At 37.9% G+C, this 50,607-nt stretch carries 48 protein-coding genes and 3 pseudogenes; 12 read left to right on the top strand and 39 right to left on the bottom strand.

Annotated elements, in window-relative coordinates:
- Window positions 1-61: 61 nt before the first annotated feature.
- The 3 genes from AVJ19_RS12350 to AVJ19_RS12340 all read right to left on the bottom strand — a co-directional run bounded on the left by AVJ19_RS12350 (window position 62) and on the right by AVJ19_RS12340 (window position 3,602).
- Entirely contained in the window at window positions 62-1,588 is a 1,527-nt protein-coding gene (locus AVJ19_RS12350; protein ID WP_111859994.1) for a DHA2 family efflux MFS transporter permease subunit, read from the bottom strand.
- A gap of 6 nt (window positions 1,589-1,594) precedes the next feature.
- Window positions 1,595-2,752, bottom strand: a complete 1,158-nt coding sequence (locus tag AVJ19_RS12345; RefSeq protein ID WP_111859993.1) for an HlyD family efflux transporter periplasmic adaptor subunit — start codon at window positions 2,750-2,752, stop codon at window positions 1,595-1,597.
- 319 nt (window positions 2,753-3,071) lie between these two features.
- On the bottom strand, window positions 3,072-3,602 hold the full coding sequence (locus tag AVJ19_RS12340; RefSeq protein ID WP_111859992.1) for a thioesterase family protein: 531 nt from the start codon (window positions 3,600-3,602) through the stop codon (window positions 3,072-3,074).
- Between the two features lie 103 nt (window positions 3,603-3,705).
- On the opposite strand from AVJ19_RS12340, the gene hemB reads away from it, so the two are divergent.
- Window positions 3,706-4,719, top strand: a complete 1,014-nt coding sequence (gene hemB / locus AVJ19_RS12335; RefSeq protein WP_111859991.1) for a porphobilinogen synthase — start codon at window positions 3,706-3,708, stop codon at window positions 4,717-4,719.
- Window positions 4,720-4,958: 239 nt separating this feature from the next.
- Complete coding sequence (gene thiO, locus AVJ19_RS12330) at window positions 4,959-6,065, top strand: glycine oxidase ThiO (protein WP_111859990.1); 1,107 nt, start codon at window positions 4,959-4,961, stop codon at window positions 6,063-6,065.
- A 249-nt stretch (window positions 6,066-6,314) separates the two neighbouring features.
- On the opposite strand, the gene AVJ19_RS12325 is transcribed toward thiO, so the two are convergent.
- The 3 genes from AVJ19_RS12325 to AVJ19_RS12315 form a co-directional block, all read right to left on the bottom strand.
- Window positions 6,315-7,226 carry a TIGR01777 family oxidoreductase gene (locus AVJ19_RS12325; RefSeq protein ID WP_111859997.1) on the bottom strand — a complete coding sequence of 304 codons (912 nt, stop codon included), beginning with the start codon at window positions 7,224-7,226 and terminating at the stop codon, window positions 6,315-6,317.
- Between the two features lie 83 nt (window positions 7,227-7,309).
- On the bottom strand, window positions 7,310-7,762 hold the full coding sequence (locus AVJ19_RS12320; RefSeq protein ID WP_111859989.1) for an ABZJ_00895 family protein: 453 nt from the start codon (window positions 7,760-7,762) through the stop codon (window positions 7,310-7,312).
- A gap of 343 nt (window positions 7,763-8,105) precedes the next feature.
- Window positions 8,106-9,221, bottom strand: a complete 1,116-nt coding sequence (locus AVJ19_RS12315) for an acyltransferase family protein (RefSeq protein WP_111859988.1) — start codon at window positions 9,219-9,221, stop codon at window positions 8,106-8,108.
- Between the two features lie 134 nt (window positions 9,222-9,355).
- Between AVJ19_RS12315 and AVJ19_RS12310 the strand changes: the two genes are divergently transcribed.
- On the top strand, window positions 9,356-10,102 hold the full coding sequence (locus AVJ19_RS12310) for a sporulation protein (protein WP_111859987.1): 747 nt from the start codon (window positions 9,356-9,358) through the stop codon (window positions 10,100-10,102).
- A gap of 78 nt (window positions 10,103-10,180) precedes the next feature.
- On the opposite strand, the gene AVJ19_RS12305 is transcribed toward AVJ19_RS12310, so the two are convergent.
- The gene (locus AVJ19_RS12305) at window positions 10,181-10,837 is read right to left on the bottom strand and encodes an HAD-IA family hydrolase (protein WP_111859996.1); all 657 of its coding nucleotides are present in this window, start codon (window positions 10,835-10,837) and stop codon (window positions 10,181-10,183) included.
- 101 nt (window positions 10,838-10,938) lie between these two features.
- Between AVJ19_RS12305 and AVJ19_RS12300 the strand changes: the two genes are divergently transcribed.
- Both AVJ19_RS12300 and AVJ19_RS12295 read left to right on the top strand, forming a co-directional pair.
- On the top strand, window positions 10,939-11,706 hold the full coding sequence (locus tag AVJ19_RS12300) for a hydroxymethylpyrimidine/phosphomethylpyrimidine kinase (RefSeq protein ID WP_111859986.1): 768 nt from the start codon (window positions 10,939-10,941) through the stop codon (window positions 11,704-11,706).
- A gap of 272 nt (window positions 11,707-11,978) precedes the next feature.
- Window positions 11,979-12,443, top strand: coding sequence for a hypothetical protein (locus tag AVJ19_RS12295; RefSeq protein WP_111859985.1), 465 nt, complete (start codon window positions 11,979-11,981; stop codon window positions 12,441-12,443).
- 33 nt (window positions 12,444-12,476) lie between these two features.
- On the opposite strand, the gene AVJ19_RS12290 is transcribed toward AVJ19_RS12295, so the two are convergent.
- The 9 genes from AVJ19_RS12290 to rpe all read right to left on the bottom strand — a co-directional run bounded on the left by AVJ19_RS12290 (window position 12,477) and on the right by rpe (window position 19,415).
- Window positions 12,477-13,142: a nuclease-related domain-containing protein gene (locus tag AVJ19_RS12290; RefSeq protein ID WP_111859984.1), complete on the bottom strand. Its 666-nt coding sequence runs from the start codon at window positions 13,140-13,142 to the stop codon at window positions 12,477-12,479.
- 35 nt (window positions 13,143-13,177) lie between these two features.
- Window positions 13,178-13,660: a methylated-DNA--[protein]-cysteine S-methyltransferase gene (locus AVJ19_RS12285; RefSeq protein WP_111859983.1), complete on the bottom strand. Its 483-nt coding sequence runs from the start codon at window positions 13,658-13,660 to the stop codon at window positions 13,178-13,180.
- Between the two features lie 25 nt (window positions 13,661-13,685).
- Window positions 13,686-14,003, bottom strand: coding sequence for a quaternary ammonium compound efflux SMR transporter SugE (gene sugE, locus AVJ19_RS12280; RefSeq protein ID WP_068974872.1), 318 nt, complete (start codon window positions 14,001-14,003; stop codon window positions 13,686-13,688).
- A gap of 79 nt (window positions 14,004-14,082) precedes the next feature.
- The gene (sugE, locus tag AVJ19_RS12275) at window positions 14,083-14,400 is read right to left on the bottom strand and encodes a quaternary ammonium compound efflux SMR transporter SugE (protein ID WP_087513771.1); all 318 of its coding nucleotides are present in this window, start codon (window positions 14,398-14,400) and stop codon (window positions 14,083-14,085) included.
- Window positions 14,401-14,636: 236 nt separating this feature from the next.
- Window positions 14,637-15,572, bottom strand: a complete 936-nt coding sequence (locus tag AVJ19_RS12270; RefSeq protein ID WP_111859982.1) for a copper resistance protein B — start codon at window positions 15,570-15,572, stop codon at window positions 14,637-14,639.
- A complete protein-coding gene (locus AVJ19_RS12265) occupies window positions 15,559-15,912 on the bottom strand; it encodes a hypothetical protein (protein ID WP_111859981.1) in 354 nt (117 codons plus the stop codon). Before AVJ19_RS12265 ends, AVJ19_RS12270 begins: the two co-directional genes overlap by 14 nt.
- Window positions 15,899-17,758 carry a copper resistance system multicopper oxidase gene (locus AVJ19_RS12260; protein ID WP_111859980.1) on the bottom strand — a complete coding sequence of 620 codons (1,860 nt, stop codon included), beginning with the start codon at window positions 17,756-17,758 and terminating at the stop codon, window positions 15,899-15,901. Before AVJ19_RS12260 ends, AVJ19_RS12265 begins: the two co-directional genes overlap by 14 nt.
- 54 nt (window positions 17,759-17,812) lie before the next feature.
- Window positions 17,813-18,304, bottom strand: a complete 492-nt coding sequence (locus AVJ19_RS12255; protein WP_228203359.1) for a hypothetical protein — start codon at window positions 18,302-18,304, stop codon at window positions 17,813-17,815.
- 424 nt (window positions 18,305-18,728) lie between these two features.
- On the bottom strand, window positions 18,729-19,415 hold the full coding sequence (gene rpe, locus AVJ19_RS12250; RefSeq protein ID WP_087553695.1) for a ribulose-phosphate 3-epimerase: 687 nt from the start codon (window positions 19,413-19,415) through the stop codon (window positions 18,729-18,731).
- Between the two features lie 189 nt (window positions 19,416-19,604).
- Here rpe and AVJ19_RS12245 point away from each other — a divergent pair, with 189 nt between their 5' ends.
- Window positions 19,605-19,883 carry a DUF2218 domain-containing protein gene (locus tag AVJ19_RS12245; protein ID WP_111859978.1) on the top strand — a complete coding sequence of 93 codons (279 nt, stop codon included), beginning with the start codon at window positions 19,605-19,607 and terminating at the stop codon, window positions 19,881-19,883.
- A gap of 71 nt (window positions 19,884-19,954) precedes the next feature.
- On the opposite strand, the gene AVJ19_RS12240 is transcribed toward AVJ19_RS12245, so the two are convergent.
- From AVJ19_RS12240 to AVJ19_RS12200, 9 genes and pseudogenes are all read right to left on the bottom strand, one after another.
- Window positions 19,955-21,049 (bottom strand): M48 family metallopeptidase, encoded by a 1,095-nt coding sequence (locus tag AVJ19_RS12240; RefSeq protein WP_111859977.1) that lies wholly within the window; start codon window positions 21,047-21,049, stop codon window positions 19,955-19,957.
- 20 nt (window positions 21,050-21,069) lie between these two features.
- On the bottom strand, window positions 21,070-22,173 hold the full coding sequence (locus AVJ19_RS12235; protein ID WP_111859976.1) for a YjgN family protein: 1,104 nt from the start codon (window positions 22,171-22,173) through the stop codon (window positions 21,070-21,072).
- Window positions 22,174-22,335: 162 nt separating this feature from the next.
- Window positions 22,336-23,169, bottom strand: coding sequence for an S-formylglutathione hydrolase (gene fghA, locus AVJ19_RS12230; RefSeq protein ID WP_111859975.1), 834 nt, complete (start codon window positions 23,167-23,169; stop codon window positions 22,336-22,338).
- A 10-nt stretch (window positions 23,170-23,179) separates the two neighbouring features.
- Entirely contained in the window at window positions 23,180-24,601 is a 1,422-nt protein-coding gene (locus AVJ19_RS12225; protein ID WP_111859974.1) for a C13 family peptidase, read from the bottom strand.
- 136 nt (window positions 24,602-24,737) lie between these two features.
- Entirely contained in the window at window positions 24,738-25,541 is an 804-nt protein-coding gene (locus AVJ19_RS12220; protein ID WP_111859973.1) for a class I SAM-dependent methyltransferase, read from the bottom strand.
- Window positions 25,535-26,359: an undecaprenyl-diphosphate phosphatase gene (locus AVJ19_RS12215; protein ID WP_111859972.1), complete on the bottom strand. Its 825-nt coding sequence runs from the start codon at window positions 26,357-26,359 to the stop codon at window positions 25,535-25,537. Before AVJ19_RS12215 ends, AVJ19_RS12220 begins: the two co-directional genes overlap by 7 nt.
- A 15-nt stretch (window positions 26,360-26,374) precedes the next feature.
- Complete coding sequence (gene tsaB / locus AVJ19_RS12210; protein WP_111859971.1) at window positions 26,375-27,040, bottom strand: tRNA (adenosine(37)-N6)-threonylcarbamoyltransferase complex dimerization subunit type 1 TsaB; 666 nt, start codon at window positions 27,038-27,040, stop codon at window positions 26,375-26,377.
- 141 nt (window positions 27,041-27,181) lie between these two features.
- Entirely contained in the window at window positions 27,182-27,712 is a 531-nt protein-coding gene (locus AVJ19_RS12205; RefSeq protein ID WP_111859970.1) for a gamma carbonic anhydrase family protein, read from the bottom strand.
- Window positions 27,713-27,763: 51 nt separating this feature from the next.
- Window positions 27,764-28,377: pseudogene (locus AVJ19_RS12200) on the bottom strand (CoA pyrophosphatase).
- 125 nt (window positions 28,378-28,502) lie between these two features.
- Between AVJ19_RS12200 and AVJ19_RS12195 the strand changes: the two are divergent.
- Entirely contained in the window at window positions 28,503-29,051 is a 549-nt protein-coding gene (locus AVJ19_RS12195) for an NUDIX hydrolase (protein ID WP_111859969.1), read from the top strand.
- 72 nt (window positions 29,052-29,123) lie between these two features.
- Here the strand turns inward: AVJ19_RS12195 and AVJ19_RS12190 are convergent, their stop codons facing one another.
- The 6 genes from AVJ19_RS12190 to AVJ19_RS12165 all read right to left on the bottom strand — a co-directional run bounded on the left by AVJ19_RS12190 (window position 29,124) and on the right by AVJ19_RS12165 (window position 37,229).
- Window positions 29,124-31,070, bottom strand: coding sequence for a hypothetical protein (locus AVJ19_RS12190; RefSeq protein WP_111859968.1), 1,947 nt, complete (start codon window positions 31,068-31,070; stop codon window positions 29,124-29,126).
- 12 nt (window positions 31,071-31,082) lie between these two features.
- A complete protein-coding gene (gene filE / locus AVJ19_RS12185; RefSeq protein ID WP_228203358.1) occupies window positions 31,083-32,330 on the bottom strand; it encodes a putative pilus assembly protein FilE in 1,248 nt (415 codons plus the stop codon).
- 29 nt (window positions 32,331-32,359) lie between these two features.
- Window positions 32,360-34,024: an OmpP1/FadL family transporter gene (locus AVJ19_RS12180; RefSeq protein WP_111859966.1), complete on the bottom strand. Its 1,665-nt coding sequence runs from the start codon at window positions 34,022-34,024 to the stop codon at window positions 32,360-32,362.
- A gap of 12 nt (window positions 34,025-34,036) precedes the next feature.
- A complete protein-coding gene (locus AVJ19_RS12175) occupies window positions 34,037-35,245 on the bottom strand; it encodes a hypothetical protein (RefSeq protein ID WP_111859965.1) in 1,209 nt (402 codons plus the stop codon).
- Between the two features lie 48 nt (window positions 35,246-35,293).
- The gene (locus AVJ19_RS12170; RefSeq protein ID WP_111859964.1) at window positions 35,294-36,127 is read right to left on the bottom strand and encodes a C39 family peptidase; all 834 of its coding nucleotides are present in this window, start codon (window positions 36,125-36,127) and stop codon (window positions 35,294-35,296) included.
- A 199-nt stretch (window positions 36,128-36,326) separates the two neighbouring features.
- Window positions 36,327-37,229: a DUF6160 family protein gene (locus AVJ19_RS12165; RefSeq protein WP_111859995.1), complete on the bottom strand. Its 903-nt coding sequence runs from the start codon at window positions 37,227-37,229 to the stop codon at window positions 36,327-36,329.
- Between the two features lie 259 nt (window positions 37,230-37,488).
- On the opposite strand from AVJ19_RS12165, the gene AVJ19_RS12160 reads away from it, so the two are divergent.
- Entirely contained in the window at window positions 37,489-38,871 is a 1,383-nt protein-coding gene (locus tag AVJ19_RS12160; protein WP_111859963.1) for an anthranilate synthase component I family protein, read from the top strand.
- 31 nt (window positions 38,872-38,902) lie between these two features.
- Here AVJ19_RS12160 and hisC read toward each other — a convergent pair whose 3' ends face one another.
- The 8 genes and pseudogenes from hisC to AVJ19_RS12120 all read right to left on the bottom strand — a co-directional run bounded on the left by hisC (window position 38,903) and on the right by AVJ19_RS12120 (window position 46,783).
- Window positions 38,903-40,000, bottom strand: coding sequence for a histidinol-phosphate transaminase (hisC, locus tag AVJ19_RS12155; RefSeq protein WP_111859962.1), 1,098 nt, complete (start codon window positions 39,998-40,000; stop codon window positions 38,903-38,905).
- Window positions 40,001-40,194: 194 nt separating this feature from the next.
- Window positions 40,195-41,496 (bottom strand): histidinol dehydrogenase, encoded by a 1,302-nt coding sequence (gene hisD, locus AVJ19_RS12150; protein ID WP_162626597.1) that lies wholly within the window; start codon window positions 41,494-41,496, stop codon window positions 40,195-40,197.
- Between the two features lie 126 nt (window positions 41,497-41,622).
- Window positions 41,623-42,285, bottom strand: a complete 663-nt coding sequence (locus tag AVJ19_RS12145; protein WP_111859960.1) for a DUF4272 domain-containing protein — start codon at window positions 42,283-42,285, stop codon at window positions 41,623-41,625.
- Window positions 42,286-42,442: 157 nt separating this feature from the next.
- Window positions 42,443-43,137: pseudogene (gene hisG / locus AVJ19_RS12140) on the bottom strand (ATP phosphoribosyltransferase).
- Window positions 43,137-44,402 carry a UDP-N-acetylglucosamine 1-carboxyvinyltransferase gene (gene murA / locus AVJ19_RS12135; RefSeq protein WP_111859959.1) on the bottom strand — a complete coding sequence of 422 codons (1,266 nt, stop codon included), beginning with the start codon at window positions 44,400-44,402 and terminating at the stop codon, window positions 43,137-43,139. Before murA ends, hisG begins: the two are co-directional and overlap by 1 nt.
- 6 nt (window positions 44,403-44,408) lie before the next feature.
- Window positions 44,409-44,660 carry a BolA family iron metabolism protein IbaG gene (ibaG, locus tag AVJ19_RS12130; protein WP_111859958.1) on the bottom strand — a complete coding sequence of 84 codons (252 nt, stop codon included), beginning with the start codon at window positions 44,658-44,660 and terminating at the stop codon, window positions 44,409-44,411.
- Between the two features lie 142 nt (window positions 44,661-44,802).
- Window positions 44,803-45,141 carry a ribosome hibernation-promoting factor, HPF/YfiA family gene (gene hpf / locus AVJ19_RS12125; RefSeq protein ID WP_111859957.1) on the bottom strand — a complete coding sequence of 113 codons (339 nt, stop codon included), beginning with the start codon at window positions 45,139-45,141 and terminating at the stop codon, window positions 44,803-44,805.
- A gap of 193 nt (window positions 45,142-45,334) precedes the next feature.
- Window positions 45,335-46,783, bottom strand: a complete 1,449-nt coding sequence (locus tag AVJ19_RS12120; RefSeq protein WP_111859956.1) for an RNA polymerase factor sigma-54 — start codon at window positions 46,781-46,783, stop codon at window positions 45,335-45,337.
- A gap of 444 nt (window positions 46,784-47,227) precedes the next feature.
- Between AVJ19_RS12120 and AVJ19_RS12115 the strand changes: the two are divergent.
- The 4 genes and pseudogenes from AVJ19_RS12115 to AVJ19_RS12100 all read left to right on the top strand — a co-directional run bounded on the left by AVJ19_RS12115 (window position 47,228) and on the right by AVJ19_RS12100 (window position 50,497).
- A pseudogene (locus AVJ19_RS12115) lies at window positions 47,228-48,127 on the top strand (amino acid ABC transporter substrate-binding protein).
- 92 nt (window positions 48,128-48,219) lie between these two features.
- Window positions 48,220-49,062, top strand: coding sequence for an amino acid ABC transporter permease (locus AVJ19_RS12110; RefSeq protein WP_111859955.1), 843 nt, complete (start codon window positions 48,220-48,222; stop codon window positions 49,060-49,062).
- Between the two features lie 2 nt (window positions 49,063-49,064).
- Window positions 49,065-49,742, top strand: a complete 678-nt coding sequence (locus tag AVJ19_RS12105) for an amino acid ABC transporter permease (protein WP_111859954.1) — start codon at window positions 49,065-49,067, stop codon at window positions 49,740-49,742.
- Between the two features lie 11 nt (window positions 49,743-49,753).
- Entirely contained in the window at window positions 49,754-50,497 is a 744-nt protein-coding gene (locus AVJ19_RS12100; protein WP_111859953.1) for an amino acid ABC transporter ATP-binding protein, read from the top strand.
- The last annotated feature ends 110 nt before the right edge of the window (window positions 50,498-50,607 follow it).

Raw genomic sequence — 50,607 nt, 5'->3', positions numbered from 1 at the left:
AGAAAATAAAAAGCCCACTTTACAGTAGGCTTGAATTTCATCAAAAATAATCCGAACAGAATTAATGGGCTGCACCAGGTCCAACAGTATTTTTTGGCTTAGGGCACAGCCAAATGATCAATCCTGCAAAAATGAAAATCATGGCAAAAATCAGAAACACATGATTGACTGAAACCGTCAATGCTTCTTTATCAACTAAGTTAGAAATTGTTCCTAATGCCATTTCAGGACTAAAACCACTATTGACCAAATTGCGCTGCGTTTCTTCAACATGCATGCTTGAGACGATTTCACTGCGAGCAAGCTTGGTATGATCATCCCAAATGGTTACCGCAACAGATGCACCGATTGCCCCTGCCATAGTTCTCATAAAGTTCATCAAACCTGCTGCCGAAGCCACTTCATCAGGTCGTACCACCCCCAAAGCGATATTGGATAAAGGAATAAAAAAGAATGGAACGGCAAAACCTTGAATAATCTGTGGCAATGCCAATGCCATAAAGTCAGCATCACTCGTCCAAAATGAGCGCATTAACGTCACACAACCTAAAATCATCAGACCAAAGCTCGACAATGCTCTTGGGTCATACTTGGTTGCCATTTTCGCCACAATTGGTGACATCATCAGACTTCCAAAGCCCATTGTTGCAGTCAGATAACCCGCCCACGAAGCTGTATAACCCAAGTTAATCTGCAACCATTGCGGGATCAGGACAATACTGCCAAAGAATGCTGCAAAGGCAAATGCCAAAGAAGTTGTGGCAATGGTAAATCCTCGATAGCGGAAGATTTGGATATTTACGATTGGATGCTTTTCATAATATTCCCAAATGAAAAAGGCAATAAATCCAATCACCAAAATCACAGCGAGAATACAAATCAAGGTACTATTGAACCAATCTCGTTCATGTCCCAAATCAAGGATTAGCTGTAACGCACCAATCCAAACCACCAGTAAAGTTAAACCAATGGTATCAATTGGTAGTTTATTAATCGGGGTTTCAGCCGTTTTCAACAAACGCATTACACCTACTGCGCACAGTATTCCAACAGGAATATTAATAAAGAAAATCCAATGCCATGAAAAGTTATCACTGATCGTACCACCAAGAATAGGTCCTAAAATTGGACCCACCACTGTAGTCATTGCCCACATGCCCATTGCTTGCGAATGCTTTTCAGGTGGGAAAATATGCATCAACAAAGTTTGACTCAGTGGCATGATCGGACCACCAAACAAACCTTGCCCGATACGACAGATCACCAACATTGCCAAACTATTGGATAAACCACATAAAATGGAAAATGTGGTAAAACCAATCAAACACACGGTAAATACACGAACCGCACCAAAACGTCCAACCAGCCATCCTGTGAGTGGCACACAAATTGCCTCAGCCACTGCATAGGAGGTAATCACCCATGTTCCTTGTGTACTAGAAACAGCCAAACTTCCTGTAATGTGTGGCACAGAGACGTTGGCAATGGTCATGTCTAACACGACCATAAAATTAGCAAGAGCTAAGAAAAATGCAGCTAAAAGTAAGCGCCCACCTTTCAACTCGCCTGAAAAAGTTGCTGTATTCATAAGCGATTACTTCGCTGATGAGGTATCAACCTCAGCATTCATCGACAAGCCAACACGTAAAGGGTGTTTAGCCAATTCTTTTGGATCAAGTTGAATACGTACAGGCAAACGTTGCACGACTTTGATCCAATTCCCTGTTGCATTTTGTGCAGGAATTAAAGCAAATGCCGAACCTGTTCCACCTGAAAAACCAATCACAGTACCGTGATATTCAACTTTTTTTCCATATAAATCTGAAGTTAATGTCGCTTTCTGCCCAACTTTAACATCTTTCAATTGGCTTTCTTTAAAATTGGCATCGACATAAAGCGCTGAAATTGGGACAATTTTCATCAGGCTTGAACCTGCGGTCACACGCTGCCCAACTTGAATACTACGGCGAGCAATCACCCCATCTAAAGGTGCTTTAATTTCAGTACGTTGTAAATCTAAAAGTGCTTGATCCAATTTGGCTTGAGCCACCAAAACATCAGGTGTTGAACTTTCCGAAGTACCACGAATCAAAGCTTCATTGGCATCTAAGTTACTTTGTGCAGCTTTACGTTTTGATTCAGTTTGTGCCAATGCCGCTTTTGCCACATCGACACTGGCTTTGGCATTGTCTAGAGCACTTTGTGATTTGGTAAATTCTTCTTTGGAAATTGCACCTGAAGCACTCAACTGCTGACGGCGTGCAAATTCCTGTTTAGCTTGTTGCAAAGCAACTTCAGCTTGTGCCACTTGTGCTTTAGCGCTGTTAATATCATCAGCACTAATCAAAATCTGTGAAGATAAAGAACTACTATTCGCTGAGCTTTGTGTATATTGACGTTTGGCTTTCGCTAATTGAGCTTCCGCTTGCGCTAAGGCAATTTTGGCATCACGATTGTCAATGACAGCCAAGACCTCACCTTTTTTGACTTGCTGTGTATCACTGACCAGAACTTTTTCCACCTGACCGCTAACCATTGAAGTAATTTCAGCAGTTTCAGCGCCAACATAAGCATTATCTGTTTCAACAGTATTGCCAAAGAATAACACCCAAATGGCATATAAAATTGCAACAACAATAATGAGGAGGGCAAAAATTTTTAATGCCTTTTTACGTTTTTTTTTGGCTTCTACATCAGCTCGCGCTTCATTTACATCGTTTGAAGAAGCATGGGGGTTTTGCGCATCAGTCATCGCATTTTCCTAACTTTTCAACTCACCCAAGCCATCAAAGTCCATGAATGTATAAGTAAAAATACAGCCAAATCATTCATGCAATTTTGATACAGTTGGATAGGTCAATTTCTTTAAATTTTGATGGTTAATTTTACAGATAAAAATCATATGATGAGAATAAAAATATAACTCTAGAGTTTATCTCTATTTTTTGAATAATGTTATTGATTTTAATCTTATTTTATTAAGAAAAGAAGTCACCAAAATGTTCATTTTAATGACTTCTATTGACATAAATAATACAAAATGTACCGCTGAGTACATTTATGCAGATAGATCAATAGGCATAAGATGCAATTGCTGTCGCAATCGCCTTACCCTCATCATTGACCATCGTCATACGCATAGTGCAGCCCTTACGTCCCATACGTAAAGTTTCTGCTTTAGCAATAAAATACTGACCACGACCTGGAGCTAAATAGTCCACACGCATATCAACTGTCGCCAAACGTGATACTTTTTTCAAAGTATCTGCCAATTGATCAGGTTCAGCTTTTTTGTACAGCTCCCCCATTGCCACAATACCACCGATACTGTCCAGCAAGGTTGCAGCAACACCACCATGTAAAATTTGAAAAGCAACATTGCCAATCAAAAACGGTTTCATTTCGATATAACCTTCAATTTCATCATCCACCACACGCATTTGCATCGCATTATGAGAAAAATAAGGTGAAGTATTAAAGGCTTTGGTGAGTTGACCAAGGACAACTTCTAAATTTGCTTTACTACCTAAATGCAAATTACCTGTCCATTTTTTTTGTGATTCACTTTTATTTGAATCAGCTTTGGGAGAATCAGTTGTCATAATTTAAAAACCAATACAGAGAAAAACTTTCAGCTTTTTGCCAAAAATGAGATGAAAGGGCTACAATGAGTGACTTAGTTTAATACTGAATATCGAGATTGTTATGACTTATACGTTCAATCGTCCTGCTTTTCCAGCCACTCGCATGCGCCGTATCCGTAAAAACGATAAGCTTCGTGCAATGGTTAGAGAGACACAACTCACAGCAGACCATCTCATTTATCCAGTATTTGTATTGCCAGGGCAAAATCAAACTCAAGATGTGCCTAGTATGCCAAAGGTACAGCGTTTGTCTGCTGATTTATTGTTGAAAAAAGCAGAAACACTACTTGAACTGGGTGTATCTAAACTTGCGTTATTTCCAGTGACTCCTCAAGAAGATAAAAGTTTAACCGCTGAAGCTGCTTGGCATGAAGATGGTTTAGTACAAAATACTTTACGTCTTTTGAAAAAAGAATTACCAGAAATGGTATTGATTACTGATGGCGCACTCGACCCATATACCACACATGGTCAAGATGGCATCATTGATGAAACAGGCTATGTGCTGAACGATGAAACTGTACAATGCCTCATCAAACAAGCTTTAAGCCATGCTGAAGCAGGTGCAGATGTGGTTGCACCAAGTGATATGATGGATGGTCGTATCGGTGCGATTCGCCAAGCTCTAGAAAGCAATGGTCATATCTATACCAATATTATGGCGTATTCAGCGAAATATGCATCTAGCTTCTATGGTCCTTTCCGTGATGCTGTAGGTTCTTCTTCCAACCTTAAAGGCGGTAATAAATACAATTACCAAATGGATGTTGGCAACCGTGCTGAAGCACTACATGAAATCGCCCTTGATATTCAAGAAGGTGCGGACATGGTCATCGTCAAACCAGGTATGCCTTATTTGGATGTAGTCCGTGAAGTCAAAGATACCTTTGGCGTTCCAACATTTGTGTACCAAGTCAGTGGCGAATACGCGATGTTGGCTGCGGCGATCCAAAATGGTTGGTTATCTGACAGCGTGATCATGGAATCACTCATGTGCTTCCGCCGTGCAGGTGCAGATGGGATCTGGACTTATTTTGCAGAAGAAGCAGCACGTAAATTAAAAGAGATGAAGTAGTAATTTCTTCTTTCAAATCCATTACTTTTATCCCTTTAATAAATTTTAAAAATCTCCCCTAACCCCTCTTTGAAAAAGAGGGGGAATTCCACAAAACTAAGTAAATTTAGTATTGAAAGCTCCCTCTTTTTTAAAGGTGAGAAGCATTGCTTCGCAAGGGGTGGATTAAAAAAATAATGAACTAACTCATGTTAGAAACCTAAAGGGATGAGTAAGTTAAATTCGGTACAAAGCACACCATGCACATCGCAATCATCGGAGCTGGCGTCAGCGGCTTACTCACAGCCCTTGAACTCGTCGAACAAGGTTGTTCAGTCACTATATTTGACCAACAACAAGCAGGACATGCTGCCTCATGGGCAGGCGGTGGCATTTTGTCCCCAATGTATCCGTGGCGTTACCCACGTGAAGTCAATCACTTGGCACAATATGGCAAACAACTGTATCAACAATGGAATGAAAAACTAAAACCTGAAACAGGGATAGATTTTGAAATCCATAACACAGGTATGCTGATTTTTGATGAGACTGATTTTGAAATTGGGCTCAATTACAAAGATCAATACAATGAGCCGATGCAACATTGTGAATACTTAGAACGAGAAGCCCTCGAACAAGTCAATCCACATATTTCGGAACAATTTCAACACGCAATTTATTTTCCGCAATTGGCAAATGTGCGCAATCCACGCTTACTCAAATCGTTAATTCGCTATTTAAAACAACATCCCAAAGTCCAAGTTTTGGAAAATACATGGATTGAAAAATTTAAGCTTCAAAATAACCAAATCCAATCCATTCAAACTTCAAGTGGACAATATTTTGAAGCTGATCAATTTGTGATTACAACGGGGGCTTGGTCGAACTGCTGGTCTGAACAGCTGCAATTGTCAATTCCTGTCGAGCCTGTACAAGGTCAAATGCTCTTGTTCAAAACCCCTGAAAATTGGCTCCCCACCATGTGCATGAACAATGTCATGTACCTCATTCCGCGTATGGATGGTCATGTAGTCTGCGGTTCGAGTATGAATCATCTTGGTTTTGATCAGCGCCCAAGTGTACAAACACAGCAAAATATTTATAAAGCCTGTACCGAAATGGTACCTGAATTGGCGAATTTCCCGATCGTCAAACAATGGGCAGGATTACGTCCGAGCTCACCAACGGGGATTCCTTATATTGGGCAAATGCCTGAAATCGAAAATCTTTGGGCAAATTTTGGGCATTACCGTAATGGTCTGTGTATGGGACCTGCTTCTGCACAATTACTTCGTCAACTCATGCTTAAACAAAAGACTTTGGTGGATGCAACAGCTTATTCAACGGAACGTTTAAAACCTAGCTGAAAGCAGAACATTGCCTTAATGCTAGCCAGTTAAGGTTTTTTAATCCTCCCCCTTGCGGAACATGTTCCTCACCTTTTTCAAAGGAGGGATGAGTAGCTCAGCTAGGCAAGATTACTAAAAATCATTTTAGTTGCAAGAAGTTCCCCTCTTTTTCAAAGATGAGTAGCTAGACTACGCAAGAGGGGAGATTTTAGGAATTTTTTCCAATAATTTTGCTTAACTGATCAGCATTAGAACATTGCCTAGAATTTAATTGGGCAAATGTTGTGTAATCTGCCTTAAAGCACTTTCCAAATCTACATATTGAAAATCAAAGCCCTCAGCAAGCAAAGCTTTGGGCTGAACATACTGACCATTTAACACCAATTGCGATTGTTCACCCATCATTAAGCGCATTACAAAACTCGGTAATGGTAAAAATGGTTTACGTTTGAGTACTTTGCCTGCAACATTTACAAATTGCATTTGAACAATATGATCAGGTGCAACTACATTATAAATTTTCTGATCTGATGTGCTTTGAAATAAAAACAGAATCGCCTGAATCACATCATCAACATGTATCCAAGTCATTGGTTGCCGACCTGAGCCAATACGTCCAATCAAACCCATTTTAATGGGTAATAACATTTGTGGCAAAATGCCACCACCCTGCCCGAAAACCACACCTAAACGTATGATTTTGGTATTTTGGGTGAGATCTGCCAAAGCTTCTGCTTCCCATTTTTGGCAAAGTTCAGACATAAAAATAGCTTGTGATGGCGCATTTTCATCACATTTATTTTGCCATTGTTCTGTAGGATCTATTCCGTAATAACCAATTGCAGAACCTGACACAATACACTGAGGTTGAATCTGATAATTTTGTAAAGCCTGATACAGTTGTTGCGTCGTTTTAACACGACTTTCAATCAAGTGTTGTTTTCTTTTCTCTGTCCAGCGCCCTTCACCAATACTTTCCCCAGTTAAATTCACCACATAATCAATCTGTATATTTTCAAGTTCAGTAAAATTTTCAATCCATCTTAGCTTTACATTTTGTGAAGTTCGTTTTTGTCGAGAATAAGCAATCACATTAAAACCATGCGCAAGTAAGTATTTGATCAAGTGCGTACCAATAAAACCGCTTGCGCCTGTGAGTAAAATATTTTTATGTTCGATCTGACTTAACATCAATGAAATGCTCTGTTATTTTTCTTCATCCCATTCAAGCATAATTTTTAAACATTCTCAAAAATAGAAGCTTATTGATTGATAAACATTTTCGCTGCCATACGCTGTGCTTGCTTGCCATAAAACCAATAGGTAATAAGAAATAATGGCACAGCCAACATCAACAACATCATGGCAGAAATCATTAAAAATTGTGGGCTTTGCATATACATTAAGAAATTCTGCCAAACATCAGCATCATGACGTGCAAAAACCATCACACCAATCAATATCCCGATAAAATTATAAATCCAGAAAATTAAACTAAAACCAATCGAAAATTTTTTCTGCTCAGCTTTGCTCGGTGCACGTTTTTGTTGTTTTAAAAATAAATGTAAAACCACAATCATAGAAATTAAATAAGGTAATGCAGTTAAAACACCTGCGATTTGACTCGGTAATAAAGCGACTAAAACACCCACCAGCATTGTCAACACTAAACAAATTAAAAAAAACCATAAAAAATATTTACTTAGCGATGCCATAGCAGTATTTCCACAACTTAAAAATACATTATAGGAAAAATTTTTAATTTTTTTTAATTTTCTTGTCAACCAAATCAAAATAACTGTCGTTATATAAGTATAAGGTTGCAGCAACCGTGAATAATTTGCACCGGCATCCGCAGATTTGACTCGGTAACCTTAACTCCCATGAGACCTATAAACTCATGCTTCTACAATTGATTTGGAACAGCAGCCTAAATCAAATTGAGCGAAGTATTTTAACCGACGATTTATTCATCACTCGAATCGTCGGTTTATTTTTGTCTATAGATTTGGTTTTTCTTCTAAACGATCTATTTTCACATCAATCTAAACTTATTGTCTAGCTGTTTGAGCGTATAAAACGCTGACGAATTTTCCTATTTAAAGGCGTAGAATAATATTTTTCAATCGCCCAACTCAAAATAAAGACCAAAATAAAATACACTGGCAACAACATTAATTTTTCAATAGGCAAAGTTTCTTTTGGGAAATACAGCACTTTAAATAAACCCAAAACAATCAAATGAAACAAATACATTTCATAACTACGCTGCCCGATCCACACCATGATTTTAGAAAAAATAGATGAAGTTTGTGCTGTTGGGTTTTGTGCAAAACAAAAAATTAAAATGGCTGAAAGCAATGCAAATACACTAACTCCCCATGTGCTCACGGCTTTAATCGGTGCATAAAAATATAAAATGATCATCAGTACTGATACGATCCCGATCATGATATTTTTATTGGGCAATATACCTGAATAGTTTTGAGCAATCAGTGCAGTCAAACACCCAATTGCAATACCATCAAAGCTTGAGAAATAATGATAAAGATATGCCCCGCTTTCTTCGCCAAAATGTAATGATCGGAAATAAGGTGCATAAGCAATAATAGCAAGTAACAGTAAAATAAAACTTTTTTGGCTACGCCCCACAATTAAACACAGCAAAGGAAAAGCCAAATAAAAAACTTCTTCTACAGACAAAGACCACAACACACCCAATGCATAGTTAACCCAACCATTCTCAATGATCAGAATATTCATCCAAAAGGTGAAAGCTGAAAATACGGTCAGTCCATAAGACACTTCGATGTCATTGGGTGCTTGATTCATAAAAGGTTTTAAACCAAAACTGCCCAACACGGTGACCATCGCCACGAGTAAAACTAAACATGGCATAATCCGAGCAATACGCCGAATGTAGAAATTTTTTAAATCAATTTGCGCCAAAGAAGCATTACGCTGCAATGTATGTTGTGTGATCAAAAAGCCTGAAATGACAAAGAACATGGTCACACCATAATTACCATTTCGAGCAATCAGCGTACTCAAACTTTCGCCAAAAATTTGCACGCCTAAAAAAGTGTCATGCAGTTTATATGGAATATTAAAATGGTGAATTAACACCAATAAAATGGAAATTCCTCGTAACACATCTATTTTATAATTTCGCAAGCTTTGTACTCATTTTTTGCTTAAAACATTTTTAACCGTTTGTAAATTAGCACCAATTTAACATTGACACATCAGCACAATCCCATTTCAATGATATGAATTTTAACAACTCTAATTTGTGGTAATGCATAAAAATGTTCAATAAACTGATGTCAAATCTGGGCTTACAAGGTGTTGAAGTCAATACCTGTATCTATACCTCTACACCACAAGCAGGTCAAACTGTGAATGGCGAAGTGATTTTCAAAGGTGCATCATCCAATAAAAATATCAATGGCATTTACCTGAAGCTAATGACCACTGCCGAAGTAGAAACGGATGATCACGAATTTAACCAAGCACTGACCATCGCACAATGGCATATTAGCGGTGCATTTGAACTGAAAGCCAATCAATCACATAGTTTTCCATTTTCGATCCAATTGCCTTTTGAAACACCAATTACCGAAGTGCAATGCCGTCAAAACAAAACTAAAGTCTGGTTACATACGCATTTAGATGTAGACTGGGGTTTGGATGCAACCGATAAAGATTATTTACGCATTGCGCCTACACCTGCTATGCAAGCATTTTTACAAGCCATGCAACAGTGTGGCTTTGCTTTGGCAACTGTCGATGTTGAAAAAGGTCAACTGCGTGGGCATCATTATTTTTCAACCATTGGCTGTTATCAAGAATTAGAATTTGTGCCAATTCAACATTTTAGTGGCATCAATGAAGTGGAAGTATCTTTTGTAGCACAAGAACATCAAACTCATGTGATGTTAGAAATTGATCGTAAATTTAGAGATGATCAATTGCGCAGTATTAGCATTCCAAATCATGGGGTTTCAGTGCCAAACTTAGTACAAAATATTAAGCAAATTTTGAATATTGCTTAATATTTGAAAGCTGCTAAATCCGATTTAGCAGCTTGTTAAATTGAGAATGTCTTCAATCTAAATAGACATTTTTTATTCTCAAATATTTCTGTCTAATATCGTTAAAATCTCAGCAAATTTTGCAATTCTCGCCTTTGGCTTCGCTTCATCCAATTCATCTTTTGAACCATAACCATATTCTACGGCAATAGTTTCAATGTCATTTTTACGTGCACCAAAAATATCATGCTCACGGTCACCGACCATCAAGCATTCTTCAGGCTTGAGTTGCTCTTTCTCTAAAATATAAGCGATCAATTCGCCCTTATTGGTACGCTCACCCGTCAGTTCACTGCCGTAGGGATAGTCGAAGTATTTGAGTAAATCAAAATGATCCAGAATCTGACGTGCATAGATTTCGGGTTTAGCCGTGGCTAAAAATAGACGATAGCCTTTATTTTTCAATGCTTCCAACGTCGAAGCGACATCATCAAACACATGGTTTTCATACAAGCCTGTCACCGCAAAACGTTCTCTATATCCAAGCAAAGCTTGTTCTGCCAAATCATTATTCACATCGACATTCAACAATTTTGCCAAAGACGCTTTTAATGGAGGACCAATGATCCAATCAATATTTTCACTGTCAGGAATCGGATGACCCACTTTATTTAAACCATAACGTGCAGAGGTGGTAATCCCCTCTTTTGGATCGGTCAAAGTTCCGTCTAAATCAATCAAAATATTTTTAAGCACAGATTTACCTTTTACTAAATTCAAGCGATGCAAAATTACAGTCGAGAGTTTTGCTAAAGTTGCCTATACTAACTCAAATTTGTGAATTTAAGGACATCATCGTGCGCCCTACTGTATTGTGTTTTTCAGGTCTTGATCCATCAGGTGGCGCAGGTTTGCAAGCAGATATTGAAGCCATTGGTCAAAGTGGTGCACATGCAGCCATCGCCTGCACTGCCCTCACTGTTCAAAACTCACAACAAGTCTTTGGCTTTGAAGCGACTTCTAAAGAATTATTACTTGCGCAAGCCAATGCTGTAGTGAAAGATTTACCGATTAAAGCGGTTAAATCAGGCATGTTAGGAACTACAGATAATATTGCAGCCTTGGCTGAATTTTTACGTGAACATTCGGATTATCTGTATGTCCTTGATCCTGTTTTAGTGGCAAACAGTGGTGGCTCATTGGGCAATCAGGAAACCTTAGTCAAAGCCTTTGTAGAACTGATTCCTTTGGCAACTGTTTTAACCCCAAATACGGTTGAACTTCGTGCGTTAACAGGTGAGCAAGACCTCGATAAAGCCACAGCAAAACTGTTTGAAATGGGTGCAAAAGCAGTTCTAGTCAAAGGCGGACATGAAGATACACCTGACTATATCCGCAATGCACTTTATGTGAATGGTGAAATGGTTTCAGAAACTAAATGCCCGCGTTTAGAGGGTGAATATCACGGTTCAGGCTGTTCATTGGCAAGTTTTATTGCGGGTCGTTTGGCTTTGGGAGATGCATTACCCGTTGCTGTCAATCATGCTGAAACATGGTTATTTGGTGTGTTAAAAAATGCTGAAACACCTGTGGAAGGTGGTCAGAAAATTCCAAAGCGGTTTTGAGTTGAATTGCTTTTAATCCCTCATCCCAACCTTCTCCCAAAGGGAGAAGGAGCTTTCATTATTAATTTAGGTTCAAGTTAGTAATTTTTTAATCACTTGAATAAATACAAAGAATTAAAGTCCTTCTTATATTTCGCTATTTGTCTCATAACACTTTCAAAATTAGAGTAATTACTCTAAAATATTTTTTATCTACGATTCAAAGCTGATCACAGCGAATAAAAAGTTGCAGAGACAAAGTTAAGATCAAAATAAATGAAAAGGAATGACAGATGAATTACCCACAATATCAAGATGATCTGAATAAACTGTTAGAGTCTGAAATCTTTGGTGAAGCTGTTTTTCTTACTGCGGCAAAATACACCAAGTCTGAAGAACATAAGCAAAAATGGTTGGCTTTGTCAGCTTTGGAAACCCAGACCCTTGAGCGTTTTCAGGAATTTTTAAAGCAGAATAACTTAAAAGCCACATCTCGTTTACATATCAAAGCACAAGGTAATGCCACAGGTTTTGCATTGGCTAAAATGCCGTGGAAATTGGCAATGTTTTTACTTAAAGATGGTACACAGCCTTTTATGCAAGCCTTTGAACGCTTATGCAAACATGCAGATCAGGATACTCAAATGTTTTTTGAATATGTGCTGAATCATGAAAAAAGTATTTATGAGTTTGCAGATAAAGAGTTGAAAAAGCAAAAGACCACGTCATTGGACAAAGTCAAATATTTGCTTGATTAAGAAGTAGCTTCTTAATCACTAAGCCAGTTTTAATCAAACGGTTTTATCTGCATGACTGTCTTTCAAATTCTGTACATGCTGACGATTGGTTTTCCAAGACTTTTCCAACACTTCTTTTTCGATTCTGAGTTGAATTCGTTTCAGTTTTGTCGATGGAATCACTTCATCTCGAAAGCCTTTGACATAATCTGTCCAAGCTGCGCCACGAAAAACATTACTCGGCATTTGTGTTTTAAACTCACAATCAGGCATGAAAACTACGACTGAATGAATCAACACAGGATCAACAATATCAGCCAAAATATTTTCTAAAACCTTTTGATGTTTATAGTTTTGATGTAATGGATTTTGAAATTTATAAGATTTTTTATAAATTTTCTGTGTCCATGTTTTCTGACGCTCTCCACCAAAAATCCAACCTTTATAATTCTTGGTTTCAACGACAAAAATGCCATACGGACTCAATAAAATATGATCTATTTGTGTAGTCTGATTTTGTTCATCAGGCAAAGTACAGTCATTCAGCAAAGTGTATTTTTCTTTATCCAGATACAATTTTACATGCGCGCTGACGGCAAACTCACCCATTTTCCCTTTTAGAAAAGGCTTAAATGCTTTGATTGCCCCAACAATCAGGAATAATGGAATCATCCACCACAATTGCGAAAAAAGTGGTGCTAACATTTGTGATGTATTCATTTAAAATTTTAATATTATCAATAATTAAGTCTAGTTTATTGTAATTTCTCAATTTTTAAAAGAATATCCTTATTCTCCAACCCTCCTGCAAAGCCCACTAACTTGCCATTTGCACCAACAACCCGATGACACGGCGCAATAATCGAGATCGGGTTTTTACCATTAGCAGCGCCCACCGCACGAACAGCTTTGACATTACCAACCTGTTCTGCAATCTGTTTATAACTACGGGTTTCACCAAAAGGAATGGTCAACAACGCTTGCCAAACTTTTTGCTGAAACTCAGTGCCCTCAAAATCTAAAGGCAAATCAAAAACCTGACGTTGCCCTGCAAAGTATTCATTCAACTGCTTTTGTGTTTCGAGCAAAACTGAATGTTGTTTATTTTCAATCAACTCTGCCAAACGAACACGATTGGGATTTTCATTTTCCCAAAGTACAGCGACCAAAGCAGTTTCAGTCGCAACCAACTTGAGCTGACCAACAGGAGAAGCCATTTCCATAAAAGACAGTTTCATCGACTTCTCCTTGAACCAATACGCATTAAGATGATGAGAGTTTCATCAATATTAACCCAGAAATGATTAAAACCGCAGCCAACATACGCATAGCCGATGCAGGTTCACCTAAGAAAAATATCCCGACTGCAAATGACCCAATCGCACCAATGCCTGTCCATACGGTATATGCTGTACCGAGTGGCAATGTTTTCATGGCATAGGACAATAATGCAAAACTTGCGATCATAAAAACAATGGTCAAAATACTTGGTGTCAGTTTGCTGAAACCGTCAGACACTTTCATACAGTATGCCCAAACCACTTCCAACAAACCTGCAACAATCAATAATGCCCAAGCCATAATCTATTCCTCACATCAGAAAAACAGTAAGGTGAATGCTTCAACCTTACTGTTCGAAAATTGATTTAAATTTAGAAACTTATGAAGATGAGAGTTTCATCAATACCAAACCTGAAATGATCAAAACCGCAGCAAGCATACGCATGGCAGAGGTTGGCTCACCTAAAATAAAGATCCCGACCAGAAATGAACCAATCGCGCCGATTCCTGTCCAGATGGTATAGGCAGTCCCCAACGGCAATGTTTTCATCGCATACGCCAAAAGACCAAAACTTAAGATCATGAAAAATATAGTGATAATGCTCGGTGTGAGCTTGGTGAAACCCTCGGACATTTTCATGGTATATGCCCAAACGATTTCAAAGACACCTGCAAAAATAAGAACGATCCAAGCCATGACGACCTCCAAATTTTAATTAGAGTCAGGTCGTCCTGACGATTTTTCTTGGTGCAGTTTTTAGAAATAAAGCACTAAGGGAGGTCGTTCCTCCACTGAATGATTAAATACTAACTTATTTGCGACATATTTGGGCATGATTTACAAAACTTGACCCAAAATACACCTATAAAAATTAGGGCTTTAATTATAAAAGCCCTAAAATAGTACATTATTTAAAACATCAAAGTTCAGGTTTAAAACTTAAACCTGACCCCTGCACCATAAAGCCAACCCTTTTCAGAATCGCTTTCCACTTGCCACGGCGTTGCATCATTACCTTTTGAATATTCATAAGCAATATCAATATACGGCATGACTTTTTTACTGATCTCATAACGGGTTTCAATACCTGCTGTCACGCCACTCAGACCTGATTTTTTGGCATATTTAGACTCGTCTGAAAATACGACATCGACATTCAAATACGGTTGAAAAATCAACTTCTGCGTCAGCAATAAATCACGTTCAGTTTCCAGACTAAAGCCTGAATAATTGTCCTCACCTACATAGAGATAAGCATCGGTTTCAAAAAAATACGGTGCCATACCATGCAAGCCAATCACACCATCCAGTTTTTCTTCTGTATCAGTACCTCTCTGATCACGTTCAACTTTTTCCACACGATAGCGTGCACCAATCTGTGCATCCCAAAAATCAGAGATCATGCGACTGTAGAGCATTTTAAAGTCATATTCAGCATCGTGTGATTCATGCTTATCGATATGCGCTTTCAGGAAAATCTTATTTTCATCTGTCCCAATTCGAGTTTCTATTTCAGACTTTAAAGCACCCTTGCCATCTTCATTGAGCAACCATTTATTATCTACGGTGGTCACCGCATAAATTTGCGCACCGTGTTCTTTGCGGTGATCATGCCCTTGATGGGCAGTGTGATCTGTAGCAGAAACTGCTTTTTGCTGATGTTGTGAATGATCCATTGCGCCATGATTCATAGATGCGTGATTCATATTTTCATGATTCATCTGTGAATGGTTCATTGCAGGCATCGCTGTCGTTTGGGTTTCAGTCGATGTATCTGAATGATGCCCTTCATGTGCCACAGCCCAAGCACTGACTAAAAATAACGAACTTGCCAATACTGTTTTTGGAAATAACTTAATGATGTGCATGATTATCTCCTTTTAAGTCTTGGCTTTTCGTATCAGTTGAGCCTTTTTGATCCGCTTGATTTTTAGGTTGAGCTGTTTTGCAATGTGTTACATGTTCAGCATTGCTCATATGCGCATGCTCACCCTGACGATGTTGTGTACATTCTGCTTCTGACATGGTTGCATGACTCACCACATGACCTTGTGGCATTTGCTGATTTGGCATTTGATGGTTCGGCATATGCTGATGTTCAGCATGTTGCATACCATGTGTATGTCCTTCATGTGCCATCGTCCAAGCACTGATTAAAAATAGCGAACTTAGCAATACAGCTTTTGAAAATAACTTAGTGATGTGCATGTTGATCTCCTTGCTGTACTGCATTGCTGCTTTTATCTACATTACTTGTTTGGCTATTTGAAGTATTTTTTTGAATTGGTGTCGTGGTCGTTTCACCCTCTGAAACATTGGCAACGATCAATTTATTCATCATGCCTGCGCTCATGTGATACAACAGGTGACAGTGAATTGCCCATTCACCCAATTCATCCGCAGTGAGTAGTGCCGTCACAGTTTTGGCAGGTGGCACAACGATGGTGTGTTTGTTCGGCATATCCACCGCAGGCTGACCATTTTCCAGTTGCATAAACATGCCATGTAAATGCATTGGATGTGCCATCATGCTGTCATTGATAAATTTGATTCGGATGCGCTCGCCATATTTCACTTTTAATGGCTCTGCATCGCTGAATTTTTTACCATTAATTGTCCAGATATAACGCTCCATCGTACCGCCCAAACGAACAACCAATTCACTTGTCGCTTCACGGGTATCAGACTGTGGGGTTAACGATTTTAAATCACTGTATTGCAGAGCTTTATCACCTTGTGGCGTTGCAGCATTTGCCCAGCCCTCTACAACTGCATCAGATTTTTGCGCTGTTTTTGCTGCAGGCATTTGATGTTGTGAATGATCCATCCCCTGCATTTCGCCATGATCCATCTTCGAATGATCCATGCCTTGCATTGCACCATGATTCATCTTTGAGTGATCCATACTTTGCATTGCACCGTGGTTCATCTGTGAATGATCCATTTTTGAATGATCCATACCTGCATGTTCAGTACCATGCCCCATATCATCCATAGTTAAAATGGCACGAGGACGTGCTTGTGGCATGTGAATACCATGCGATTGTGGCGTCAATTCATTGTGCAATGTGCCAATGGCAAAACCTGAACGGTCAATCGACTCTGCTTCGATCTGATAATGCCCTGTCTTTGGCTCAACCACGACATCGTAAGTTTCTGCCGTACCAATACGGAACTCATCCACAGGTACAGGTTTCACAGGCTGACCATCTGCACCGACCACTGTCATTTTCAGGTTTGGAATGCGCACATCAAAGAATGACATCGCAGAGGCATTGATAAAACGCAGACGCACTTTTTCATTCGGCTTAAACATGCCTGTCCAGTTCTGCTCAGGCGTTTTACCATTGATCAGGAATGTATAACCCGTGACATCAGACATGTCGGTTTTTAACATGCGCATCTGATTCCACATTTTGCGATCAGACCAAGTGGCTTTTAAACCATCACGTTTCACTTGCTTCCACACATCGCCCAAAGTTTCACGCTGATCCTGATAATATTCAGCGGAAATTTTCAGGTCTTTTTGAATCTGGTCGCTGGTTTTTTCATGGAAATCCGACAGCATCACCACATAGTCACGCTCAGTTTTTTCATGCTCAGAAAGTGGTTTCTTGTCCTTTGGATAAATCACCAAAGCACCGTATAAACCGTCCTGTTCCTGACCTTTGGAATGCGCGTGATACCAGTAAGTTCCGCTTTGACGCACTTTGAATTTATAGACAAAATCGCCTTTCGGTTTAATGCCATTAAAACCGTTAAATCCTGGTACTCCATCCATCAAACCAGGTAATAACAAGCCGTGCCAATGAATCGAAGAATCCTGATTTTTTAAATTGTTATGTACATGAATGACTGCATCATCACCTTCCTCAAATTCGAGCAAAGGCGCAGGAAACTGACCATTTACAGTAATGCGTTTTAGAGATTTACCTGTGACATTGACCATTCCTTCATCAATGGTCAGATGATATTCCTTGACTGCTGCAAAGCCCCAAGTAGACGAGAATAAAGCAACAGCGACGACGATGCCTTTTGAAAATTGAATAGACATAACTCAACCTTAATTTCTGAATTTATTTAAAAAAATAATGCTTCGGGAAATTGGTTAAGCTTTTGGAGGACGTAGAATTTCTTGCCAATGCCCTGCGAGATGCTGTGCTTGGTAATGAATTTGTAGAGGATTTTGTTCGAGATGATCTTGCGGAACACTCAATTTTGGAATGTCAGTATTGAACCAAACAATTGAGGACTGACAGGAGAATAAAGCACAGTTTTGACAATCCGCATGTTGTATGTGCTGAGATTGAATCAGTTGCTTATGACAATCCGTTAGATTCTGTTCAGAGTCATCGTTCTGCTGATTCTGCGCTTCCAAATCTGCACAATGCTGCTTCATATCCTGTACTGACATATTTTGCATCAGCGTTGCATGGTGTGTATTTTGCAGATTTTGGGTTTGATTCAGTTGCATCTCTTGATGTTGCATTTGCATACTGATCTGCATGGTTTTTACAGAAGCAACAGATACACCACTCCACCCTATGGCAAAAACCATAAGACAAACAAACCAAGCCTGTTTGCAGAGTTGTGTGAACATGATCCATCAATCAAGTGAGAATTAACTTGTTTTAGCATACCCAATAATTTGAGGAGTAGCAAATAGCGCAATGACATTCAATACATATTTAAAGTCTAAAACTGTATTCATACAAAATCATTTATAAAGTAAATTATGCCAATGAAAAATCATCAACCGCTTATCCTGTCAGTATTTAGCGCCTAATAATCAAACAGCATGTTTGTAAAATACAGATTAAAAATAAAACAGCAATTTTCTTGATATTTAAATTAAAAAAAGAGCCCGTTTGGACTCTTTTTAAACTTATTTTGTATAAGTCATAAGCAATTGATCTTATTTTGCTTAAACTATAAACAGTTTATCAGCAAGCTTATCTACACAGTTATCCATATAGTTATCTTCAAACTTATCCACAATTTTATCCATATTATTGTGTAAAAGTCTAAGCCTTCTGTGAACCTGCCAATGCCAATTCAGCACGCATTTCATCAATCACCGCTTTATAATCAGGCTTACCAAAAATCGCTGAACCTGCCACAAACATATCTGCACCCGCTTCTGCAATTTCACGGATATTGGCCGGTGTTACGCCACCATCGACTTCCAAACGAATATCACGACCTGAGGCATCAATGATTTTACGTGCCTGACGTAATTTATCCAAAGTGCCAGGAATGAATTTTTGCCCACCAAAACCAGGGTTCACACTCATCAACAGTACTTGATCAACTTTGTCTAAAACATAGTCCAGGTAATGCAAAGGTGTTGCAGGGTTAAAAACTAAACCTGCTTTTGCGCCACCATCTTTGATCAATTGCAAAGAACGATCGATATGATGTGTTGCTTCAGGATGGAAAGTAATAATATCCGCACCTGCTTCGAGGAAATCACCGATCATACGATCTACAGGTGAAACCATGAGATGCACATCAATTGGTGCTTGAATACCATATTTTTTCAATGCCTTACATATACCAGCACCAAAAGTTAAGTTCGGTACATAGTGGTTATCCATCACATCAAAATGCACAACATCTGCACCTGCGGCTAATACATTGTCAACCTCTTCACCCAAACGAGCAAAATCAGCAGATAAAATAGAGGGTGCAATTAAAAATGGCTTGGACATGGATCAACCTGGCTTGAAATATGGATTTTCTCAATTATAGCAAATTTCTAACTGAACTTTGCTGAAAGCCTGCGATAAATCGTCCAAGCCATGATTGGCATTGCAATAATGCAACGAAGCGTTCTATTTAAATAACAGCCTGAGCCATATTTTTTTGCTAGTTTTAAGTGGGCTCAGGAGTAAATGAGAATGAAAAGCAATACAACTATTCAAACTGATGATGCAAAACGCATTGCCAAACGTTTATTGAATCATTGGAAACACAAATTTGAAGTGGCTGAAACAGATGAGCAATTCAGTATTTTCATGCCTGATGCGACTGTGATTTTACGTCCACACATAGATGGTCTTATTGTCGAATTAGAGACCACGCAAGAAGATGATGCTCATTTACAGCATGTGATTGTTGAACATTTAAATCGAATGGCACAGCAAGAATTTACGGTGGAGTGGCAACATCAAGCTTAAAACCTCACTCGATGTTGCGATGTTGGATTGCAGAATAAAATAGCCACTTAAAGCAACGCCTTCAAATAGCGTTATTTTTTCTGCTGTTTTTCAAAATCACGTACCATTTGAATCCGTTCGTCTATGGCAGGATGTGATTCAAATACTTCAAAAATACGATCTAGCTTTGAACCTTCTTTCGATTCATCCGTATTTTTTTGTGCTTTTTCAGAGTTTTCTTTATCCGTCTCGCTATTTTCTTTTTCATATTCCTCATTTAAACGCTGTAAGAAATTAGCGAAATGTGTAACTTCTATGCCTTTCCGATCCATGAGTTTTAAAGCATATAAGTCCGCCTGTTGTTCAAATTTACGAGAATATTTTGCACTCAACATTGCCGCAGGCAGTGAACTAAAAAGGTCAGAACTATCCCCTGTAATCGCAATATACAATGCACTCATTCCCAAGCTCGATAAGCCTTGCTGTAAGCTATGACGCTCAATCAAATGCCCTTGCTCATGCGCCAGTACACCTAAAATCTCCTGATCACTATGTGCAAGTTCAACCAATTCATCTGTGACAATAATAGTATTATTGGGCAATGCCAAAGCATTTGCACCTAAACCAGTACCCTTTCTAAACAATACTCTTGCAGGGCGACCTTCTGCAATTTTTTCAATATACTGCTTACGAATCTGTTCTTGCTGTCCTTTTGCCAATTGACTTGGTTCTGTATAATACTTATTCAGATAATTTTCAGCTTCATCACCTAAACGTTCCATGCTGTTTTCAGGCAATTGATAAGCAATATAATGTGAAGCTGTTGGAATCCCCCATTTCACTAAGGCAAAGCCAAAAAACACCACAAAAACCACACTAAATATAATTAACGTAGGAGAACGTTCAAGTTTCCAAATCGAACTATAGACTTTTTTACTTTCTAAATGAAACCATTCTGGTAAATCATCCAAAAACTCAATACGAGCATCATCATGTAACTCGATCGCTGGTTTAAGTTGCCCCAAAGCTCCAATCAACTGCATATCCGCATAACGATACTGTTTGACGACTTGCTGATGATCACCATAACGCACCTGTATCGTCTGCTCATCTACAGAAAAAATTTGAGCTTGGTGGGGTTTTGACACCACACCATCATAAAAAATGACCTGTACAGATTGTGTCATATGGTTTTCAGCTCATTCAATTAAAGTGAAACATCTATGTCAAAAATATCGCTAATTTCTTCTGCCAACGCACTATGATCACTTTGTGCTAAATTCATCATCTGATTAGGATCATCAAGTAGAGTAAGGCTAAGAGAATCTACTTTATAACGATGAATACGGATTGCAGCCCAAGCAGACATGAGACCTAAAGACAAAATTTTAACAACCCAATTACTGCCCACAATCCATGCAAAACGCCATTGGTTGCAGTCTGTGGCAAATTTACTATTCCCAATCACCGTATTATTCCATGTGGTGATAAAAGTACGTGCGCTAATTAATGGGAAAACGAATAATCCACCTACGATATAAGCAAGTCCAATAATAACAACAAACACCTCAGGGCTAGATAAACTCCCTAATATCCCACCAAAAATTCCAGCAACAAACATAATGCCCATAAACATAAACATCGGGATATATACCGCACGCATATAATCTGGCCAATCAGCTTGCAGTTCAAATTTTAACTGACCTGCATATAAATTATTGATACAATAACGTTTATACAACCAAATCAACACAGGATAAAATACACCTAAGCTGATAATATAAATGCCGATACATTTTAAAAAGACTTTATAGGCTTCTTTGGTTGTCCCTGCAAAATAAAAACGGCTATTGGCATATTTACTATTCCGTGCGGTAAAACGCAGTGTGGCACGAATCAACCAAGGAACTGCCAAATAAAGAACAAGAAAGCCAATCAGTGTAGCAGTAATCGAGTACTGTGAAACCACTGAAATTGCCCCATAAATCCCAAGAGCAATCAAACGACCAATAAGGATTTTTTTCGGTATACCTGTAAAGTCAAAACGCCGTCTAAAAAATTCAGTATTACCATAAAAATAACGTAAACGGCGGACTTTAGCCCAAGGTGCATATAAACTCAGTGTGACAATGGTGAGTAAGATATTCACGATCCAAATGCCAAAATACTCCATTGCATCGCCATGAAATTTGAAACGATGCACTTGTGAAAATTGTGGCGTGGGTTCGATATGTTCAGATGAGATATCTGTATTTTTGGTCAGGCTTAAACCACCCTGACTTGGAAATGGTGGTGGTATTTGCTCTTGCATCATTTTCTCTTATTTTTAATATGTCAGAATCATAAAGACCATTGTAAAACTGTATTTTTCACTTTTAACAAATTCAGTGTATAGCGTTTTTTAATGAAAATAAATAGCCTACATTTTGTTCGAGCAATGTCTCTAAAGCCACATTACTCGACATTATTTTTATTACTTTTGCAATTGTGTAGCATGAAACTGTAAATGCTCATCCACAAAAGTTTGAATAAAGAAATATCCGTGATCATAACCATCATGCATGCGCAAAGTCAGTTTTTGCCCGACTTGATGACATGCTTTTTGTAAAGCTTCAGGATGTAACTGACTATAAAATTGATCATTAACACCTTGGTCAATCAGTACTTCATTAAATAATGCACCTTTGACTAAAACCAACTGTGTTGCATCATGCTTTGCCCACTCAGCTTGGTCATCGCCTAAATAATTTGAGAATGCCTTTTCACCCCATGGACATACACTTGGCGCACAAATTGGTGCAAAAGCCGAAACAGATTTAAATTTCTCAGGATATTTCCATGCTAAGGTTAATGCTCCATGTCCACCCATTGAATGCCCAAAAATTCCAACTTTCTGATTTAAAATCGGTAATTTTTGCAATAACAATGGATACAATTCATTAATCAGAAAAGATTCCATTTGAAAATGCTCAGCCCAAGGTTGCTGTGTAGCATTCAAATAAAATCCTGCCCCTTGCCCAATGTCCCATGAATCGCCTTGTTCAACATCTTCACCACGTGGTGAAGTATCTGGTGTAATTAAAATCAATCCCAATTGTGCTGCTAAACGTTGTGCATGTGCCTTAATCACAAAAGTTTCTTCAGTACAAGTTAAACCCGCAAGATAAATTAATGCTGGACATTTCTGAGTAGTGGCTTGTGGTGGTACAAACACCCCAAATTTACTTGGATGTTTTAAATATTTTGAATCCATTTGATAAATGCGTTGCTCACCCTCAAAGCATTTATTTTTTTGTAATAATTCCATTATCTATTCCTTATTGCTCAGCAAGTGCTTGATTATTTGGCGGCATTACTGTTTCTGGTGTAGCTGTTACTTGGTTCACTTGTGGAAATAAATGTTGTTCCAACTGCGGCAATACCAATTCAATATTTTTTCCAATCACCCATTGTGGTTCAGAGGGTTCAAAGCCTTGTGCATTTTCCCATTTTGCAACTGTTTCAGAAGCTTGTTGAAATACAGCTTTTAGTGAAGTTTGCTCACGCATTGCTTGATCAAAAAATGCCCGACCAAAATAAGTATAATCTGCTTCATTTGAACATCCAAAAGATGCACGATCTGCTGCTGAAGCAGTGATGATTAAAGTATCAGGTGCTTGCAACGCAGGAATAAAACTCCCTGAATAACATGCCGAAATCACGATCACTTTCCAACGTGCACCCGATTTATCTAAAGTATCACGCAGCCATTTTGGGTCAACATCATCTAAGTCTAATGGATCATTTTCCATTTCAAACTGATTTTGTAAGCCATGCGAAGTCATGTATAAAAATAACACATCACTTTCACGGTTCATTTGCTGCCCAATACGGCGTAGTGCAAGCTCCATACTGGTTTTAGAGGCTAATGGAATTGTTGTGCGTGTTTCAGGATTATTAATTAACTCGATTGAACGTCCAAATGTACCAAAACGCGTATCAAATTGTTCTTTAATCCGTTCTATTTCATACTTAAAGACATCTTGAGTTCCCCCTGCGACGCCTAAAAAGTACCAATGGGTTTGGGCAAATTCACCATATTGCACTTGCTCTAATGCTTTATTCAACACAGTGCTTTGTGCATAAAATGCATCTTCTGCAAATGTTGGTGGAATGTCTTCAACTTTCCAAATTGGTTGATCTTGGATCGAAGTTTGCCACACCACCAAAGTAAACAATGTTCCCAAAATAATCAGCGCACGTTCCCACCACGGCCATTGCAGCTCACGCGCAAAAACCCAAACGACAGCCAAACTTTGCCAAACAAACAACACCATAAAAATAATAGGCAGATAGTCATAGCTAAAATTGGGTAAATAATCTAAAGAACCCAAAAACTGAATAAAACTTTGTAAAAATGCAATATGTGTATCTAAAACCAACCACAATAAGGCGGGTACAAGCATTAAGCGAGGATTTTCAGTACGCTGGGATAAGAAAATTCCGACAATCAAAGCAATAAAAGGCCAAAGTGCGTAACTGATCAATCCTTGTCGGTTAAAAATACCGCCCTCACCTGCAACCAACCAACTGAATAATGTATTGGCACAACCACCTAAAATTCCCCAGAAAATTAACTGTAAAATTGAAGGTCTAACGATTTGTAATGCTTTACGTGATCCCAGAAACAGCCAAAGTCCTGCACGTTGATTACTTTTTAAATCATGCCAAAAATTAATGGAAGGTTTGAGGTCTATCATAAAGATTCTGTAATTGCAGGTGGCTTAAATCAGCACAGCTAGTTTATGCTTGCTTAAAATATTATCAATGCGTATTTAGACTATATAACAATTTTTTGATGTTTTTTGAGGCAGTTACCAAACTCCTCATAAGCCATCAGTTAAAATATGCATCGAAGCGACAAGCATCCCCTTGCCATTGATGATCAGGCTGCTGATTATTTAAAAAAACAGCAAGTCTTGGTCTTTTTACCACAACACGCTTAGCAATCGCTTGAGCTAAGACTAAAAGATGATCACCCAAATCCATTTCTCCATCTTCAGGTAAAAGTAAATGTAAGAGCTGCATTTGCTTTTTCACTTGGGCTTGTTTCTTTATGGCTTGCTGATTTTGATCACGTTGAGGAAACATAGGATCTAAATACACCACATCAAAATGATGTTGTTCTTGATTTTGCAGTGCTAAAAATGCATGTGAATCGGAAAAAACCAAATGGATACGAGCCACAATTTGACTCAGAAATGGATCGGTCTCAGCTTGCGTTTTGGAATCTTCAAGTAAGGTAAATAAAATCGGATGACGTTCAACCAAAGTAATCTCAGCACCCAAATGCGCCATCAATAAGCTGTCATGCCCAAGTCCTGCGGTTGCATCAATCAATTTGGGTTTTTCTGCTAAATTACATGCTCTTGCAATCATTTCCGACTTGATACTGGCACGTTTTAAACGCGCAATTTCCGCATTCCAATCCGGCTGCATTTTCATGCCATTGGCACAAAGCCATAGACCATTTTCATCCACACACAATGCGATTTCAGGATTTAATCTTAAAAATCGTGCATTCAATTTTTCAATCTGCACCAACTTTACCTCGACTCCACGTAAAGAAAGCACAGACTGGTAAGACTGTGCTTTCTCTAAATATGCAATTTCGGTAAATAAGCGAATTTCGCTTACCATAATTTCCAACCTGTTAATGCAAATAATAAAATAATCAAACCTGAGGCTATCCGATACCAAGCAAACACCATGAAATCACGCTTTGCCACATAAGCGACTAACACACGAATCAAAATTAAAGCGGATACAAATGACACCAATGTACCAAAAGCCAAAACCACCCAATCCTGTGTTCCCTCAAAGACATGATAGCTTTGATACAAATCTAATATACCTGCACCTACAATCACAGGAATACCCAAGAAGAATGAAAACTCTGTTGCTGCTTTACGTGAAACACCCAACATCATTGCGCCAATAATGGTTGCACCTGAACGAGATGTTCCTGGCACTAAAGCCAATACTTGAATCAAACCAATATAAATCGCTTCTTTAATGGAAATATTTTCAACTTCTTCCGCATTGACTTTAGGCGGGTTTTTCTCTACCCACCAAATAATTAAACCACCAATGATTAAGCCTAAAGCAATGGAAATATCATTAAATAAGTATGCTTTTACTTGTTGCCCAAGAGTAAGCCCCACCAACATGATTGGAATAGACGCAAGAATTAAACTAATGCCTAAATGACGTCCTTTTGGCTCACCAGAAACTAATCCTGTTGCTGCCCCCCAAAGCTTTGTCCAGTATTCATAAATAACAGCAGCAATCGCTCCCATCTGGATTGCGATTACAAAGACATCACTTTTTTCTTTGGTCCAAAAGTTCATGAATTCAGAAGCAAGAATTAAATGCCCTGTACTTGAGATGGGAAGGAATTCGGTAATCCCTTCAACGATCCCCATAATGGCTGCTTTTAAGAGCAGTAAAAGATCCATATTCAATCCTAAAAATTAAGGTTTACCCTGGTCTGGAATTTTTTTCCACGCATCATCCCGCAAATAAACAGGTAAGGCAAGTTCTGCACTTAACCCTTGTTTTTGTTGCGCTTGTTGACGTGCAAGTGTTGCAATATCTTCAGCATTTGCAATTGCAGATTGGAACTCTACTGCATCTTCCTTAACTAAAGATGAACCAGAACCCACCAAGGTAAATTTTTGATACTCAGAAGCTTGCTGATAATCTAGTAATTTTTCTTCGTCTACAAGTTGCATAATGTTATTTTCATCTAAACGAAAACTTGCCATATAGACTTCTTTCATGCGTGCATCTAACACAGCAGACACTTCAACTAAACCATACAAACGATAAGCCGCTTGAGCTAAAGCTTGCAAAGTAGACACAGGAATCACAGGAATATCGTTTGCCCAAGCCAAAGCTTGGGTGACTGCGGCATTGATCCGCACACCACTAAAAGAACCTGGACCACGACTAAAAGCAATAGCAGCTAAATCAGAATTTTGGGTTTGAGTTTGCGCAAAACCTTGCTCAATCATCGGCAAAATGGTTTGAGTTTGTGCCTTTGCTCGCGTATCAAGTTGAAAAAAAAGTGTTTTTGTTTCATCAACAATTGAAACGGAACACTGCTCATTGGCAGTTTCCAATGCCAGCAATTTCATGCACAACCTAATTAGTCTTAAAAATGTCGACTATGATACTCCACTCATATCATTCATGCGACTATTTCCAATCAGATTCTGACATGCAAAATACAAAAAAAGCCAAGTTTCAACTTGGCTTTAATGAACTAAAAATGAAAATTAAAAATGCACTTCTTCTAAATCTATAAAATCCTGAAAGTGCTGTGCATAATGCATTGCGCTCATTTTCAAACGCACTTCTGCTTGATCATCTAAGGTTTTGACTACACGTGCAGGTGAACCTACCACCAAAGAATTATCAGGAATCACTTTCCCCTCAGGAACAAGTGCATTTGCCCCCACAATACAGTTTTTCCCAATCACCGCATTATTTAAGACTACTGCATTGATTCCAATCAGGCTATTATCCCCAATCGTACAACCATGTAGCATCGCCTGATGCCCAATAGTCACATATTCCCCAATATTTAAATCAATACCCGCATCGGTATGTAGTACAGCATTTTCTTGAACATTACTAAAATTTCCAATACGAATGCAGCTATTATCTCCACGAATCACCGCACCAAACCAAATACTGACTTTTTGTCCAAGCTCAACTTGACCAATCACTGTCGCATTGTCCGCAATCCAACCATCAAATGGTACATGTAAAGCCCTTGGTGCATGTCCTTTAAATTTATACATCATGTGCAATATTCCTGTGTGAAGTTTCTATGTAAATATTCTTGTCGCAAAATCCTATTTTTTATTTTTTATTTGAGAATGAAAATTGGGTGAATTGAGTAGGAATGGCCAATTTTTTTGATAATTCAAACCATATTGAAATAACGATATTAAAATACGTGCAGTTAAACCCCAAACAATCTCATTTTCCACTCTTAAACTCGGAAAATAAACTGATTGATGTGCCAAACGTACTTCATATGGAATCGGTTGAGACTCCATTAACTTTTTCAGTGGTGCATAAAAAATACGATCAATTTCTGTAGGTTGAGCAATCAGTTTTACATCTGGTGGAATCAAACCGACTACAGGTTTAACTGTCATACCACTACGTGCCCGCTCCATAGGTAAATCACCTAACAAAGTCACTTCAAATGGATTTAATGCCGTTTCTTCCCATGCTTCACGCAAAGCTACCACGATATTACTGGTATCATTCGGATCACGTTCCCTCCAGGAAATGAAACTTCACCAGCATGATTTTTTAAATACACTGAACGCCGAGTTAATAAAATTTTAGGATCTTTTTCTTGGGTGATTGCGATTAATACAGCAGCTTGAGCAGGATAAGTCCTTTTCGCAAAACGTAACCGTTGTTGCAATACCTGTGTTAATAATTGCTCCTGCATAAACCCTCTCTCAGTGTTTTTGTTATTTTCCCATCATATATGAAATTTTACACATAAGGCTATAAATGATGCGAAAGTACTAAAATTCGGTTATGCTGAGTTATCTTTTTACTTCAAGCAAGCCTATGCGTTTTTGTACTGCCTGTGGACATACAACAATAGATAAAATTCCCTTGGGTGATCATCAAGTCAGAAAGGTCTGTACCCATTGTGGGACGATTCATTATGTCAATCCCAAAGTAATTTGTGGCGCACTTGCACTTTGGGGAGATAAAGTTCTGCTGTGTCGCAGAGCAATAGAACCACGCTATGGTTTATGGACACTCCCTGCGGGCTATATGGAATTGTTTGAAACCATGGAGCAAGGTGCTGCACGAGAAACTCGTGAAGAGTCTGAAGCTGAGATCGAAATCGAACAACTCTATTGTATGTACAATATTCCACGAATTGGACAAATCTATGTCTTATTTAAAGGCAATATCATTGATGGGCACTTTGGCGCAGGTGAAGAAACCATTGAAAGTCGTTTATTTGAAGAAAAAGATATTCCTTGGAATGAATTGGCTTTTCCAAGTGTAGAACGGACCTTGCGTCATTATTTTGCAGATCGTAAAAATAACCAATTTCCTACCCATTTAGAAACTCTAGGTACACGTTTAGATCATACAGGCTAATTTAAAAAAAAACCTTAAAGCATAAAAAACCATCTCGCAAGATGTTTTTTTATTTTATCTATGTATTGAAGATTACTTGGTTTGAATTTTATAACAGCTTGGTAACTCAACACCTAAACTACCAAAAGTACGTTTTGCTAATGCTTTTTGTGCATCATTTACTTTATCTTCATTGGCTGCATTATAAATGCTTTGATAAACAGCCTGCATATTTGCCCATTGTGCTGTAGTTGCCTGATCACCATTCCAACCTGTGATATTAATACCACGCTCTGTGGTTTCATCACTTAATAAACGCTGTAAATTCAAACGTACACCACCTGGCGTCAATGTATTATCTGTTCCAACAGTTTCACCTGGTAAGTAGACAATTGCATCATTTAGCCCGACCAAAGCACCATCAATATTACCAAAAATTGGATTGGCTAAAATCATACGAATGGTGATCGATTTATCTGGATCAGTTGTAGTGTAGTTCGCAGCACCTGTTGTACCAATTCTATACTGTTGAACACCTGTTGTTTCATCCTTATATGTAGAAGCATTCACATTTGTACATTGATTAGATGTCAAATCATTCACTGTGGCATTTGGACCAATATTGGTACGAATATCCCCATGCTCATCAATCACAATACCTAATTTCACAGGGGCAATGCTTTTATCATTAAAGTTAAAGATAATATTTGCATACAATGGGAAAATATATTTCTGTCCCGTTTTCACCGTATTCACTGTACGGAAAATTTTATTGGTTAAATAAGTTGCAGGATTTGATTTATAAACATCAATCGTTCCCGTAAAGGTTTCAGTCCCTTGGGTTTGACGCCATTCACCATATACAGTTTTATCAGTTGGTGCCTTCTCTGTATTTAAAACCCGCTTGTACATATCTTCAGTACCCGCAATATTGGTACCATTCATTAAAACGCCTTGAGTTAATTGCAAATTATCAGTTGTACTATTTGCTGCTTTAAATATAAAAGGCTTTGTCACTTTATTATTAAATTGACTCAACAATGCACCTTGAGCATCTGCGTTTAATTTCTTCGGCTCTGCCTGAGTCAATAACAAATATTTTAAGATCGAACTGCTTATCTCTGTACCCGTATCCTTTTGTGTTGGCACACCCGTCCACTGAATAGCATAGCCTGTGCTATAACCTTGACGTGTGGTGAGCAAGTACATATTTGCAATAGTTTCTTTTTTACTATTGCTTGCACTCTTACCACTAAAGCCACGAATATCAACATTTGAGCTACTAAAAATTAAGAAGTTTGTAGTATAAATACCCACTTGATTTTGTTTAATTAAACGATCAGCTGCTTGTTGTGCAGATGTTTCTGTAATTGCAGAAACATCTAGCCATGGTTTAATAAGCTCTACATAAGTACTGTCTTTAAAATTTTGTGCTGCAATATCAGACTTAATATTTTTTAAATCTTCTTTTAAGTCTTTTGATAATGTCACAGGTTGAATATCACCCGCAACAACCTCTATATCTTGTTTAATCCCTGCTGTTTGCAGTACCCGTACAAGAGCAGTGAGAACCCTAAAGGTTTCATCATTAGCATTTGCACTGCTTATGCCTTTGCCTGTTAAACCACTTGCCATATCCATCAAGCTAATTTGAGCTGGCTGACTATTCACTTTCAATGGACGAATCTTGCCTAAGTCCACAGTACCTAGATCTATTTTTTTAGCAGACTGAGCACCTTGAATATAAAAACTTACTTTATCACCAGAAGGACAAGCACCCATTGCGACACTACTAACAATCTCAGTAACAAAGTGATTATTCTTATCACTACTACAATCAAAATTTAGACCCGCAACTGGATAATCCACCACAAAAGATTGACATTTATTTGCTGCTGTATCTTCACAACCATTGGTTGAAGTCGTAACACCTTTGTTTGGATCTTCGTGGATCGTGACACTTTCTCCACCGCCACCACATGCTGTCAGGGCAGCCATTAAACCCGTTAAAGCAAAAGGCAATATAATTTTTTTGTTCATTGTTGATGATCCTTACTGAATAACACTCAGTTTAATTTGTCCTTGATTTGTTAATTCATGATTTTGAATATCAATCGCTTCTGATAGTGGTGTCATAAATAAATAACGTGCTGAATCTGGTTTTTTAAGTACACCTTCAAGTGAAGCGTAATGTGTTGCACTTTCATTTTGCTCTTCATTTTTAAATCCACTCACGCCTTCGACAACACAGCCTTTTTCATCTAAAAATACTGCCAAAGGCCAGTAATAACTCGGTTTTTTCTGTGAAGAAGCAAATGAGGCAAATAAAATATTTTGAATCTCTGGCTCTAATTTAACCACTTCATAGGCGAAATTTTCTTTGATTGGTGCAACTGGGAAAAAACTCACTTCTTGATTTTTCATCGACATTGTTTTGGCTTTTTCTATTTTTTTACCTGTAAAACACGCTTGCTCTAAAGTTTGCACAACTTCTTCTTTAGGTAGTCGATAATATGTTGTTGCGAGTGCTATTGCCTTATTCGCTACAGGCTTAGGTTGACGAATTCTATCAAGAAGACTTTTACTTAACCCCTTTTGTCGCTCAACCGTTTCAAAACGCCCACCTGCCATTGCACCAGTTTCAGGCATCACATAAAAACGTTTTTTACCTTCTAGGTTAAACTCACGATCTTCCAAATATTCATTGTTGACGTATTTAACACCATCAATTTCAGTAATATTTTGATTTGTCTTTGCTGTCTCTTCAACTTTTTGAATGTCATCTGTTGTTTTTGCCCCTTGTTGCACAATTTGTTTAGGGACTAAAACTGATGCAGCTTCAGATTCAGACTTTTCTTTTGTTGCTTCAAGTATTTTCTGTGCTTGTGGTTGTACTTGAATTTGTGCTTTAGGTGCAATCTGGTGAGTCTCTATTTCTACGGGTTTCTGTTGTTCTTGTTTTTTAACTGTGGTTACAGAAACTCCAATATCAACGTTCTGATCACTTGGCTTTATATTTTTTGAAGTATTTTCAGACACAGATTCTAAAGCTTTCTGCTGTTCCATCGGTTTTGCAGCAACTATAGGTGAAGTAACTTGAGGTTGCACTTTTACTGCTATTTCTGGTGTTGTAGCATTATTCTTTTGCTCAGACTGGGCTTTAACTTTTTCTTTTTTCTCAGTTTCAATTGGTTTTTGGACGACAATAGGTCGTCCATCAGGTCCAATAATCGTATAGAAATTAGCAGCATAAGTGATAGGTACAATACTCATTGCTAAACATATTAAACTTAATCTCATGCTGCCTATTCCCTTATTCTGCAATGACTTTACCATCTTGTTCTATAATTCAAACCTAAAATGGTCACTTTAGTATTGGTTTTCACATCCAAACCGGCATAAGGATTTAATAAAATATTATCTACACCCGTTTTATTCGACATGCTACTGGTATTTGCAGGAATATTGTCTCGGCTACGTAAAAAACCCACAGATAAATCAATATCTGTATCCTCATCAAAACGATACCCTAAACCTAGACCAAACAATTGTGCATTGTTAATTGGCACCAAAGTATTACGTTTATCATTCGGAATTGCACTTGCACGTGGTTCATAACCCGCACGAAGTTTTAAACGATCTGTTGCTGAATACTCAACCCCGATCCCCCAACTCCAAGGTGACTTAAAACCTAAAGGAATGGATAATGAACTGTCTGTAACTTCATTCGAAAGCAATTTGGCAATTTTAAGTGCTGAGATTTGACGATCAAACTCAAATTGGAATTTCTCCCACGCTTTAAAATCTGTCCAACCTAAGTCAAAGTTCACTTGTAAATCAGGCATTACTTTATATTTAATACCCGCTTGGAAATGCGCTGGATATTCCAAATCCATCGCAATTAAACCTGATTCTGTTGGTGGAATATAGCCTGGAAAACCTAAAATCGCAGCTAAAATCTGACCTGTTGCTGATGAATTTAAACCTTTAATTAACTCACGTGGCGCATTGGCAGTCTCAATAAAATACTTCCCTTTCATACGCATTTTTGCAGCACTTTGATAGACCATACCAAAACCAAACTCTTCAGTCGGTTCCCAAAGTACACCTAAGTTATAACTTGGACTTAAACTCTGCTCCAAAGAGACTTCCATTGCTGCAAATTTATTAAAAGGGCTTACTGCTTCATTGGCATTACATAGACCAAATAACAGCAAATCTGTAATAACGTTAGAATTTTCTCTAAAAGGTGCACAAACGGCTTCATCCACCATGCGCAATACCCCGACCATTTCATTCGGGAAACGTAAATCTGTTTTTAACGCCACAGCGTTATAAGACATACCTACCGAAGCACCAATTGAAAGCTCATCATTGACTTCATAAGCAATCGAAGGTGATAAATAAGTAATACGTTCAATCGCAACCTGTTGCCCCATAAAATTTCCAGCATTGCCATTCTCTGAACCAAAACCTGCAACCATAGGGGCATAAACTGCTGTTGCATAAGTCAGTTTTGAACCAGGTGGGTTATATGAAATCCCGCCTGTAGGTGCTAAAACTGGCCAACCTGCACCCAAATCAACCACTTTCTTTAAAATAGGAACATATAAACTTGCATATTCCACATCACCTTTCACTGAATCTTTATAATCTGTACAAAGATTAGACGGATTATCAGGTGCATCATTACAAATTAAAGGATCATCAGAATAACCAAAAACGTTATAACCTTCAGGTGCGGAAAACTCTCGTTGTACATCAAAGTTTGCCACAATCACCTGTACATCAGTTTGTAAACCTTTCAATTTCGTCAATGCTGCTGGGTTAAAGTGAATTGCACTAATCCCTGGCGGATCTGCAGTCACTGCATTTCCCATAGACAAAGAACGAATATCAACAGATAAGTTTAAGCCCAGATGTGCAAAAACTTGCGTCGAACAGCCCGTTAAAAAAATTGCGGTCACTAACGGGCGTAAGCGTGGATATTTCATACCAGCTCTCCATTAGCTCGCTTTTTTCTTACCAAAACCTAAAATATCTAGTGGGAATGATAAACCTAAAGAAATATCAGGTGAATCTTCTGTCAGACCTATGCCCAAAGTACCATTTACAATCGTTTCAGGTGATACACGTACACCTAAAGCAATGGAGAACATACCACTCGATTGGTCAGCAGCCTTATATGACTCACCATTTGTATAGGTGAATGAAGTATTGGTATTAAATGTTTGCTGATATGACATTGTCATCGAAACATCATAGTTAAAGGAATATGCGAAACCAAATGAGAAACCACCTGTAATCCCTGGTTCGAACTCATCTAAAATACGTGGACCTTCATCACCACCACCACGGATTTGATTTAAACCCGTTTCTTTAAAGCCATAATTTCCTGAAATCGAAGCAAACAAAACAACTGGATCAATATATTTACGAGTACTTGCACCAACACCAACAGAATAATAGCCTTTACCTGTAGATAGATCTGTTGTTGGATTAATTTCGTAAGGACTATCGCCTGTTTTCGTCGAAAGATTACCAAATAAAATGAGAGGTAAACGTCCTGCTTTTAAAGGAAATGGCTCCCAACGTGCACCAAAGTTAATATCGCCCAAACCTGCTGCCGTTGTATCTTTGATATTGTCAGACTTTGCAACAAAAGGCACTGAAGCACTAAAAGTTAAATTATCAAGTACACCATACTGTGCAGTAAATGTATTTGTAATCGTATGACTCGCATCCTCATCCACACGAAGTTGGTACAGATCACCATCATTCAATGCAGCATTGATTTGTTGATCACGATAATATGAATAATCTAAATCATAAAATGCTGAAATTTCGCCTTTTTTAATCAATGAATATTGACGCTCATTAGAAGTAAATACTTCTTGTAAATTGGTTTCTTGAGTTGCATCACCTTCTTTTTGCTGTAAAGCATTTGCCGCTTGCGAACCCGCAGATGGAACTAAGGAAGGTGTAGCATCTTTATCAATTTCTACAGCCTGACTTGAAGATGCTACCTGAGCTTCTGTATTTACAGCAGGCACTACGGTCTCTGTAGTTACAGCCTCTTCTACAACTTGACTAGCATCTTGTACTGCTTCAGTTGTATCTGTTACATTTTCAGAAGTTTCAGCTGCATATACTCCACCGATCGCAAGTTGAATACTAACAGCTAGTAAAGTTCGTCTCATCCAATGATTATTCATTTTATTCCTACCTAAAAGTGTGATTATTCGATTTTTTCTAATCTGCTTTTACTTACGTTTATAATATAGTCGCATGAATGATGTAATTGGCTGACCTTTAGTATCAGAGTTATCATCATGGTCAATTACTCGACGCATCGTAGATGCTTTATCAGCGATTTTATTCATATAATCATATGAGTATTGTGTATCAACCAAAGCATATCTATTAATTGTTGCATCCTCAACATGCCTTAAATCTGCATCTTGTAATGCTAAATAATCTTTTTTCTGATCTGCAGGCACATTAATTAAGAATAAAGTATTATTTTCCCAAATCTCTTTAAAGCGCTCTTGGTCAAAGCTAATATTTCCTAAAGCAGGATCAGCAACATACACTCGACCATCCTTATATGCTTTAAAAACAACAAAATGTTTAAAACCTGCATAAGAAATTGGCACAATCGCTGGTTGTTGTTGCTTAATTAAATCTGAAAACTCACCCTTATAACCACCACTATCAAAACCAATTGCAGTCACAAAACGTTTCATATCTAATAAAGAAAAACTACGTCGCTCAACGATTCGATTATATTCGCCATAGCGTAATAAACCTTCCATCGTTTGCTGTTCCGTTAGGCTTGTTCCAACATAACCATTCAATAGGGTCGTTAAAGCAGCAGAACCACAACTATAATCGTAGGCTTGGCGAACAATACCTCGAAATTGATTTTCCAAGGCCGGCTTCACTTGCACCATTTCACGATGATTTCGAGTAAAAGAAGCATTACGAGGATCAGCGAGCTCTGTATAATACACAGCATCGGTAGGTTTTTCTTTTATGTCTAATGCGTGGCTGGCAAAATAGTAAATTAATGCCGAACCTAAAGTAATCTCTAACATATTTTTAAACTATTCAAGTATCGGCAATAAACTGCCCGAAGTGTTAATTTTATTTTTAGAGTGAACACTCTACTTCCGTGTGTCTTTAAGATACCCGTTTTTTCAAAAAAAACAGCTTTTTTTTACTTTTGTTTGATTTGACCATTTTTGTAAAAAAAAAACGCGTGAATATCACGCGTCTTTTTCAAATCAGATCAGATTAGTGACCAGAGATTTTGATAACTGCACCAGCACCAGCACTGTTGGTAATCGTCATACCAGAGATTGCAACATCACCAATTGAACCAGAACCTGCTACTGTTGCATTATAAACTGGCATACCTACACCTGTATAACCAGCACCACCACCTAACACAACTTGTTTAATATAAATATCTGTACCAGTTGTTCCTTTAAGTGCAGTGATTGCTAAACCTTCTGGTTTAACCGCAATATCTGCATCAAGCGCTAAATCACTATTGGCATTACCAGTATCGCTAATTTTGATACCACCGATAGCGATATAACCACCTGCTGCTTCATCTTTAAGTGCTAAATTATTGATAGCAAGACCACCAGTCATTGTACCATTCAACTTAATCATTGCACCTTGTGGTGTATTACCTAATTGGATATTTGCTGTTAAAGAACCTGTAGACAATGTCAATCCACTTAAGATAGTAGCAGATGCAGTACCCACTTTATATGCACCAGCAGCACCTGTTGCGTCATTTACTTCAATTTTACCAAGATCAATATCTAAACCCGCAACAGAAGCTGCTACATTTAAAAATGGACTACCTGAACCACCATCTGTATCAATTGCTACATCCGCTAAGTTACCGCTAGCCAAAGTATTAGCATTTTTTTGCAAAACAACATCATTAACAGTAATCGCACCTGTTGTACCAGTACCACCTAAACCTGCTTGAGCTGTAGGTAAGCCGTCACCATCAAAAACATGAAGTTTGCTAATATTAACAGTATCAATATCAATACCAATCGAAATACCGTCTTGACCAGTTGTAGCGCTCAATGCAGCATCATCCATCGCTTGCATTGCCATTGCATTTGAACTGATTGCAACTGCAGAAACTAAAGCAACTTTAGTAAATAATTTCATTTGTACTCTCCCAAGAGCATTTTTTTTCATTTTTAACCACTCGCCGCTGCTTCATGTTGTTTTTGTTTTTTTACAACAGAAACTTTCTTCCTTGAGTAGTCCGATTTGCACTCTTAAATTAACCTTATGTTATTTTTTGTTCAATAGTTGTTTATCAAAAAGTCTCAATTCCCGATAAACGGTATTTTTGTGACAGAGTGTACAAAAAAATAATATGCAAAAATATTGTATAATTTTCTGAATTGTTTTATTAGTTTACATGATGCTAACTCAATCTATTTTCAGTCAAAATTTAGATATACACACTCTAAACTCTACTATTATTCTACAAAAATTGAATGATCTATTTGGCTGTGTCTATTTAGAAAATAACCACCAACCAGTCATTGCATTTTTACCCACTCAATATGTACTCAACCAATCTGGTCATTCTTATTTTTTTGAACGGACCCACCATCACCAATACACTCAAATAAAAAAAACAACCTTATTAGAAAAATTTATAAAATTTAATAAAATAGGTCAAAAAAATATCAACAAAATGAGTTTTAATGGGGGGTATATTGGTTTTATTGACTATAATTTTTCAGCGCAATTTAATATAAACAACACATTTAAATCTCAACCAAATTTATTTTTAGGTCTCTATAAAAGTTATTTAAAATACCATGATGGAAAATGGATATTTTATAGCCATGAAGAAAATGCCACTGATATTTTTCATATTATTCATTCTAAATTAGTCACCCATAAAGCATATATTCATAATTTTAAATTAACACACAAATGCCAAGCACGTTGGTCAAAACAACAATATGATCAAGCATTTAATCAAATTCAAAATTATATTAAAGCGGGTGATTGTTATCAGATTAATTTAACCCAAGAATTCATTGCAAAAGCACAGGGTCTTTTGTTGAATACTGCTGAAAAATTTTGGCAATTGACTAATGCACCTTATTCTGGTTATTTAAAAATAGATGATTTTGAACTGCTGAGTTGCTCACCTGAATTATTTATTGACTTTGAAGCCAATCGTAAAATCACCACAAAACCGATCAAAGGCACAATGCCACGCTATGATGATCCTGTGTTGGATGAGCAATCAAAAAATACCTTGATACATTCACAAAAAGATCAAGCGGAAAACGTCATGATCGTGGATTTACTACGCAATGATCTCAGTGTTTATGCAGAAACTGGCTCCGTAAAAACGCCAAAACTTTTTAATATTGAATCCTTTAATCAAGTACATCATATGGTCAGTGAAGTCACAGCGATATTAAAAGAAGATGTCAATCCATTTGAAATGTTGCTGTCTGCCCTTCCTGGCGGTTCGATTACAGGTGCACCGAAAATTCGTGCCATGCAAATTATTGAGGAACTCGAAGGTGCACCACGAGGGGCTTATTGTGGTTCGATGGGCTATTTTAATTTTGATGGTACAGGTTCCTGGAATATTCTGATTCGTTCCATTCAAAAATATCAGGACAATGTGTCTTTGTGGGCAGGCGGCGGAATCACCATTGCATCGGATTGTGATGCTGAATATCAGGAATGTTTTGATAAAGTTTCAGCAATGTTAGACCTACTCAATACATGGTATCAACCTGAAAATACTCAAGAAAAAAGCGAATCCTAAGATTCGCTTTTTGTGTATTTTAAATATTGAATTATTTTAAAATATCATTTTTCAATGTATCGACAAGGCGTTGATTTTGCTCATCTGTGCCAACCGTAATACGCAAAAATTGGTTAATTCTTGGTTTATTGAAATAACGCACAATAATGCCTTTTTCACGTAAAGCTGTTGCCAATTCCCCTGCATCATGATTTGGCAATGTCGCGAAAATAAAGTTCGCACTTGAAGGTAAAACCTTAAAGCCAAGTTCTGTCAATTGAGCAACCAACTTTTCACGATTGGCTATAACTTTTTGACATTGCGCCGAAAAATAGTCTTGATCTTCAAATGAAGCAACCGCAGCTGCAATCGCAAAACGATCAATCGGATAAGAGTTAAAACTGTTTTTCACGGCTTCAAGTGCAGCAATCAAATGTGGCTGTGCAATCGCAAATCCAACACGTAAACCAGCAAGAGAACGTGATTTCGAAGTAGTTTGACATACGACTAAGTTGTCATATTTTTCAACCAATTTCACTGCAGATTCTGCACCAAAATCTACATAAGCTTCATCAACCAATACCACTGAATCAGGATTGGCTTGCAATACTTCTTCAATCGCTGACAATCCTAATGCAATACTGGTTGGTGCATTTGGATTGGTGATGATAATCCCGCCATTGGGTTGCTTATAATCATCTACTACAATTTCAAAATCATCATTCAACGGAATAATTTTTGATTGTGCTGAAATTCCAAAAAACTGACTATAAACAGGATAAAAACTGTAGGTAATATCAGGATATAAAATCGGTTTATCTTGCACAAAAAAAGCCTTAAAAATATGTGCTAAAACTTCATCCGAACCATTTCCGACAAAAACTTGCTCTACAGGAACGTGCTGTTGCTTGGCGATCGCTTGTTTTAATGCAGTCGCATCAGGGTCAGGATATAGACGTAATGCATCAGCTGAATTTTCTAATACCGCTTGTACCGCAGCGACCACTTTTGGCGATGGTGGATACGGATTTTCATTGGTATTTAACTTTAATAAATTTTGAATTTTCGGTTGTTCGCCTGGTACATAAGGTTCTAACTCACGTACATCCGGACTCCAAAAACGCATTTGTTCAGGGGTGATGTTTGGCATTTTATTTTCTCATTTATGTACTCAACTTACGATCACGTAAGCCCTCTCCTTCCAGGAGAGGGTTTGGGAGAGGTCATCTTCCAAACCAAATTCAATATTTCCCCTTATCCTCTTGCGTAGCCTTGCTACTCATCCCTGAGCCATATATGGCGCAAGAGAGAAGGACATACAATATTAATTATTTAGTGAATAACTTATTGATAACGATATCTCGCAGATCTCGCATGTGCATCCAAGTTTTCTTGTTGCGCTAAAATATCTGCAGTTTTGGCAAGTGGTTTTACCCCTTGCTCAGAACACATGATCAAACTTGAACGCTTTTGAAAGTCATAAACACCTAATGGTGACGAGAAACGTGCTGTACCCGAAGTCGGTAAGACATGGTTTGGACCTGCACAATAATCACCAATTGCTTCAGGTGTATATCGTCCCATGAAGATTGCACCTGCATGGCGAATATCTTCTGACATTTCCTGTGCTTCATCTAAACACAACATCAAATGTTCAGGTGCAACTTGGTTAATAAGTTCTGCACCTTCAGCGCGATCTTTTACCAAGACCAATGCACCACGATTGGCAATCGAAGTACGTGCAATTTCAGCTTTTGGTAAGGCTTCTAAATGTTCTTCAATGGCTTGCGCAACATCATTCAATAATTGTTCATCAGGGGTAATAAACACTGCTTGTGCAACAGTATCATGTTCAGCTTGTGACAATAAATCCATTGCTAACCATTTGGCATTATTCTGCCCTTCCGCATAGACTAAAATCTCAGATGGTCCTGCGATCATGTCAATACCAACCTGACCAAATACCGCACGTTTTGCCGCAGCGACGAAACGATTGCCCGGCCCCGTGATTTTATCGACTTGCGGAATCGTTTCAGTTCCGTATGCCAATGCTGCAACAGCTTGCGCACCGCCTATAGTAAATACACGATGTACACCTGCAAGATAAGCAGCAGCAAGCACCAATGGATTTAAATCACCATTTGGCGCTGGAACCACCATGATAATTTCTTGTACACCTGCAACATGTGCAGGAACAGCATTCATAAGCACTGATGATGGATAAGATGCTAAGCCACCTGGCACATAGATTCCAACACGATCTAATGGTGTTACTTTTTGACCGAGTGTATTACCCAACGCATCGACATAAGTCCAACCATCTTGCTTCTGTGCTTGATGAAATTCACGTACCCGATTGGCTGCCATTTCAAGTGCTTCACGTACTTCAGACGTTAAACCTTCAAATGCTGCTTTCAATTGCTCTTGTGACAGTTCTAAATCTGAAAATTGATGCGCTGGATGTCGATCGAACTGTTGAGTGAGTTTTAGTACATGTGCATCACCATGTTGGCGTACATCTGCAATAATTTGGTCTACGGTTTTTAAAAGCTCAGGATCACTCACTGTTTCAAAAGCCAATAAGTCAGCAAAGACTTGTTTAAAGTCTGGCTCTTGAGTCGATAAACGTCGCATCAATTTACCCACAAGGTTGTTTAAGAAAGATTTAGTTTACCTTGTTTTGAGTGACTTGTGGGCAAGTTCGCATGGTCAATTTTATTAAGTTTAATAGGAAAGCTTGATTAAAAAAGTATAATCGTATTAAACCTTAACTTAAGTGCTCACATCTGGATGATCCCAATCACTATCGGATTGGATTAACCAATTCAATGCACCATGCCTTTCTACAACAACAGCCGAGTTTAATTGTGCAGGTGCTTGTTCTTGCTTTAATCGCGCATTTACACATGCCCAATCATAGCGATAGATTAAATCCGCCTGATCTAAAATTTCTTCAATATCACGTAACTTTACTTTTGCCATAAATTCTTCAAAAGTTTTAGCAGATACAACTGCTTGAATTGCAAAATCACAATCTACAATATTTTCAGGATAATTTAGTTCTTCTACAATTCCTAAAGCCCACAATAAAACCCAATAGGCTTCATATTTCCACACCATGTTAATTACATCTTGTTGAGATACATCCTCATGTAAAATCGCCTTTTCATTTTCAGTTAAAGCATCCATGACTTGCATTTTTGCCAGAACATTTAAGACAAAGTCTTTAATTTCATCATTATATCTTCCATTATCAATATCACACGCAACTTGTATGACCCACAAGCAGGCAATCGCACGTTGAGCAATACTTTCAGCAGTTCGAACTTCAACATCTTCGACTGACTCAATCATAGGTAACCAATCTATATATGGAATATCTCTATGTTTAAGTATTTCAATGGATTGTTCTTTTCGTTGTTGTGGTGTTTTCATTTTCAATCATAATTCAAGTTATTGTTCATGACTTATTTTTAACATTCTCAATAAAAACTTTCTTTATCAATTCTGTGAATAAATCATGTATTGCATTTTCCAAATAAAAAACCGCCCTTGTGGACGGTCATTTATTTTCTAATAATTTATCAAAAAATTACTTTTTCGCTTCACGTTCTTCTACAGCTTTTTCAAGCTGTGCAAGGATTGGATTAAGCAAAGTCTGCTTTCGTTTAAAGCTAGCTTTATTGACAATCAAACGTGAAGACACTTTGCAAATTTCTTCCAAAGGCTCTAAACCATTGGCACGCAAAGTATTTCCTGTATCCACCACATCGACAATGTAATCACCTAAACCAACCAATGGTGCAAGCTCCATTGAACCGTAAAGTTTAATAACATCAACTTGCTCACCTAAGCTTGCATAGTATTGACGGGTTAAATTGACATATTTAGTGGCAATTTTTAAACGACCTTTTGGACGTTCCATTCCCACTTTGCCTGCTGTCATTAACTTACAGTTGGCAATTTTTAAGTCCAATGGCTCATAAACGTTTTGCGCGCCATGCTCCATCAATACATCTTTACCTGCTACACCAATATCCGCCGCACCATTTTCAACATAAGTCGGTACATCAGAAGCACGTAAAATCAAGATACGCACCTGTTTATGTGTGGTTGGGAAAATTAACTTACGAGATTTTTCAGGATCTTCCAATAAGTTAATTCCAGCAGTTTCAAGCAAAGGCAATGTCTCTTTTAAAATACGACCTTTACTCAATGCCAAAGTTAAACCATGATCAAAATTGCCCATTACGTCAAGTTTGGATCATCGTTTCTCATATCGCTCATTAACTTGTCTCGCTCACTCGCTTAATTTGGACACCCAGACCTTGCAATTTTGCTTCAATATCTTCATAACCACGATCAATGTGATAAATACGATCAATGGTGGTTTCACCTTCAGCAACCAAAGCTGCTAAAACTAAAGAGAATGAAGCACGCAGGTCAGTTGCCATCACTGGGGCTGCGGATAATTTTTCCACACCGGTGACTACAGCATCATTACCTTCGACCTGAATATTTGCACCCATTCGTGCTAATTCAGGTACATGCATAAAACGATTTTCAAAAATCGTTTCTGAAATTGTTGCAAAACCACGACCAATGGCATTCACCGCCATTAACTGTGCTTGCATATCTGTTGGAAATTCTGGATGTGGCAAGGTCTGGAAGCTGACAGCTTTCGGACGTTTACCCATCATGTCGAGTTCAATCCAGTCATCACCACGGGTCACTTCTGCACCCATTTCTTCAAACTTATCCAACACCGCTTCAAGCAGGTTTGGATCAGTATGTGTGGTTTTGACTTTACCGCCTGTAATCGCTGCAGCCGCTAAATATGAACCAGTTTCAATACGGTCAGCAACGACAGAATATTCACAGCCATGCAGGCTTTCAACACCTGTTACTACAAGTGTATCTGTGTCCAAACCTTCAATTTTTGCACCCATCTTAATCAGCATTTGTGCAAGATCGGTGATTTCAGGTTCACGGGCTGCATTACGGATTGTGGTTACACCATCTGCAAGAACCGCAGCGGTCAGAATATTTTCTGTACCACCTACAGTCACCATATCAAAGATGACTTCCCCGCCTTTTAAGCGACCATCGACACTGGCAATTACATAACCATTTTCAACTTCAATGTGTGCACCCAAAGCTTCCAAAGCTTTTAAATGCTGATCTACAGGGCGTGAACCAATCGCACAACCGCCTGGAAGTGATACTTTTGCACTACCATAGCGCGCCAATAATGGACCAAGCACCAAAATAGATGCACGCATGGTTTTCACCAATTCATACGGTGCAAATTGATTGTCTAATGTAGATGTATCTGCAGTAACAGTTTCGCCTTCATAAGTCATAGTGATGCCTAAACCACTGATGAGTTTAACCAATGTTCTGACGTCTTTCAGATTCGGTACATTTTTTAGCGTAATTGGTGAATCAGCAAGAATCATTGCTGCTAGTAAAGGTAAAGCTGCATTTTTCGCACCCGAAATACGCACTTCACCTTCAACTTTTGCACCGCCTTGAATGACAAATTTATCCATTGACGCTTAAGCTCCAAACATACTGGCTTTGCGCCATTCTTCTTTAGTCATTGCACGAATAGTTACAGCGTGTACTTCACCACTGGCAATATACGAATTGAGTGGTTGATAAACAGTTTGCTGACGAGCAACAGGACGTTTACCTTCAAATTGTTCATCAACAATACGGAGGTCAAACTTACCTGCTTGTCCACTAACAGCGACTTCTGCATCAGGAAAAGCTGCTTTAAGGATTTCAGTGAGCTGTTCACTATTCATGGCATCGACCTCATTATAGGACTGTCAGTGTAAAAACCGAATATTTTACTATAAACTCATCAAAATAATGCATTATCTTGTACAAAAATTATTGATAAAAAAAAGAGGTTTTTTCAACCTCTTTTTCAGTGGAACTATAAAATTATTCAGCAATCAAAACAGGTTGATAATCGAGCTGCATTTTACGATGTCGGTGCAATTGTTTTTTTAATTTTTCAGTGAGTTTTTTAATAGAAGTATACATGTCATCTGCGCTTGCTTGAGCAAATAGCTCTACCCCCGGTAAACGTACAATCGCCTCAGCAATATGGTTTGCACTGCCTTTTTTAGAAATTTTGTCTAGTTGATGATCTTTACTCAGCTTTACTTGCATACTATTTACTTGATCAAGATGCTTGACCATTTGGGTAAATTTACAACGAATATCATCTTCAATCGCAGGTGTAATACTTAAATGATGTCCACGAATTGTAATTTGCATAATTATAACCCTCTCCTTATCAAAGGATGTGACACGTCATAGCCGAAATGATCGAATGACAGAATTCACTCAGGAAAAATTCTGCTTCATAACATCATGCAATCATTGGGGCTACTCCAGAAACCATAAAAAGTGACTCATTATTTTCGTCAAATCGTCATAATGAGCCTTTAGAATACTCACACTTTAAAACTCAGATCAAGACTTTTCTATCAGAAGATGATGGAATATTTAAAGACTCACGATACTTAGCAACAGTCCGCCGTGCTACATCAATGCCATCTTCTTTCAATAAATTTGCAATCGTATTATCTGACAATGGTTTACGTGGATTTTCCTCTGCAACCAATTTCTTAATTTTTGCTCGAATCGCAGTTGAAGATGCCTCGCCTCCTGATGTTGTCCCCACATGACTTGAAAAGAAATATTTCAGTTCAAATAAACCACGTGGTGTAAGTAAATATTTATTGGTTGTGACACGTGAGACGGTTGATTCGTGCAATTCAACTTCTTCAGCTACTTCACGTAGCACTAAAGGTTTCATCCCTTCAGCACCAATTTCTAAAAATTCACGTTGATGTTGCACAATACAAGTTGCCACTTTTAATAAGGTTTTATGACGCTCATCCACACTTTTAATAAAGTTTTTCGCTTCCAGCATTTGATTACGCAAATACTGATTATCATCACTCTGATCCGCACGTCTAATCATGCCTGAATAAAACGAGTTAATTCTCAACTTAGGTAATATGTCTGGGTTGAGCTGAACATGCCAATGCCCATTTTTTTGTGATACGACGACATCAGGAATCTGATAATCTGAATCTTTTTCAGCAAATTCTGCACCTGGATAAGCTTTTAATGTCTTTAATAATTCAACAGCAGATTTTAATTGGTCTGTATTTAAACCCGTTTGTTTGAGTAATTTTGCCAATTCATTACTTATCAAAAGTTCATAATGCTTTAACAACAGCAATGCTTCATGTCGATAGTTTACTGTTTGAGGTAAAGCCTCAACTTGTAAAAATAAACATTCCGCCAAATTGCGTGATCCAACACCCACAGGATCTAATCGTTGAATATGTTTGAGTACAACTAAAACCTCATCTTCTTCAACCTCAATGTCATAATCCATTTGCGCCAATAAATGCGCAACAGACTGTACAATTTCAGACACTTCAGCATCTAAAAAGCCTTTTTCATCCAATGCATCCACAATGCAATAGGCTGTTAGTTTATCCACAGGTGAAAAATGCAATAAATTAATTTGCGCCAACATGTGTTCTTTTAATGAAGTATGTCCTTGACGATTATCTTCACGCTCTTCGAATTCTGGACGTTCCATTGCCGTCGACTGATGGGTATACACATCATCCCAATCAGTATCTACAGGTAAATCATCAGGTAAATGATCTGCATTTAGCGCTTTAGTTAAATCTTTAGCATCTTGTTCTTGTAATTGTTCCAAGCTTTCTATTGAAGATTCTTCCTCAACTTTCTCAAGCAGTGGGTTGCTGTCGAGTTGAATTTGGATTTCTTGCTCCAATTCTAAACTCGAAAGTTGTAACAATCGAATAGCCTGTTGCAATTGTGGTGTTAATGACAATGTATTTGCAACTTTTAACCCGACTGATAACTTCATTTAGCAACACCCTCAGAATCACACTTTATAATAAGCAAAAATCATGCCTTTTTATTGTTATAGCATAGGAATTCAGCACTTCATAGTAAAAATATGAGAATTAAATTTAAATTTTTAGTCAAAAATGAATCATTTATGAAAATTAAATGGAAAAATCCCCCTATTCCACATACAAAAAATATATTGCTTACACAAAATTTGAAATAGCACTCTCATCAAGTTTTAAAACACCTATCATCATTTTTTATGATCACCTGTCGATGATTTTTGCACAAAATTTATATGGTTTATCACTTTACTTCTGAGAGGTGAAAGTATAAAAATAAATGTATAAAGAAATATGAAGGATCTATATTTCTAAAAAAATTGTTGGCATGCTAAGTGCTTTATTCAAATAAATGTACTAACACATGACATAAACAAAACACGATTGGAGAAATCAGAATGAAAAAAATTTCAACTCAACTACTGACAACAACTTTAGGTATTTTGATTGCAGGCGGTGCATTTTCTCAGGTACAGGCAGCTGACACTTTGGCAAAAATCAAAAAATCAGGCAAGTTGTGATTGGCTACCGTGAATCTTCAGATCCGATTTCTTATGTTGTGGGTGGAAAACCCTTAGGTTATGCAGTTGATATTTGTAATGTCTTTGCAGCAGAGCTGAAAAAAAGACTTAAAAATGCCTAACCTAAAAGTTGAATACAAAGCAGTAACATCATCAACACGTATTCCTGAAATGTTAGCAGGCAATATTGATATGGAATGCGGTACAACCACAAACTCCATCCAACGCCAACAACAAGTTGGTTTCTCCACCAATTATTATGCAACTGAAGTTCGCATGGTGGTCAAAGCCAATTCCCCAATCAAAACAATTGCCGATTTAAACGGAAAGGCTGTTGTCACAACACAAGGCACCACCTCTGATAAATACATCAAAATGGGCGAAAAGGGTCAAAAAGTAAATGTAAATAATGTTTACGGAAAAGATCATTCAGACTCTTTTGCGATGGTTGCATCAGGACGTGCAGCGGCATTTGTGATGGATGATAATATTCTTGCAGGTTTAATCGCAAAATCATCAAATCCAAAAGATTTTAAAATTGTTGGCCCAGTACTTTCATCGGAGCCATACGGTATTATGATTCCAAAAGATGATGCAGCATATAAAGCCATTGCTGACCGTGTTGTAACAGGAATGTGGAAAAATGGTCAAATGGCAAACCTGTATAAAAAGTGGTTTCAATCTCCAATCGCACCTAAAAATGTCAATATGAACATGCCTATGAGTACTTCATATAAAGCCCTTATGGCAAAGCCAAATGATGCTGGTATTAAATAATACCTTATAAAAAATAGCTTATTACAGATCAAAATACATTTTTTGTATTTTGATCTGTATGTATTTAAAGACTAAAAATACAAGGAGCACACATGTCAGTTGGCTCACTTAATTGGACGGCTTATTGCCTCCCCTCAAATGAATACAGCTTAGATAAAGCAACTTGGGCTGAATCAGTTTGTAAAGCTATTGGCGGTGAAAGTTATTCACCTGTAGCTGATGCACCAACGTGGTTGCAACTTCTAGGTTCTGGGGTTTGGACAATGATTTGGACTGCTGTAGCAGCCTTTTTTATTGCCTTTCTATTGGGTTCACTCATCGGCATCATGCGAACACTCCCCAATAAACCCCTGTCTTTTATTGGCACATGTTATGTTGAATTATTTCGTAATATCCCCTTAATTGTTCAATTATTTTTCTGGGCTTTTGTATTTCCAGAATTACTTCCGCTCAGCTTAAGTACAGGCAGTGGAGAAATGGTGAATGGAGGATGGTGGCAAAATATTCTCAATGATAATCCAGCTATCATTGGTGTATTTGCATTAGGTTTATACACTGCTGCACGAATCGCAGAACAAATCCGTTCAGGCATCAACACAGTTTCTCGTGGTCAAAAAAATGCAGCCTTTGCAATTGGTTTAGACCAAAGCCAAAGTTATCGCTATGTCATTTTACCTGTTGCTTATCGGATCGTTTGGCCAACGTTAACCTCTGAAGCAATGAATATTTTCAAAAATTCTGCAGTTCTCTATGCATTGAGTATTTTAAATTTCTTTGCTTATACCAAAACCATGCGTGAAGAAACATCTCAAGATATTGTTATTTTAATTTTATCTACACCTGTCTACCTCGTCATCACCTATTGCATTAAATATTTAATGTCTTGGGTCGAAAAGCGCATGGCTGTTCCTGGTCTTGGTTCAGGAGGTAAATAATTATGGATTTCAGTGTATTACAAAATGAAGATGTAATTAGTACATTACTTTATGGTTTTAAATTCACCATAACAGTCACTGTACTATCGATTATTGGTGGTATCTTAATTGGTACACCACTTGCCATGATGCGCCTATCAAGCAATAAATTTTTAAGTAATATTGCCAAATTTTATGTTGATTTTTTTCGTGGCGTTCCGCTCATTCAAGTGATCTTCATATTTTATTTCTTATTACCTAAATATTTTGACTTCCAATATGACACATATTATGGACCACTCTTTTCAAGCGTCGTAACATTTGCCATTTTTGAAGCTGCTTTTTTCTCAGAAATTGTCCGCTCTGGAATTCAATCCGTTTCTAAAGGTCAAGTAAATGCAGGTTATGCCTTAGGTTTTACCTATGGTCAAACCATGTCCAATGTCATACTGCCACAAGCTTTTAGAAATATGTTACCTATTTTACTTACGCAGTCCATTGTACTTTTCCAAGATGTATCACTGGTTTACGTAATTAGTGCACCAGATTTTGTAGGTAATGCAAACACCTTAGCAAACACCTACGGCTCAGAAACCAAAGCAACATTCTATCTACTTGTTGCTGTCATTTATTTCTGTATTTCTTTTGCGTTATCTTGTTTAGTGAAACGTTTACACCAAAAAATAGCAATCATAAGATAAGGAGAATCTATATGCCTATGATAGAAATACAACATATCTCAAAATGGTATGGCGATTTTCAAGTTCTAACTGATTGCACAACCAGTATTGAAAAAGGTGAAGTTGTCGTTGTTTGTGGTCCATCTGGATCAGGAAAATCCACACTCATCAAAACAGTGAATGCACTAGAACCTTTCCAAGAAGGCAATATCATTGTTGATGGTACTGCATTAAAAGACCCCAAAACAGATCTTGCTAAATTTCGTTCGCGTGTCGGCATGGTGTTCCAACACTTTGAGCTTTTTCCGCATATGACTGTTTTAGACAATTTAACTATTGGGCAAATCAAAGTCTTAAAACGCTCTAAAGAGGAAGCAAAAAAGAAAGCTTTACAATATTTAGACCGTGTAGGACTTGCGGCACATAAAGATAAATTCCCAGGTCAACTTTCTGGCGGACAACAGCAACGTGTTGCGATTGCACGTGGTCTCTGTATGGATCCTGTCTGTATGCTTTTTGATGAACCTACTTCCGCTCTTGATCCTGAAATGGTTGGGGAAGTACTTGAAGTGATGAGCCAATTGGCAAAAGAAGGCATGACCATGATGTGTGTAACCCATGAAATGGGCTTTGCAAGAAAAGTCTCAAGTCGTGTAATTTTTATGGATCAAGGCAAAATTTTAGAAGACTGTAAAACCAACGATTTCTTTAATAAACCTGAAGAACGGCATGAAAGAACTAAGTTTTTCTTAGATAAAATAGCAATGGTCGTTTGATATTTTTTAACATGTACGTTTTTTAAGCTTAAGGATTATACAGATTCATTCGCTTCCATTGCTTTTTCTGCCTTCTTAATAAATATTTTCTCCAACCAATAAAAAAACAT

It is taken from the genome of Acinetobacter sp. CFCC 10889 (assembly GCF_003268395.1).
In the GTDB taxonomy this organism is placed as follows: Bacteria; Pseudomonadota; Gammaproteobacteria; order Pseudomonadales; family Moraxellaceae; genus Acinetobacter.
This window is presented reverse-complemented; position numbering and strand designations above follow the sequence as displayed.

Bases quoted from the DNA above. Each gene is read 5' to 3' on its own strand.
- AVJ19_RS12145 (WP_111859960.1), bottom strand. From the start codon at position 42,285: ATGAAAACACCACAACAACGAAAAGAACAATCCATTGAAATACTTAAA.
- AVJ19_RS12225 (WP_111859974.1), bottom strand. From the start codon at position 24,601: ATGATAGACCTCAAACCTTCCATTAATTTTTGGCATGATTTAAAAAGT.
- AVJ19_RS12220 (WP_111859973.1), bottom strand. From the start codon at position 25,541: ATGGTAAGCGAAATTCGCTTATTTACCGAAATTGCATATTTAGAGAAA.
- AVJ19_RS12110 (WP_111859955.1), top strand. From the start codon at position 48,220: ATGTCAGTTGGCTCACTTAATTGGACGGCTTATTGCCTCCCCTCAAAT.
- thiO (WP_111859990.1), top strand. From the start codon at position 4,959: ATGCACATCGCAATCATCGGAGCTGGCGTCAGCGGCTTACTCACAGCC.
- filE (WP_228203358.1), bottom strand. From the start codon at position 32,330: ATGAGATTAAGTTTAATATGTTTAGCAATGAGTATTGTACCTATCACT.
- AVJ19_RS12340 (WP_111859992.1), bottom strand. From the start codon at position 3,602: ATGACAACTGATTCTCCCAAAGCTGATTCAAATAAAAGTGAATCACAA.
- AVJ19_RS12285 (WP_111859983.1), bottom strand. From the start codon at position 13,660: ATGAAACTGTCTTTTATGGAAATGGCTTCTCCTGTTGGTCAGCTCAAG.
- AVJ19_RS12350 (WP_111859994.1), bottom strand. From the start codon at position 1,588: ATGAATACAGCAACTTTTTCAGGCGAGTTGAAAGGTGGGCGCTTACTT.
- AVJ19_RS12105 (WP_111859954.1), top strand. From the start codon at position 49,065: ATGGATTTCAGTGTATTACAAAATGAAGATGTAATTAGTACATTACTT.
- AVJ19_RS12100 (WP_111859953.1), top strand. From the start codon at position 49,754: ATGCCTATGATAGAAATACAACATATCTCAAAATGGTATGGCGATTTT.
- AVJ19_RS12255 (WP_228203359.1), bottom strand. From the start codon at position 18,304: ATGTTCACACAACTCTGCAAACAGGCTTGGTTTGTTTGTCTTATGGTT.
- AVJ19_RS12175 (WP_111859965.1), bottom strand. From the start codon at position 35,245: ATGAATAATCATTGGATGAGACGAACTTTACTAGCTGTTAGTATTCAA.
- AVJ19_RS12270 (WP_111859982.1), bottom strand. From the start codon at position 15,572: ATGCACATCATTAAGTTATTTCCAAAAACAGTATTGGCAAGTTCGTTA.
- AVJ19_RS12180 (WP_111859966.1), bottom strand. From the start codon at position 34,024: ATGAAATATCCACGCTTACGCCCGTTAGTGACCGCAATTTTTTTAACG.
- hpf (WP_111859957.1), bottom strand. From the start codon at position 45,141: ATGCAAATTACAATTCGTGGACATCATTTAAGTATTACACCTGCGATT.
- AVJ19_RS12290 (WP_111859984.1), bottom strand. From the start codon at position 13,142: ATGAATACATCACAAATGTTAGCACCACTTTTTTCGCAATTGTGGTGG.
- AVJ19_RS12215 (WP_111859972.1), bottom strand. From the start codon at position 26,359: ATGGATCTTTTACTGCTCTTAAAAGCAGCCATTATGGGGATCGTTGAA.
- AVJ19_RS12245 (WP_111859978.1), top strand. From the start codon at position 19,605: ATGAAAAGCAATACAACTATTCAAACTGATGATGCAAAACGCATTGCC.
- AVJ19_RS12320 (WP_111859989.1), bottom strand. From the start codon at position 7,762: ATGGCATCGCTAAGTAAATATTTTTTATGGTTTTTTTTAATTTGTTTA.
- fghA (WP_111859975.1), bottom strand. From the start codon at position 23,169: ATGGAATTATTACAAAAAAATAAATGCTTTGAGGGTGAGCAACGCATT.
- AVJ19_RS12195 (WP_111859969.1), top strand. From the start codon at position 28,503: ATGCGTTTTTGTACTGCCTGTGGACATACAACAATAGATAAAATTCCC.
- AVJ19_RS12165 (WP_111859995.1), bottom strand. From the start codon at position 37,229: ATGAAATTATTTACTAAAGTTGCTTTAGTTTCTGCAGTTGCAATCAGT.
- AVJ19_RS12240 (WP_111859977.1), bottom strand. From the start codon at position 21,049: ATGACACAATCTGTACAGGTCATTTTTTATGATGGTGTGGTGTCAAAA.
- AVJ19_RS12190 (WP_111859968.1), bottom strand. From the start codon at position 31,070: ATGAACAAAAAAATTATATTGCCTTTTGCTTTAACGGGTTTAATGGCT.
- AVJ19_RS12235 (WP_111859976.1), bottom strand. From the start codon at position 22,173: ATGCAAGAGCAAATACCACCACCATTTCCAAGTCAGGGTGGTTTAAGC.
- hisC (WP_111859962.1), bottom strand. From the start codon at position 40,000: ATGCCAAACATCACCCCTGAACAAATGCGTTTTTGGAGTCCGGATGTA.
- AVJ19_RS12310 (WP_111859987.1), top strand. From the start codon at position 9,356: ATGTTCAATAAACTGATGTCAAATCTGGGCTTACAAGGTGTTGAAGTC.
- rpe (WP_087553695.1), bottom strand. From the start codon at position 19,415: ATGTCCAAGCCATTTTTAATTGCACCCTCTATTTTATCTGCTGATTTT.
- AVJ19_RS12160 (WP_111859963.1), top strand. From the start codon at position 37,489: ATGATGCTAACTCAATCTATTTTCAGTCAAAATTTAGATATACACACT.
- tsaB (WP_111859971.1), bottom strand. From the start codon at position 27,040: ATGAAATTGCTGGCATTGGAAACTGCCAATGAGCAGTGTTCCGTTTCA.
- sugE (WP_068974872.1), bottom strand. From the start codon at position 14,003: ATGGCTTGGGCATTATTGATTGTTGCAGGTTTGTTGGAAGTGGTTTGG.
- murA (WP_111859959.1), bottom strand. From the start codon at position 44,402: ATGGATAAATTTGTCATTCAAGGCGGTGCAAAAGTTGAAGGTGAAGTG.
- AVJ19_RS12170 (WP_111859964.1), bottom strand. From the start codon at position 36,127: ATGTTAGAGATTACTTTAGGTTCGGCATTAATTTACTATTTTGCCAGC.
- hemB (WP_111859991.1), top strand. From the start codon at position 3,706: ATGACTTATACGTTCAATCGTCCTGCTTTTCCAGCCACTCGCATGCGC.
- AVJ19_RS12260 (WP_111859980.1), bottom strand. From the start codon at position 17,758: ATGTCTATTCAATTTTCAAAAGGCATCGTCGTCGCTGTTGCTTTATTC.
- sugE (WP_087513771.1), bottom strand. From the start codon at position 14,400: ATGGCTTGGATCGTTCTTATTTTTGCAGGTGTCTTTGAAATCGTTTGG.
- AVJ19_RS12265 (WP_111859981.1), bottom strand. From the start codon at position 15,912: ATGCACATCACTAAGTTATTTTCAAAAGCTGTATTGCTAAGTTCGCTA.
- ibaG (WP_111859958.1), bottom strand. From the start codon at position 44,660: ATGAATAGTGAACAGCTCACTGAAATCCTTAAAGCAGCTTTTCCTGAT.
- AVJ19_RS12345 (WP_111859993.1), bottom strand. From the start codon at position 2,752: ATGACTGATGCGCAAAACCCCCATGCTTCTTCAAACGATGTAAATGAA.
- AVJ19_RS12205 (WP_111859970.1), bottom strand. From the start codon at position 27,712: ATGATGTATAAATTTAAAGGACATGCACCAAGGGCTTTACATGTACCA.
- AVJ19_RS12120 (WP_111859956.1), bottom strand. From the start codon at position 46,783: ATGAAGTTATCAGTCGGGTTAAAAGTTGCAAATACATTGTCATTAACA.
- AVJ19_RS12295 (WP_111859985.1), top strand. From the start codon at position 11,979: ATGAATTACCCACAATATCAAGATGATCTGAATAAACTGTTAGAGTCT.